The following is a 56,023-nucleotide window of genomic DNA, read 5'->3' as shown; positions in this document are numbered from 1 at the left end:
TCAATGACGGAAACTTTTTGTGCAATCCATCGACAAATAAGGTACGTTTCGTTCGATATCATTGAATGATTCCTATGACGCTGGACCAGCTTCGCATCTTCATCGCCGTCGCCGAACGCGAACACCTCACCCAGGCAGCGCTGGCACTGCACCTGACGCCATCGGCCGTCAGCTCCGCAGTCCGCACCCTGGAGGAGCGATACTCCATCGCCCTCTTTCATCGAACCGGCCGCCGGATCGAGCTGACTGAAACGGGGCGCGCCTTCCTGGCGGAGGCCAAGGCGACGGTCGCGCGGGCGCGGGAAGCGGAGCTGTTCCTGGCAGAGGTCGGCGACTTGCGGCGGGGCTCGCTCGCCCTGCATGCCAGCCAGACCATCGCCAGCTACTGGCTGCCGCCGGTGCTGATGCGACTGCACCAGAAGCACCCCGGCCTGGACCTGCGCGTCACCGCCGCGAACACCGAGCTCGTCGCTGCGGCGGTCATCGACGGGGCGGCGGAAATCGGGCTCGTGGAAGGGGCGGTTGAAAACCCGCTATTGGCGCAGCGGGTGATCGCCCGCGATCGCCTCGTCATCGTGGCGTTGCCGGATCATCCGTTGGCACAACGGTGCGGTGTCGAGCGCGCCGATCTGCTGGCCGCGCGTTGGGTGCTGCGCGAGGCCGGATCGGGAACCCGCTCCGTCCTGACCTCTGCCCTTAACGCCGAACCCGGGCAGCTCGCGGCCGAACTGACGCTGCCCTCCAACGAGGCGGTGCGCGCTGCGGTCCGGGCCGGGCCATTCCTCGGGTCGTTATCGGAACTGATCGTGCAGGCAGACATCGACGCCGGCCGGCTGGTGAAGCTCGACTTTACCTTGCCGGAACGCCAGTTCCTCATGCTGCGCCATCGCGAGCGCCATCGGTCCAAGGCATCCCTCGCCTTCGAGGAGATGGTCGCGGCGCAGGAACGCTGACCGGGGCGGCGTCAGCGGCTCATTCGCCCCGTCCGCGGAAGCGCCGCTGGTATGCCGGATCGTAGAGCGAGCTTTCGCGGAAATCCTCGGCCGCGAGCGTCCGCCCGACGAAGATTAGCGCAGTGCGCTCGATCGGTTCCTCGGCGACCCTGGCGGCGATGTCGGCGAGCGTGCCGCGCACGACCCGCTCGTCCGGCCACGATGCCTTGACGACGATCGCCACGGGGCAGTCGCTGCCATAGAGCGGCGTCAGTTCCGCAACCACCTCATCCAGCGCATGGATCGCCAGATGGATCGCAAGCGTCGCCCCCGTCGCTCCGAAGCCCCGCAGCGTTTCCCGGTTCGGCATCGGCGAGGCGCGGCCGGACACGCGGGTGAGCACCAGGCTCTGGGCCACCGCCGGGATCGTCAGCTCGCGCTTCAGCGCCGCCGCCGCCGCCGCGAAGGACGGCACGCCGGGAGTTAGCGTGTAGTCGATCGCGTGCTTCTCCAGCCTTCGGATCTGCTCGGCGACGGCGCTCCACACCGACAGATCGCCGGAGTGCAGCCGGGCCACGTCCTCGCCCGCCGCGGCTGCCCGCACATACTCCGCCTCGATCTCGTCGAGCGACATCGGCGCGGTGTCGACGATGCGCGCACCCGGTGGGCAGTATTGCAGCAGCTCCGGCGAAACGATCGAGCCGGCATAGAGGCAGACCGGGCAGCGGCCGATCAGGTCGCGGCCACGCACGGTGATCAGGTCGGCGGCGCCCGGTCCGGCGCCGATGAAATGGACGGTCATGCTTGTTCCTCGATTTCATTAGCCGGCTTTCGCCAGCTCCATTGGGTAACCGGCATCGCCGGCCGCCAGCCGGTCATCTGGCCGATCGGTCCGGCACGGGCAATGTCGATGCGGATCAGCGAACCGCCCAGGCGCGCATGTGCCGCGAGAAGCACAGCGTCCATCTCGGTCGTCACCGAATTGGCAACCAGCCGCCCGCCGGGTTTCAGCGCGGCAATCGCCGCCTCGATCACACCGCCCTCGCTGCCGCCGCCGCCGATGAAGACGGCGTCTGGAACGGCCAGGCCCGCCAGCGCTCCGGGTGCTGCGCCCTCGACGACGACAAGCCCCGGCACGCCAAAGTGCGCGGCGTTGTGCCGGATCCGCGCCGCCCGTTCAGGAACCGCCTCGATGGCGATGGCGCGCAGCGACGGATCGGCGAGCATCCATTCGATGCCGATCGAGCCGGAGCCCGCGCCGATATCCCAGAGAAGCTCACCGCGCCGCGGCGCCAGCGCCGAGAGCGTGAGCGCGCGCACCTCGCGCTTGGTGATCTGGCCGTCGTGCTCGAACAGCGCGTCGTCCAGTCCGGGCGTGAACGGCAACACGCGTGCCGCCTCGCCGGCTGCGACCTCGACCGCGCAGACATTGAGCATGTCGGTGTCGTCGAGCGCGAAGCGGTCCGCTTGATGCGTGCTGACGCGCTCCCGTGGTCCGCCGAGCGCCTCCAGAACGGTCAAGGTCGACGCACCGAATCCAGCTTGCTTGAGCAATGCCGCAAGTACGCGCGGACCGTCGCTGTCGGAGGTCAGGGCCAGGATGCGACTGCCCGGGTGCAGGTGCGGGCGGATCAGGTCGATCGGGCGGCCATGCAGCGAGAGGCTGACCGCATCCTGCAGCGCCCAGCCCATGCGGGAAGCGGCGAGGCTGAGGGAGGAGGGTGCCGGGAGCACCGTCATCTCCGATCGGGGAATTGTCCGCGACAGCGTCACGCCGACGCCGTGAAAGAAGGGGTCGCCCGAGGCGAGCACCACCACGGGGCGGCCGCGGGCGGCAAGCACGGCTTCCACCGAGCGCGCGAACGGGCTGAGCCAGGCCTGGCTTTCACCGACGATGGCCGGGGCGGCGAGGTCCAGATGCCGTGCGCCGCCGAACACGATCGCAGCCTTGGCGATTGCCGCCTTGGCCGCGTCACCGAGACCGGCTAAACCATCCTCGCCGATCCCGACGATGGTCAGCCAAGGCGGAGATGCGGTGGGATCAACGGACGGATCAGGCGTGGACAAGAGACGCATCCTTATTCTGGGCGGCACCACCGAAGCGCGCGAACTGGCGAGCCGGCTTTCGCGCCGCGCCGATCTCGACGTGACCCTGTCGCTCGCCGGCCGCACGATCGACCCGGCCCCCCAGCCGGTTCCCGTCCGAACCGGAGGCTTCGGCGGCGCGGCGGGCTTGGCGGACTACCTCGCCGCGCATGGCATCGATTTGCTGGTCGACGCGACCCATCCCTTCGCCCGGCAGATTTCCGCCAATGCCGAGCAGGCTGCGGACCAGGCCGGAACGCCGCTGATCCGCCTCGAGCGGACCGGCTGGCAACCCGTCGCAGGCGACCGCTGGACCCGGGCGGCGACGCTGGAGGAGGCGGTGGGGGCGCTGGGTCCGCAACCGCGCCGAGTCTTCCTCGCGATCGGCCGGCAGGAGGCGTTCCATTTCAATGCGGCGCCGCAGCACCACTATCTCGTCCGCAGCGTCGATCCTGTCGACCCGCCGCTGACGGTTCCATCGGTCGACTACATCCTCGCCCGCGGCCCCTTCGCCGTCGATGACGAGATCGCGCTCTTGCGCGACCACCGCATCGAGGTGGTCCTCTCGAAGAACAGCGGCGGCGAGGCCACCTATGCCAAGATCGCTGCGGCGCGCGCGCTCGGTCTCCCGGTGATCCTCGTCGATCGCGGAAGGCAAGGCCGCGTCCCCATGGCGCAGACCGTCGAGGAAGCGCTGCGGCTGATCGATCATGTTGCCTCCGCAGGAAGGAAGCGCGGCGTATAGACCAGATCGGGCCTGCCCTCACGCGCGATCACGCGCGTCTGCGGCGAGCCGATGATGACGCAGGTCGCCATGTCCGCACGCGCGGCATCCGCCTCGCCGAGCGGCATGACCAGCATGCGCTCGTCCGGCCGTCCGGCAGCGCGGCCGAAAATGACCGGCGTTTCCGCCGGAACCACGGCCCGCAGGATCTCGAACGCCGTCCCAAGTTGCCAGGGACGCGCCTTGCTGATCGGATTGTAGAGCGCGATGACCAGGCCGGCCTCCGCCACCAGGCGCAGCCGATTCTCGATCACGCTCCATGGCTTCAGGTTGTCGGACAACGATATCGCGCAGAAGTCGTGGCCGAGCGGCGCGCCGATCCGGGCGGCAACGGCCAGCATCGCGGTCACGCCGGGCACCACCACGAGGTCGATGCATCGCCACTCCGGCGGTCCCGCGTCGATCGCCTCGCAGACGGCGGCCGCCATGGCGAAGACGCCGGGATCGCCGCCGGACACCACACAGACGTTGACGCCCGCCGCCGCCCGTTGCAGCGCCGCCTGGGCCCGGTTCAGCTCTTCGCGGTTATCGGAGGCGACCTTGACCTGGTCCGGCCGCAGCGACAGCCGATCGATATAGGGAAAATAGCCGAAAAACTCGGTCGACGCCTCGACCGCCTTCGCCGCCTCCGGCGTCATCTGGTCCGGGCTGCCCGGCCCGGTTCCGATCACGTAAAGCGTGCCCGGCAGCCTACCCTGCATCGCGCCCGTCATGGCCGTCCGCTCCAGCCGGGAACCAGCACCAGCGAGAAGTAGGGCGCCGCGTCGTCGAGTTTCTCGGACAGCCGCAGAGACTTGCTTTCGGCCATCGTGCCGCGCTCGACATAGATCGCCTCGGCGAGCCGTCCTGCGGCCGACAGGGCCCGGCGAATTTTCGGCAGGTTGCGCCCGACCTTCATGATGACGGCTGCCTGGGTGTCCTCAAGCCGGCGCGACAGTTCGTCTTCCACCATCGTGCCCGGCAGCACCGAGAGCACGTCGTCGCCTTGTACGATCGGCAGGCCCGAGAGCGACCAGCAACCCGACATCGCGGTGATGCCGGGAACGACCTCGGTCGGGAACCGGTCCGCCAGCCGCACATGCAGGTGCATGTAGGAGCCGTAGAACATCGGATCGCCTTCCGACAGGATCGCCACGGTCCGGCCGGCCGCCAGATGCGCGGCGACCGCCGCGGCCGAGGCGTCGTAGAAATCGGTGATCTGGCGCTTGTAGTCGTCGTGATCCTTGTCGATCTCGGTCGTCACCGGATAGTAGAGCGGCAGTTCGACGACGCCGGGTTTCACGAGGCCTTCGACGATCTTCCGTCCATTGCCGGCGCGGCCGGCCTTGGCGAAGAAGGCGAGCACGTCGGCCTCGCCGATGGCGCGCACGGCCTTCAATGTCAGCAATTCCGGATCGCCCGGCCCGGTGCCCACGCCGTAGAGGCGTCCCTGCTGCGCCCCGCTCACAGGCCGGCCCTCGCGAGCGAATTCAGTGCCGCCGCGGTCATGGCGCTGCCGCCCAATCGCCCGCGCACGATGGCGAACGGAACGCCATAGGAGTTTTCCACCAGCGCCTCCTTGGATTCCGCCGCGCCGACGAAACCGACCGGCATGCCGAGGATAGCCGCCGGCTTCGGGGCGCCATCGCGCAACAGTTCCAGCAAATAGAACAGCGCCGTCGGGGCGTTGCCGATGGCGACGATCGATCCGGCCATCCGCTCGAGCCAGAGCCGGATCGCCGCCGCCGAACGCGAATTGCCGATCTCTGCGGCGATCTCGGGCGTACGCGGATCGCGCAGCGTGCAGATCACCTCGTTTGCCGCGGGCAGCCTTGCCGCCGTCACCCCACGCGCCACCATCTCCGCATCGCAGAAGATCGGCGCACCGTTTTGCATCGCCTGCCGGCCGGCGGCGACGAAATCGGGAGAAAAGACGATCTTGTCCGCAGCCTCCACCAGCCCGCAGGCATGGATCATCCGCACGGCGACGTCTGTCTCGTCGTCGGAAAACCGGGCGAGATCGGCCTCGGCGCGAATGATGGCGAAGGATTTCTCGTAGATGGCGTTGCCATCCTTTATGTAGTCATAATCTGTCATTGCGAACCCTGCCGAAAAGCCTTGGCAAGCGTGGACGCGCCGATCCGATCGAGTGCGCGCCGCGCCGTATTTGTCTGTTGTCGTTCCTGTCGAATGAGCGCGCCGATGCGCGCAAGAGCCTCGCCGAGTCCGTCGACCCTCACCGTCGCCCCCATTTCGTCGCCGGCGCGGGCATCGATTGCCAGCGCGACGCCATTTCCCTGGCCGGCCAGCGTCAACGCGGCGGCCCGCGGATGAGCGCAGCCCTTGGCGCAGCCGGAAATGTGGACGGTCAGCGACCCGTCCAAAAGATCGGGTGCCTGCGCCACGAGAAGATCGGCGGCCGCCTTCGTATCGAACCGTCCCGACGCGCAGCCAGCCGAACCGGCGCAGACGGCGATCGCGTTGCCGGGCCCGTCGGCGCGTGTCCAGAAGCCTTCGCGCTCGGCAAGCGCAATACCCGGTTCGATCGCCGCATCGGCGAGGCCGAGCACGATCAGCGACCGGTGCGGCGCCAGCCGCACCTCGTCGGCGCCGAGTGCCGCCAGCCCCCGCATCAGTCTCTCGAGAGCCGCAGCACTCGTCTGGCCATAGGCAAGACCGACGCCAAGGGCGGTACCCTCGCCGAGCCGATGGCGACCGACGGGCCGCGATGGCGATGGCGGGATCATCTTGTCCCCCAAGCCGGCAGGACAGGCGCGCGATCCGAGCTGCGATCGCAACGCTTCCGCGTCGAGGTCGCGGCCGCGGGCGGCGGGACCGAGGCCGTGAAGCACCTCAAGCACAGCCAGGACTGCGCTGACGGCATCGCCATCGGCGACGGCGGCCACTTCGCGCGCGGAGCAACTGTCGCCTCCGACCGAAAGACGCCAGCAGAGGCCACCGGACCGGCGAATTGCGTCGAGACGGATGTCGGCGACCATGTCCGACAGGCCGAGCGTTCCGCCGGCATCCACGACGATCGACAGCTTCGGCGCCAACACAAGCGGCGGCGGCAGATGGGTCGCGATGGCCGCCCGTATTGCGGCAGCGAGCGGTTCGGAATCGGCGATCTCGTCCGGATCGATGCCAGACAGCGGCGGCGTCTCGACCGCGACACCGCGGTGGAAATCAATTTCCGCCTCCGCCAGCCCGGCGGCGAGCTTCGGCACCGTCTCCTCGCGCAGGCCCCGGATCTGCAGGTTGCCGCGCGCGGTCACCTCCAGCAGTCCGTTTCCATACGCTGCGGCCAGCCGGGCGATGGCGACGTAGTCGGCGGGCTTAAGGCCGATGCGTGCCGGGCGAAGCCGCACCAACAAGCCGTCGCCGGTGGGCATCGGCGAGGCGAGCGACGGGCAGAAACCGCGCTTGCGGCCGGCGGTGGCCGCGGGAGCAATATCCGTCGACGCTGAGACCGTTAACGTCACGTCTCGCTCTCCGTCGCGCGCGCCCGGCGGATCAGGTAGGTGTCCATGATCCAGCCGTTCTTCTCCCGTGCCTGATGCCTTGTTTCGGAGATCTGCTCCGCGACATCGCCGAGCCGGCCCGACAATGTCACCTCGAGCTCGGTGCCGAGGTAAGCGCCCCAATAGATCTGGGCATCGCGATCTTCGATGGACCGGAATGCCTCGACGCCGTCGAGCATGACGACGACGTCGTCCACCCCCTCCGGCCAGCCTGCGGAAAGCCTGCGGCCGGTAGTGATCTCGACCGGCAGGCCGATCCGGTTCAGCGCGATCTGCTGGCTGGCGCAGAGCGCCTGGATGCTGGTGATGCCGGGAATGACCTCGAGGTCGAACGCGACGCGGCCGTTGGCGCGCACATGATCGACGATGCGGATCGTGCTGTCGTAGAGCATCGGATCGCCCCAGACGAGCAAGCCTATCACCTCGCGGTCAGTGGATACTTCGAGTATCAGCTCTTCGTAGATTTTTGCGATGGCATGGTGCCAGTCCTGCACGCCATCGTCATAGCTGCCATCGGCGCGGCGCTTCGGCACGGCGTAGTCATGAACGCGCGTGTCGCCATTTGTAAGATAGCGCTCGCAGATGTCGCGGCGCATGTCGGCGAGGAACGACTTCTCCTCGCCCTTGGTCGGAATGAGCAGCACGTCGGCCCGGTTCAGGGCGTTGATCGCCTGAACGGTGATGTGCTCGGGATTGCCTGCACCGATCCCGATGATCAAAATGGTTCTCGACACATCCACTCCCCGTGCGGCCAAGCGCTCCCGGTTGCGTCCCGATATGGGTCCCGCCCGACCTTCCTAATCCCAAAGTGAGGCTGAGAACAGTGCCCGAATAGCGGCGTCGGCCGGTCTTTTTGAGACGCTGCCCGAACGCGGTCCCGTGCGGCACAGTTATATCGCCTCGCGTGCCTTGAAATAGCTTCGCGGGGAGGAGCCAAGCATGCGCTTGAACATGGTGGTAAAGGCCGGAACGCTTTCGTAACCGGCTTCGAGCGCAACCGTCGTGACCGGCTCGCCGCTTGCCAGCCGCGGCAGGCAGGCGAAGAGGCAGGCCTGTTGGCGCCAGGTGGTGAAGCTGACGCCGGTTTCCTCGCGGAAAAGGCGTGTGAACGAGCGGCGGCTCAGGTTCAGCTGCCGCGCCCAGTCATCGATCCTGGCGCCGGGCACCGGATGGTCGAGGAAGGCCCGGCAGAGGGCGGCAAGCCGCCCGCTTGCCGGAAACGGCAGTCCCAGCGGTTGCTGCTCGAGCCGTCCGATCTCGTCGACGAGCAGGGCCATCACCAGTTCGGCTCGGTGCGGGTCGCCGTCCATCCCCTGCAGCCGGATCGCTTCCGCCAGAAGATGGTGCGCCAGATCGGTCACCGCCAGCACTTCGGGGGCGCCCGAGGCCGCGCGGCCGCGGGGCTCGAGGATGTAGATCGAGCGCATGCTGACATCGCTGTACATCTCCACCGAATGCGTCAGCCCTTGCGGGATCACCAGCGCATGGCCGGGCGGGATCATCCAGCGCCCGCGGGCGGTGGCGACGAGGACGACGCCGGCAAAGACGCAAAGCACCTGTGTGCGCCGGTGGCTGTGCGGCGGCACGACATAGCCGTGCGGGATCTCGTTGCTGTGCACGAGCACGTCCGCGTTCGACTGTTCCATCCAGGCAAGATTGCGAAGATGGTCGTCATGGAGCCTGGAAAGCAGTTTTGGGTTCAGCTTTGGCATCGGTCTGGCCCAATTGCGAAAGAAGTGGACCTCAGCACAAAAGCAGGCCGCGGACAATCGCGCTATGGGAGCTTGGCAGTCATCAATTCTGCGAGAGTCATTGAGGGTCCAGCATGTCGACGGCAGTCTCCGTCGCGCCGGCGCATGCCGCGCGAACCAGTTTCTCGATTATCGTCGCCGTCAGCGTCTGCCACATGCTGAACGACATCATGCAGTCGCTGCTGACGTCGCTCTATCCGATCCTGAAGGAAAACTACGCGCTCGATTTCGTCCAGATCGGCCTCTTGACCATGGCCTTCCAGGTGACGGCCTCACTGCTCCAGCCGGTCGTCGGCATGGTGACGGATCGCTGGCCCATTCCCTTCTCGCTGCCGCTCGGCATGGCCAGCACCTTCTTCGGCCTGTTCTTCCTCGCCTATGCCCATTCGTTTCCGATCCTCGTTCTCGGCGCCTGCCTGATCGGTTTCGGCTCGGCAGTGTTCCATCCGGAATCCTCCCGCGTCGCCCGCGCCGCCTCCGGCGGCCGCCACGGCCTGGCCCAATCGCTGTTCCAGGTCGGCGGCAATGCCGGCACCGCGATCGGCCCGCTGCTCGCGGCCTTCATCGTGCTGCCCTTCGGCCAGTCCAGCGTCGCCTGGTTCTCGGCCGCAGCCCTGCTCGGCATGGTGATCCTGACGTGGGTCGGCCGCTGGTATGCCGCCGAGCGCCTGCGCATGGCCGGCCGCCCCGCGGTCAGCCGCGCCTTGCCGCTGCCGCGCGGCCGCGTCGCCTGGGCGATCGCTGTTCTGGTGCTGCTGACGGCGACCAAGAACGTCTACATGTCCTCGATCGGCAGCTACTTCACCTTCTACACGATCGAGCGCTTCGGCCTGTCGGTCCAGGACGCACAGCTGATGCTGTTCCTGTTCCTCGGCGCCTCCGCCGCCGGCGTCTTCCTCGGCGGTCCGATCGGCGACCGCTTCGGCGCACGTTTCGTCATCTGGTTCTCGATCCTCGGCGTCATCCCCTTCACGCTGCTGCTGCCCTACGCCAACCTGTTCTGGACGGGCGTGCTGAGCGTGATGATCGGGCTGATCTTCTCCTCCGCCTTCTCCGCGATCGTCGTCTTCGCGCAAGAGCTCGTTCCCGGGCGCGTCGGACTGATCGCCGGCGTCTTCTTCGGCTTCGCCTTCGGCGCCGGCGGTCTCGGCGCCGCCGCCCTCGGCGTTTTCGCCGATAGCCACGGCATCGACTTCGTCTACCGCGTCTGCTCCTACCTGCCGCTGCTCGGCATCCTCACCGTCTTTTTGCCGCGCCTGCGAACGCGGTGAGAGGCGTAGAGCTGCAACGATAGGCCGCAACGTCGGCGGCCTATCCTGCTGCCTATCGGCTCGGCCATCGCCATGGCCCGCACACCAACCGTCACTCAGCGCTGAAATCGGTGGCGGCGATGTCGTCGAATCTCAAGTGTGGAATCGCTCGACCCAAAGTAAAGATTGCATTATTACGCATGCAGGTGTAGCTCTTACACCCGAGGCTCGCCATGCACTTGCGCATCATTGCCCTCGCTCTGACCGCCGTCCTTACGTCATGCGCGGGTGTCCAGGTCCATCGCGTCACCGACCGCAATCAACCCGGCATCCGCTACTGGCGTCCGGCGCCCTACCTTGCGCTTGTCGAAACCCGCACGGAGAATGCTGTCGCGTGCGAAGTCCGGCCTTTGATGCTTCCCGACAAGACCGAGGAATATGCCATCACCATCAATGCCGGCCTCGGCTCGGTCAAGGCGACCCCCACACTCACTGACGGCTGGAACCTTGTAAGTCTGAATGCCGAAGCGGACAGCAAGACGAGCGAAAACCTTACGGCGCTGGCAACCCTGCTCAAGACCGGGGCTGAGATAAAGGCGAGGGGCGTCACCAAACCTCCGACACAACCCGTGCCGACCTGCCGTGGAGTTTTTAGGGTCGACTACGACGCCGCCGGGAATTTCAAAGGCTTCTCCCGGATAAGCCTCTGACGCGGCGGGAAGAATCGCCAAAGGCTCCGCACGCGTGCCGGCTCGTCCGTCCGGTACGGAGATCAGATCCGCGCCTGCACGAGATGCGCCAACTGCGCACCGACCTCGTAGTAGCCTTCGCGGATCGGCCGGAAGCTCTGCGCCGCCGGGTCGGTGACCGGCAGCGGCAGGTCTTTTTCAGAGATCTCGCCGGCGACGTGCCGCGCCAGCACCTTGCCGAACACCGTGCCCGGTGCAATGCCGCGGCCGTTGTAGCCGGAGAAACCGATGACGTTTTCGGCCAGCCGGTGGAACCGCGGCAGGTTGTCGACGGTCATGCCGATCTGGCCGTACCACTCCGCCTCGAAGGCGATGTCGCCGATCTCGGGAAACAGTTTCTTCAGGGCACGCCGTGCCCACGCCTTGTGGATCGCCGCGCCGGTCCCACGCAACGCACCGACGCTGCCGAAGACGAGCCGTCCCTGCCGGTCATAGCGATAGGAGGAAAGGATCTCCGCCGTGTCCCAGACGCCTTCGCGCCCCGGCACGATCTTTTTCTGCAACTCCGGCGAAAGCGGCCTGGTGGCAAAATTGAAATAGGGAAGATGGACGAGCTCGGCGCGGACCTCCGCCCAGGGCGAAACCGTGTAGGCGTTGGTCGCGACGATGACCCAGTCGGCGGTCACCGAGCCTTTCTCGGTTTTTACGGTCCAGCGCCGGCCGCACCGCTCGGCGCCGATCACCGGGCTCGCGGTGTAGACACTTGCCCCTGCCGAAATCGCCGCATGCGCCAGGCCGCGCACATAGGCGAGCGGCTGGATCGTGCCGGCGCGCATGTCGAGAAGCGAGCCGGCATAGGCCGCGGTGCCGATCCGGCGCGCCGTTTCCTCGGCGCCAAGCAGCGTCACCGGGGCGCCGCGCCGCTGCCACTGTTCGGCACGCGCCTGCAGCTCCTCCAGCCCCGATTTGCCAATCGCGCAATGCAGCGTGCCGACCGGATTGATCTCGCATTCGATCGCGTGCTTCCGCACCAGCTCGAAAACGAGCTGCGGCGCGTTGCCGAGAAGATTTAGCAGCCGGTCGCCGTAGAGCTGGCCGAGCACGCCTGGCAACTCGTCCGGCATGGTCCACATGCCGGCATTGACGAGCCCGACATTGCGGCCGGAGCCGCCGAAGCCGATCTCCTTGCCTTCCAGCAGAGCGACTTTCGTTCCCCGCTCGGCGAGATGGAGCGCGGCGGACAGGCCGGTAAAACCGCCGCCGACGACCACCACGTCGGCCTCGAAGCTGCCGGAAAGGGCCTGCGTCGCAGGAGCGGCCGGGGCGGTCATTTCCCACAGGCCGTGGGAACGGGGATCATTCTGCATGGGCGTCTTCTTCGATGGAAGGGAGCGGGACATTTTCCGATGGCGCCACTTTCGTGCATCGCCGGCAAGGAGGAAAGTGCTGATTCGTCACCGGGTCATTCTGGCTGCGAATGAGTGGCTACGTCCTTCAGGCGACCTGCGTCGCGATCCAGCCGCGAAACGCCTGGCTGAGCGAGTTCTCCAGTTTCCCCTCCGGCACGACGAGATAATAGCTGTTGTCCGTCTGCATCGGCCGGTCGAACACGACGGCTAGACGGCCGCTTGCCAGCTCCTGCTCGATCAGATAGCGCGGCAGCAGCGCGAAGCCAAGGCCGGCGACAGCCGCCTCTATAACCATGGAAAACTGGTCGAAGCGGTGGCCGCGATAGGCGGTCTCGACCGCCCCGCCGTTCAGATCAAACCACTGCGCCCACAGCTTCGGCCGGGTGGCGAGATGCAGGAGCGGCGCCGTCTCCAGGTCCTTCGGATCCTCCAATTGCCATTTGCGCATCAACTCGGGGTTTGCCGCCGGCAGGATCACCTCGCTGCAAAGATAGGAGCAGTTGGCGCGCGCCCAGACGGGCTGGCCGTAGTGGATGGCCAGGTCGAAGCTCTCCTCGTCGAAGTCGAATGGGGCCGAGCGGGAGGCGACGTTGATAATCGTGCCCGGAAACATTTCCAGAAACGCCGGAATGCGCGGCGTCAGCCAACGGCTGCCGAAGGTCGGCAGCGTGGCGATCGTCAGGCTGTGATCGGAGCGCGCCGCCGACATGGCGCGCAGCATCGTCTCTTCCGTCTGGTGCAGCAGCTTGCGTACCTCGGGCAGGAAACGGCGCCCATCCTCCGACAGGACCACGCGCTGGCGCACACGCTCGAAGAGCAGCACGCCGAGCTGCTCCTCCAGATCCTTGATCTGGCGGCTGACGGCGCTCTGGGTGAGGTTCAACTCATTGGCGGCCTGGGTGAAGCTGCCGTGACGCGCGGCGCATTCGAAGGCCTGCAGCGTGGTCACGTCCGGTATCAGCCTGCGGCTTAACTTCATTCGTCTCTCGCATCAACCTAGTCAAAACATGCGCGATCGCTCGCAGGTCCGATCCGCTATGATCCATTTTGAGAATGAACGGGTCCTCCCAACCCTTGTAGAGCAATTCCTGGAGAAGTGTGAAGCGGTTTTCCGTCCGGAATTGCGCAGAATGAGACGAGTCTGACCGCCATGAAAGCAAATTATGTTTCCGCCGACGAGATCCGTTCGGATTTCTCCGCCGCCATGTCCGCGATGTATCGCGACGAAGTACCGGCCTACGGCACACTGATGTCGCTGGTCGCCCGCGTGAACGACGACACGCTCGCCGCCGACCCGCACCTGCAAGCGCGCCTCGCAGCCACGGATTCACTTGATCGCATCTCCGAGGAGCGCCACGGCGCGATCCGTCTCGGCACGCCCAAAGAACTGTCGATGATGCGCCGTGTCTTCGCCGTCATGGGCATGTATCCGGTCGGTTACTATGATCTGTCGACCGCCGGCGTTCCGGTACATTCGACTGCCTTCCGGCCGGTCGGCGACGCGGCGCTGAAACGCAACCCGTTCCGCATCTTCACATCGCTGCTGCGTCTCGACCTGATCGCGGACGAAACCCTGCGCAACGAGGCGGCGGCCGTCCTCGCCTCGCGACAGATCTTCACCGACCGGGCCATCGAACTGGTCGAAAAGGCAGAGAAGGACGGCGGGCTGGGCGCAGAAGACGCCGCCGAATTCGTTCGCGAAGTGCTCGAAACCTTCCGCTGGCATGATCACGCCATCGTCAGCGCCGGCATGTACAAGCGCCTGCACGACGCGCACCGCCTGATCGCCGACGTCGTCTCCTTCAAGGGACCGCACATCAACCACCTCACCCCGCGCACGCTCGACATCGACAAGGTGCAGGCACTGATGCCGGAGGAGGGGATCGCGCCCAAGGCCGTCGTCGAAGGACCACCGACTCGAAAATGCCCGATTCTCCTGCGCCAGACCTCGTTCAAGGCGCTGGAGGAGGCTGTCTCCTTCATAGGTGAACACGGCCAGTGGAAAGCTGGCTCGCACACGGCCCGCTTCGGTGAGATCGAGCAGCGAGGCATCGCGCTGACGCCGAAGGGCCGTGCCCTCTATGACAAGCTGCTGAACGACACCCGTGCGGTCGTTCGCCCGGCAGCGGACGGTTCGAACGCGGCAGAGTACGAAGCAGCACTTGAGACGGTCTTTGCGGCTTTCCCGGATGACTGGAACGAGATCCGCAAGCAGGGCCTCGGCTACTTTTCCTATTCGCTGACCGAGAAAGGCCGCACGGCGACGGTTACCGACACTGATGTCGAGGCGCTGATCGCCGACGGTCATCTGCAGTTCGATCCGATCGTCTACGAGGACTTCCTGCCCGTCTCCGCCGCCGGCATATTCCAGTCGAACCTGGGCGACGACGCGACGCAGGAATTCGTCGCAAGCCCGAACCAGGTGATGTTCGAGCGCGATCTCGGCGCCAACGTGCTGGACGAGTTTGCCCACTATGCGGGCATCGAACGGGCGTCTATTGAAAAGTGCCTCGGCACGACCAACATGGCCGTTGCTGCGGAGTGACAGGCGGCTGATGATCGACAAGATGCATATCGACGCGCTGCGCTCGCTGCTCGGGGAGAAGGGCCTTCTCACCGAGCCGAACGACATGGCGGCTTATGAGACCGGCGCGCGCTACGACCAGGGCCGCGCCGCCTTTGTCGCGCGTCCGGTATTCACGGAAGAAGTTTCTGCCGTCGTCGCCTATTGCGTCCGGAACGGCATCTCGCTCGTAGCGCAATCCGGCAACACCGGGCTCGTCTCCGGTTCAACGCCGGACGGAACCGGCGCACAGGGCGTCCTCAGTCTCGATCGCCTGACGGCACCGTTCCGGCTCGATCGGATCAACCGGACGTTGACGGCCGGCGCCGGGCTGCGCCTCTCCGAGGTAAACCAGCGGCTCGAAGAAGCGGGCCTGTTCTTTCCGATCGACCTCGGCGCCGATCCGCGTCTCGGAGGCATGATTTCGACCAACACCGGCGGCTCGCGCTTCCTGCGCTATGGCGACGTGCGCCGCAATACGCTGGGTCTCAAGGTAGTGCTGGCCGACACGCAGGGCACGATCCTCGACCTCGGTTCGGGGCTGCGCAAAAACAACACCGGCGTGGACTGGAAACAGATCTTTATCGGCACCTCGGGCGCTTTCGGCATCATCACCGAATGCGTGCTGAACCTTGAGCCCGTGCCGCGCCAGACGGCGACCGCCTTCCTCGTGCCGGCCTCACACGAACGCGTACCGGACCTGCTGGTGGCTATGGAAGAGGCGCTCGGCAGCTACCTTTCCGCATTCGAGGGCATGTCGGGCAATGCGGTCTCGGCCGCGCTGGCGCATGTCCCGTCGCTGCGCAATCCATTCGAGCGCGGCGTCGTGCCGGACTTCGTAATCCTCGCCGAGATCTCACGTTCCTCGCCCCCGCGCGAAGGCGAGCAGCCGCTCGATGCGGTGCTGGAAGACGTGCTCGGCGGAATCTGGGAGCGCGAGGATGCACCGCTCGCCGACGCCTTCGTCGGACCGTCGCATGAGATGTGGGCGCTACGACATGCCTTGTCGGAAGGGGTAAAGCATAGCGGGCGGTTGATCGCCTTTGATCTTTCCTTCCGCCGGGGTGACATCATGCGTTTCCTCGACCATATGAAGGTCGAAATGCCGAAGCACTTTGACGGCGTGACGATCTGCGACTTCGGCCACATCGGTGACGGGGGGGTGCATTTCAACCTGGTCGTGCCGGCCAGTGATCCGCGGCTATCGGACGGCGCCTTCGAGGGAGCCTTGCGCGAATGGGTGTTCAATATCGCCGTCGAGGAATTTGACGGCAGCTACAGCGCCGAACACGCGATCGGCCGCAAGAACCAGATCTTTTACGACCGCTACACGCCGGAGGACATCCGCAGGCTTGCTACGGGACTGAAGGCGATCACTTCGCCCGGCCCGCTCGGCAGCGTGACCTTTTGACGAGATCGGCGGCCCTCGCCGCCAGAGAAAACCTTAGAGCTACAATGGAGAACAGGACCATGACCACCGTCGACGTAAAACACGAAACCGCCAAGCTGCTCGACAAGCTCGGTGTTGCGCCCTCCGCCTGGCAGGGCGGCGACATGGCCTCCTACAGCCCGGTTTCCGGCGAGGAGATCGCCAGACTGAAGACCCATTCGGCCGCCGACGCCAACAAGGCGATCGATGCCGCCCATGAGGCCTTCAAGGCCTGGCGTCTCGTGCCGGCGCCGAAGCGCGGCGAGCTCGTCCGCCTGCTCGGCGAGGAACTGCGCGCCGCCAAGGCCGATCTCGGCCGCCTCGTCTCGATCGAAGCCGGCAAGATCACCTCCGAAGGCCTCGGCGAAGTGCAGGAAATGATCGACATCTGCGATTTCGCCGTCGGTCTCTCGCGCCAGCTCTACGGCCTGACGATCGCCACCGAGCGCCCCGGCCACCGCATGATGGAAACCTGGCACCCGCTCGGCGTCGTCGGCATCATCTCCGCCTTCAACTTCCCCGTCGCCGTCTGGTCGTGGAACGCGGCTCTCGCCCTCGTCTGCGGCAACCCGGTCGTCTGGAAGCCGTCGGAAAAGACCCCGCTCACCGCGCTGGCTTCGCAGGCGATCCTCGAGCGCGCCATCGCCCGCTTCGGCGACGCGCCGAAGAACTTGTCGCAGGTCCTCATTGGCGACCGCGCCATCGGCGAGGTCCTTGTCGACAATCCGAAGGTCGCGCTCGTCTCGGCCACCGGCTCCACCCGCATGGGCAAGGAAGTCGGCCCGCGGCTTGCCAAGCGCTTCGCCCGCTCGATCCTCGAGCTCGGCGGCAACAATGCCGGCATCGTCTGCCCCTCGGCCGACCTCGACATGGCGCTGCGCGCCATCGCCTTCGGCGCCATGGGCACCGCCGGCCAGCGCTGCACGACGCTGCGTCGCCTGTTCGTGCACGAGAGCGTCTACGACCAGCTCGTGCCGCGTCTGAAGAAGGCCTATGAGAGCGTCTCCGTCGGCAACCCGCTGGAAACCTCCGCCCTCGTCGGCCCGCTCGTCGACAAGCAGGCCTTCGACAACATGCAGAAGGCGCTGGAAGCGGCCAAGGCCGAGGGCGGCAAGGTCGTCGGCGGCAACCGTGTCACGGAAGCCGGTAAGGATACCGCCTACTACGTCAAGCCGGCGATCGTCGAAATGCCGAAGCAGTCGGGCCCGGTCCTCGAAGAGACCTTCGCGCCGATCCTCTACGTCATGAAGTACTCCGACTTTGACAAGGCGCTCGAGGAGCACAACGCCGTTGCAGCCGGCCTATCCTCGTCGATCTTCACCCTGAACATGCAGGAGGCCGAGCGCTTCCTGTCGGCTGACGGTTCGGACTGCGGCATCGCCAACGTCAACATCGGCACCTCGGGTGCGGAGATCGGCGGCGCGTTCGGCGGCGAGAAGGAAACCGGCGGCGGCCGCGAGTCCGGCTCCGACGCCTGGAAGGCCTACATGCGCCGCGCCACCAACACGGTGAACTACTCGAAGGCCCTGCCGCTGGCACAGGGCGTCTCGTTCGATATCGAATAATTGGCGACATCGAGTAAGCGCCCATGACCATTGCGACCAAGATAGAGGAGGCGGGCTTCAGGCCCGCCTCGCGGATCGCCGCGATCGGCGTTTCCAAGATCCTGCAGATCGGCGCGCGGGCCGCGGCGATGAAGCGTGAAGGCCTGCCGGTCATCATCCTCGGCGCCGGCGAGCCGGATTTCGACACACCCGACAACGTCAAGCAGGCGGCCAAGGCGGCGATCGACCGGGGCGAGACCAAGTACACCGCGCTTGACGGCACGCCGGAGCTGAAGAAGGCGATCGCCGAAAAATTCCGCCGCGAGAACGGCATCGACTATGCCCTCGACGAGATCACCGTCGCCACCGGCGCCAAGCAGATCCTGTTCAACGCCTTCATGGCGAGCGTGAACCCGGGCGACGAGGTGATCATCCCGACGCCCTACTGGACCTCCTATTCCGACATCGTCGAGATCTGCGGCGGCGTGCCGGTGCTGATCCCCTGCGACGCCGAGGCCGGCTTCCGGCTGAAGGCGGAGCAGCTTGAAAAGGCGATCACACCGAAAACCCGCTGGGTGCTTCTGAACTCGCCGTCGAACCCGTCCGGTGCGGCCTACAGCGAGGCCGACTACCGACCGCTGCTCGACGTGCTGCTGAAGCATCCGCATGTCTCGTTGATGGTCGACGACATGTACGAGCACATCGTCTATGACGGCTTCAGGTTCGTCACGCCCGTGGCAATCGAACCGAAGCTGAAGGAGCGGACGCTGACGATCAACGGCGTTTCCAAGGCCTATGCGATGACCGGCTGGCGCATCGGCTATGCCGGCGGCCCGAAGGCGATGATCAAGGCGATGGCAGTGATCCAGAGTCAGGCGACCTCCTGCCCCTCCTCCGTCAGCCAGGCGGCCTCGGTCGAGGCGCTGAACGGCCCGCAGGAGTTCCTCAAGGAGCGCCAGGCGAGTTTCAAGCACCGCCGCGACCTCGTCGTCTCCGGCCTGAACGCGATTCCCGGCATCGACTGCCGCACGCCAGAAGGCGCCTTCTACACCTTTGCCGGCTGTGGCGGGCTCATCGGCAAGACGACGCCGGCGGGCAAGGTCATCGAGACCGACGCCGATTTCACCGACTACCTGCTAGAGGTTGCCCACGTTGCCGTCGTCCCCGGCTCCGCCTTCGGCCTGTCGCCGTACTTCCGGATTTCCTACGCGACGTCGGAAGCGGAGTTGAAAGAAGCGCTGCAGCGGATTGCGGAGGCGTGCGGCAAGCTCGCGTGAGCAACCGCTCGAAGACATGAAACGGCTTTAAAGCCGGGTGCAGCCTGACGCCGGAGGAAACTCCGGCGTTTTTCGTTGCGGTTACCGCCGGGCTGCGCGGCGGTCGGCCCGGCGGACGGCGGCCAGGAACCAGAGGTAGGAGAGGATTGAGATCAGGCCCATCACGGGCACGACGATGCCGAAGGCAGGCAATGGCAGACCGAGCAGCGCTGCGGCGATGCCGCCGAGAAAACCGGACCCCATCTGGATGAAGCCCATCAGCGCCGACGCAGAGCCGGCGATGTGGGGGAAGGGATACATGCCGGCGGTCGTCATATGGGGGGAGACGAAGGCGATGCCGAACGTGTAGATCGCAACCGGCAGCATGATCGACCAGAAGCTCGGCGGCAGGACATGAACCGACGCGGCGATCATCAGGCTGCCGATGCCGATCATCCCAAGCCCCGCCCGCACCGACACCGAACCGCCATGGCGGCGGGAGAAGAAGCGGAGCGCAATCGAGCCGAAGAAATAGGCCCCGGACTGCATGATCATGCTCAGGCCGAACTGGGTCGGCGTCAGCCCCGCCTTCTCGATCAGGATGAAGGGCAGCATGGTCGCCTGCGCATAAAGCGCACCCACCGCGCCCGCCATGACGAAGGCGGCGGCGACGAAGCGGGCGTCGGCGGCAAGCTCGACATAGGCCCGCACCAGCGGCCCGGGTGCGGCGCGGCGCGGGTTGGGCACCACCGTCTCGTGCATGGCAAGATACACCAGCAGGCAGGATGCGAGACCGAAGCCGACCATCAGGAAGAAGATCGACGCCCAGCCGAAAGCCGCCAGGGCAAAGCCGCCAATGGTCGGCGCCATGGCTGGGCCGATCGCCAGCATGATGCCGATCATGTTCATGATCCGCGCCGCTTCGCCGCCGACGAACTGGTCGCGCACGATCGCGCGCGACACGGTCACGCCGACCGAAGCGCCGATGCCCTGGATCAACCGGCCGGCGAGCAGCCACTCGACGCTCGGGGCGAACGCCGCCGCCAGGCTGCCGAGGAGATAGATCGAGAGGAACAGCAAGGTGGTGAGGCGGCGGCCGAAGGCGTCTGCCAGCGGCCCGGCGACGAGCTGAGCGAAGGCGAAGCCGCCGAAATAGAAGGAGAGCGTCAGCTTGATGGTCGATTCGCTGGTCGCAAACGCCTCGACAAGCGTCGGCATCGCCGGCGTATAGAGCGACATCGAGATCGGGCCGAGCGAGGTCAGGAGCGCGCCGATCAGCGTGGTGCGCCGCTCGGTCATTGTATGCGGCATCATCGGTCCTGCCCTTCCGAGCCGTTGCCTGCGCCGCAGCGGTCCGGTTTCATCAGATTATTTCGGAGGACGCGAAGGTTGCCGCGCAACGCTTCACGAACCTCTCCGTCGAGGCCCGCCAGGACTGCATCCATGAGCCCGGAGACATCCGGCTTCAGGGCGGCAAGCAGGGCTTCGCCATCGGATGTGGTCAGCACGTTCTTGGCGCGACCGTCGTCAGGGGCTGGTACGCGCGTGACAAGCCCCATCGCCTCCAGCCGGTCGAGATAGGTCGAAAGCGTCATCGGCTCGATGCCCATGCGGGCGGCAATGTCGGCCTGCTTGACGCCACAGCCGATGGAGACCTGGATCAGCGCCCGCGCCTCGCCGGGGGTGATGGCCAGTCCCGATGCATTGATCCTGCGGTCGAAGGCGCTGCGCAACAGGCGCGAGACGTCGCTCAGCAACAGGCCGATCGTGTCTGCTTGAAATGTCTGCGACATGGGATGCTCGATTATGGCGCGCGCCCGAATTATAAGCTTTACTTATCAGTTTTGGAGGGGCTGGGGCAATGGTGTTCGCAGAAAGAATGGCGCGCAAATGTGCTCCGACGAGCCGATGGGGATGAACCCGCGGAAAAGGCGGCGCAAACACCCGATGGCTTGACGCGGATGCCGGCACAGGATCGAATGGCGCCATATTCTGCGGAGTTTTTCATGACCGGATCCATGCTTGCTGGGGCTTTTCTCGCCGCCGTATTCTACGTCATCATCCCCGGCCCGGCTTTTCTGGCGCTGCTTGGAATTGGAGCCGGGCAAGGAAGAAAGGCCGGCGCGATGTTTCTGGGCGGCCATCTGGCCGGCGACCTTGTCTGGTCCACGCTGGCGCTCGTTGCGATCGTCGGCGCCAACACGATCGGCACGCTGGTCTTCGACGTCCTCGGCCTCTTGTGCGGGTTCTACCTTGCCTGGATCGGCTGGACCGCGCTCCGGGCCAAGCCGCGCGGTGCGGACAAGCCGCTCCTTATGGTGGAGCGTCCGCTGCGACGAGGATTGATCTTCGGCCTCACCAATCCCAAGGGATATCCGGTCGCGCTCGCCACCTTCACCGCGTTGCTCGCAAGTTCGGCGAGCACACTGAGCTTTTCAACCTTGCCGATGCTGCTGGCCGTGTCCCTCTTCGGCTTTCTGCTCGCCGACCTTTTCCTGATTGCGATCATAGGTGCTTCGATCGTGCGACGGTTCTATCGCAAGCACGAACTGGCGATCGTGCGCATGTCGGGGCTGCTTTTCATGGGCTTCGCGGTCCAGGCCGTCTGGCATGCCGCCCCCGGTCTTGCCAACTGGCGCCGGGCCTGAGCCCGCGGCCGCATCCGCCGATATCAACCCGCTCCAGCATCCGTCATGGCGGCAGGAAACGTGACGACGGCGCTGAGCCCCCTGCCGCCGGCACCTTGCTCAAGCGTTAGTGTGGCGCCGAACAGGGCCGCGATGTCCTCAACGATCGGAAGCCCCAGTCCCATTCCCGGGGCGTCGCCGCGCCCGCCGCGGGCGAAGCGCTGCAAGACCTCGGTTCTCCGTTCGGCCGGGATGCCGGGACCGTCGTCCTCGACCCGCAGCCGGATCGTCTGGCCCTTCGGCTGAATGGCGACCGTAACCTCCGCGCCCGGCCCGGCATAGGCGATGGCGTTGTCGATCAGGTTGCGCAGCATCTCGCCAAACAGCAGTGGTTCGGCCCTCACGATCGCCGGACCGTTGCCGTCGAAGCCGAGATCGATGTCCGCCTGGGCGGCCAGCGGCACGTATTCGGCCGTGGCCGACCGGGCGATTGCGGCGATGTCGATTTCGGCGAGGGGATGCGGCTCTGCGGAGGCCGCCGCGTCGATTTTCGCCATCAGCAGCAATTGGGCAAGGATGCGTTCGGCATGGGCCACGGCGCTGTCGCCCTTCTGCGCCGCCTCCTGCGCCGCGGCGAGCGTCGGCGCCCGGCTGGCGAGAGCAAGCTGCGTGCGGATGATGGCCAGCGGCGTGCGCAACTGGTGGCTGGCATTGCCGGAGAAGTGGCGCAGCGAGTCCAGCGCCGATTGCAGCCGCACCATGAAGGAGTTGACGGTGTCGACCAGACCCTGCACCTCGCTTGGCACCTGCTGGTCGATAGGGTGGAGGTCGCTGGGGTTGCGTTCGGCGATGGCGTCGCTGAGCCGGTAGAGTGGGCGCAGCGCCAAGGTCACGGCGATCCACACGATCGCGGCGGCGCCGGCGATCATCAGCCCGAGGCGCAGCGCTGACCGCAGCAGGATCGCCTGCGCCAGTTGCCGGCGGGCGATGGTGGTTTCGGCCACCGTCACGACGAAGGGAACGGAGTTGACGCCGGTCGAGGCGGAGCGCTGCAGCACCGCGACCCGGATCGGCTCGCCGCGAAAGCTGGCGTCGGCATAGGCGGTCGGCTGCCCGTGCGTGTCGGCGATCGTCGGTAGCGCCTGGTAGCCGGTGATGAAGTGACCAGGCGGCCCCTCGACCCGGTAGAAGACCCGGTCCTGGGCGGCGGAGGTGAGCATTTCCAGCGCAACATAGGGGATGTCGACCTCGAGCGCGCCGTTTTCGTTCACCACCACCCGCTCGGCGATCGCGAGCGCCGAGCCGGCGAGCACGCGGTCGGAGACGGTGTTTGCCGTCTTGATCGCCTCGCGGTAGGTGTCGATCAGGGCAAGGATCCCGAACACGGCGGTGGCGACCAGCAGCCATCCCAGCAACTGGCGGCGCAGCGAGGATGCCGGATGGCCGGTCAAGCCGGAGCCGCCTTGTCGAGGTAGTAGCCGATGCCGCGGGCAGTGCGCACCGTCAGTCCGTGCGGCGCCATGCGTTTCCTGAGCCGACTAACATACTGCTCGATCGCATTGGCGCTAAGGTCGTCGTCGAAGGCAGCAAGCGACTGGATGATCGCCTCCTTCGAGACCACCTTGCCGGCGCGCAGGAACAGGATCTCGAGCAGGCCGAGTTCGCGCGCGGGAATGTCCAGTGGCGTGCCGCCGGCCGAGAACGTGCGCGAGTTGAGGTCGAGGTCGACACCGCCGAAGCTGAGCGCCGAGGACCGTAAGCCCGCCTGCCGGCGCAGCAACATCCGGACGCGGGCCTCGAATTCGGAGATGTCGAAGGGTTTGCTCATATAGTCGTCGGCGCCGAGATCGAGGCCCTTGACCTTGTCCTCCGCCGACCCGCGCGCTGTCAGGATCAGCACGGCCGCCCGGTTCTGCCGCGCGCGCATGACACGCAAAACCTCCAGCCCGTCCATTTCCGGCAGCGTCAGATCGAGGATCACCAGATCGAAGGACTCGGCCGAGATCGCGGCATCGGCCGAGGCGCCATCGCTCACCACGTCGACCGCGTGGCCGGTGCCGCGCAGAATGGCGGACAGACCATCCGCAAGCGCTTGATTGTCTTCGACGAGCAGTATTCGCACCTGGATCTCCTTGTGCGCCACACTAGCGATCAACCGCCGGCTTGTGAACGGTGCCGCGGTGAGGCAAGTTCGCCAACATGCGCATCTTAATCGCCTTTACGCTTCTGTTCTGCTTCTGCATGTCCGCGATTGCCGCCGAGACCTTTTACCCGGCCCCGGACGGACGGGGAAACGCATCTGTGCTGGTCGTTTACTCGTCACTGGATGAGCCGCTTGCCCGGCCCATGATCAAAGGCTTCCAGCAGGCCAATCCAGACGTGGCGGTACGCTATGAGGAAATGCTGACCGGAGAGGTTTACGACCGCGTGGTGAAGGAAACCGACGCCGGGCAGAAGACCGCCGACTTCGCGTTCTCGTCGGCGATGGACCTGCAGGTCAAGCTCTCCAACGACGGCTATGCCCAGCGCAGCGACCTGCCGATGAGCGAGCGCTGGCCGCGATGGGCGAACTGGCGCAACACGGCCTATGCGCTGACCTTCGAGCCCGCTGTCTTCGTCTATCACAAGCCGAGCTTCGCGCATGAGAAGCCGCCGGCCTCGCGCGCCGAGTTCCTGGACTACCTGAACCGGCACGGCAACGAGATCTACGGTCGCATCGGCACCTACGACATCGAGCGATCGGGCGTCGGGTTTCTCTTCATGGCGCGCGATCAGGAGCAGTTCGGCGACATCTGGACCGTCATCCGCGCAATGGGGGCGGCCGGCGTCAAGCTCTATTCCACCAGCTCGGCAATCCTCGAGCGGATCGCGGACGGTCGGTTCGTCATTGGGTACAACATCCTCGGCTCCTATGCGGCGGACTGGGCGGCAAAGCATCCCGACGTCGGCATCGTCCTGCCGAAGGACTACACCGTGGTAATGTCGCGCATCGGGCTGGTGCCGCAGGCTGCCGCCTCTCCGGATCTCGGCCGGCGCTATCTGGAGTTCTTCATGTCGAAGGAGGGGCAGACGATCATGGCGCAAAAGCTGCAGATCGCCGCCGTCTCGCCCGAGGTCGCGGGCGAGAACACCGCAACCACCATGCGCGAAATGCTCGGAACGCAACTGAAGCCGGTGCCGGTCAGCCCGGGTCTGATGGTCTACCTCGACCAGGTCAAGCGGGCGCGGCTGATCGCGCGCTGGAACGAAGTCCTGCGGGCGCAATAATGGCGTTCGACCACATTGTGGCAAGGCTGTGCTACGGTGTCAGTTAGATGACAGGTTTCTATGATGCCCTTGCGGGCGTCATCGTCCGTGGAGGCGGACGATCGAGACTCCCGGGGAGGAGCTCAAGCGCGACACGTGGTCCGACGGGGAGCCGTTGGCAAAGCTTCTCCCTCAATCATCGAACGATGCGCGATCGAAGACGTCGCGCCTGACGGAGGACTTCGCCTTGAAACAGTTTTTCCTTGCTTCCATCCTTGCCGGCGCCATGGCGCTGCCCGCCTTCGCGGCCGACTACAAGATCATCGCGCCGGCCAATCCCGGCGGCGGCTGGGACCAGACCGCCCGCACGATCCAGACGGTCATGCAGGCCGAGGGCATTTCCGGCAACGTCCAGGTCGTCAACGTCCCCGGCGCCGGCGGCACGATCGGCCTCGCCCAGTTCGCCAGCCAGGACAAGGGCAATCCGGGTTCGCTGATCGTCGGCGGCTATGTCATGGTCGGCGCCATCCTGACCAACAAGTCGCCGGTCACGCTGAAGGACGTCACGCCGATCGCCCGCCTCACCGGTGAATACGAAGCGATCGTCGTTCCGGCCTCCTCGCCGTTCCAGACCTTCGGCGACCTCGTCGAGGCGCTGAAGAAGGATCCGGGCGCGGTCTCCTGGGCCGGCGGCTCGGCCGGCGGCACCGACCACATCGCGGTCGGCCTGATCGCCAAGGCGGCCGGCGTCGACCCGAAGAAGATCAACTACATCGCCTATTCCGGCGGTGGCGAGGCGCTGGCGGCGATCCTCGGCGCGCAGGTCAGCGCCGGCATCTCCGGCTACGGCGAATTTGAATCGCAGGTCAAGGCCGGCACGCTGCGCCTGCTCGCCGTCTCGAGCGAAGAGCGCCTCGAAGGCATCGACGCGCCGACGATCAAGGAAAGCGGCCTCGACGTGGTGGTGCAGAACTGGCGCATGATCGCCGCGGCTCCGGGCCTCAGCGACGAGCAGAAAGCCGCCGTCAACGCCGACATCGAGAAGCTGGTCAAGTCGGCCGGCTGGCAGGAGCAGCTGAAGACCAAGGGCTGGCAGGACACCTATCTCGCCGGCGCCGACTTCGATGAGCAGCTCGCCAAGGACGTCTCGGCCACCGAAGGCATCCTCAAGGAAATCGGGCTGGTCGAATGACCGACGGGACCAAACCCGCAAAGGCACCGCGTCGCCCCGATGGGGCGGCGCTGGTCATCGCCATCGTGCTGGGGGCCATCGCCGGCGTGATCTTCTGGGACGTGTCGCAGCTTTCCGGCGCGGCCGGCTATTCGCAGGTCGGGCCGACGACGGTGCCCTATGCCATCGCCTACTGCCTGATCGGCCTCGCCATCTGGACCGCGATCGAAGCCTTCCGCAACGAGTTCCCGGCGCGCGAGCCCCAGCAATTCGGGCCGGTCGTCTGGATCGTCGGCGGACTGGCCGCGCAGATGCTGCTTCTCAAGGTCGCAGGCTTCTCGATCGCCACCGGATTGCTCTTCGCCCTGACCGCAGCCGGCTTCGGCAAGCGCAAGCTCTGGCTGACGATTCCGGTCGGGATTGTGCTCAGCTTTGCCGTCTGGGTGATCTTCGCCAAGCTGCTGCAGCTCTCGCTGCCCGCCGGGCCGCTCGAGCACCTGTTCTTCTAGAGCAATTCAACGCCAACCGTTGAAATGCTCTAACCTTTTTTTCTTACGCAATTCCTGACGCAAAACCGCTGCGCACTTTTGCTGGGATTGCTCTAGGGGGTCGGCAGACCATGAACACTTTCGAATTTCTCATGCAGGGCCTGCTGGTTGCCGCGCAGCCGATGAACCTGCTCTATGCCCTGATCGGCGTGACGCTCGGCACCGCCGTCGGCGTGCTGCCTGGGATCGGCCCGGCCCTGACCGTGGCGCTGCTCTTGCCCGTCACCTACAAGCTCGATCCGGCCGGCTCGCTGATCATGTTCGCCGGCATCTACTACGGCGGCATGTATGGCGGCTCGACGACTTCGATCCTGCTCAACACGCCGGGCGAGAGCTCGTCGATCGTCACCGCCCTCGAAGGCAACAAGATGGCGCGGGCCGGCCGCGGCGGACCCGCGCTTGCGACTGCGGCGATCGGCTCCTTCGTCGCCGGCCTGATCGCCACGCTGGCGCTCGCCTTCGTTGCGCCCTTCATCGTCAAGATCGCGCTGGTGTTCGGTCCGCGCGAGTATTTCGCGCTGATGGTGCTCGCCTTCGTCACCGTCTCCTCCGCCTTCGGCGATTCGACGCTGCGCGGGCTGACCTCGCTGTTCGTCGGCCTGACAATGGCGATGATCGGCATCGATCAACTGAGCGGCCAGGCGCGCCTGTCCTTCGGCATCCCCGACCTCCTCGACGGGATCGAGGTGACGACGCTTGCGGTGGCGATGTTCGCGATCGGCGAGTCCCTCTACATCGCCGCGCAGGGTGACAAGGGGACGGACAAGGTCGAGGCGGTCAGAGGGTCGGTCTGGATGAATGCCGCCGACTGGGCGCGGTCCTGGAAACCGTGGCTGCGCGGGACCGCCATCGGCTTTCCGATCGGCGCCATGCCGGCAGGCGGCGCCGAGATCGGGACCTTCCTCTCCTACGCGGCCGAGAAGCGGCTGACCAAGCACCCGGAGGAATTCGGCAACGGCGCCATCGAGGGCGTTGCCGGGCCGGAAGCTGCCAACAACGCGTCTGCCGCCGGCACGCTGGTGCCGCTCTTGACGCTCGGCCTGCCGACGACGGCGACGGCGGCGATCATGCTCGCCGGCTTCCAGCAGTACGGCCTGCAGCCCGGTCCGCTGCTGTTCGCCACCAATCCGCAGCTCGTCTGGGGTCTGATCGCGAGCCTGCTGATTGCCAACCTCATGCTGCTGGTGCTGAACCTGCCGCTGATCGGCCTGTGGGTGAAGCTTTTGACGATCCCGAAGCCGTGGCTCTATGCCGGCATTCTGCTGTTTGCCACGCTCGGCACCATCGGCGCCAACCCGTCGGTGTTCGAACTCGGCATGCTGCTCGCCTTCGGCCTGCTCGGCTATGTCATGCGCATCTTCGGCTATCCGATCGCACCCGTCGTCGTCGGCCTGATCCTTGGGCCGCTCGCCGAGCAGCAGCTGCGCCGGGCGCTGTCGATCAGCCAGGGCGACCTGACGACGCTCGTCGCATCTCCGGTAGCGGTCGTGCTGCTGCTGATCGCGGCGGCGGCACTGGTCATACCTCTGGTGCTGCGTGCCCGCGGCCGTGGCCAGGTGCTGTCGCAACTGGCGGCGAGCGAGGACTGAGCGCTAGCTGAAACCAATTTGATCGGTGGCACGCCGCGATGGAAATTGCGGCGTGCGGCGCCTGCATAGCAGCCCTGTGATTCCGTTCCTTGTCCGAAGCGCCCATCGGTTACATCTTTGTTCCTGTAGAAGAGAACAAAGAAAGCAAGACGATGAGCCAGTTTCGATACGCCATTCGCCAGGGTTTCCTTGGTCGCGCCTTTGCGGTGCTGGGCGCCGCGGGGGCAGCAGCCGCCGCCGTCGAAGGCAACCGCCGGCCGCGGGACCGCGACCTAAAGACCCTCGGCATCGACCCGATGTCTTTCCCGAAGTAAAAAACGCCACTGCATCCTGCGCAACGCCGGTGAGGTGACAGCAGTGTTCCGAAGGGCCCGTCGATTTTCGGCGGGCTTTGTTTTTGGCCGATGGCATGGGCCGGCGATACGTACCCGGCCGGCTTCGTGGGTATACTCCGGTAACATACGTCCAGAGCGCGAGAAAAGGACGTACAAGAAGGCCTGAAATCGTAGTCTGTCGACACTCCAGTATCTGCGCCGCAGCAGGATCGGAGACGTTATGGCCGTTACGCATGACCAGGTAATTGCAACCGAACAGCCGTCCGGCAAGCTGACGCTCCTGCCACTGACGGCCCTTGTCGTCGGCTCGATGATCGGTGGCGGTGTCTTCAACCTGCCATCCGACATGTCGCGGGCCGCATCGCCCGGCGCCATACTTATCGGCTGGCTGATCACCGGCTTCGGCATGCTGGCGCTGGCGCTCGTCTACCAATCGCTGGCAATCCGCAAGCCCGACCTCAACGCCGGTCCCTATGCCTATGCCAAGGCGGGTTTCGGGCCTTTCGTCGGCTTCAACAGCGCCTGGGGCTATTGGCTCAGCGCGTTTCTCGGCAATGTCGCCTACGCCGTGGCGATCTTCTCGGCCCTGTCCTTCTTCTTCCCGGTATTCGGGGACGGCAACAACCTCATATCCATCGTCGGTGCGTCCCTGTGCCTCTGGCTGATCCATGCGCTCGTGCTGAACGGCATCAAGCAGGCCGCGTTCGTCAACATCATCACGACCATCGCCAAGCTGGTGCCGCTGATGCTGTTCATCCTGATTACGATCATTGCCTTCAACTGGGACAGGTTCACCTTCGACTGGGGGCGCGGCGCGGGCTCGGGAGGAGCGGGGCTCGGCAGCATCCTCGACCAGGTCAAGAGCACGATGCTGGTGACCCTGTGGGTGTTCATCGGCATCGAGGGCGCCAGCGTCTATTCGGCGCGTGCGGCGCGCCGTTCGGATGTCGGCCGTGCCACCATCATCGGCTTCCTGGGCGCGCTTGGCATCTATGTCCTGGTGTCCCTGCTGTCGACCGGCATTCTGAGCCAGCCGGAACTCGCAAGTCTGAAGGTGCCTTCCATGGCCGGCGTCCTCGAGCCGCTCGTCGGACGATGGGGCGCGTCGCTCGTCAATCTCGGCCTGATGGTTTCCGTCGGCGGTGCCTTCCTGTCCTGGACGCTGCTTTGCGCCGAGATCCCCTATACCTGCGGACGCGACGGCACATTCCCGAAGTGGTTTGCTGCGGAGAACGCAAACGGATCGCCGGTGAACGCGCTGTGGGCGACCAACATCCTGATCCAGGTGTTCCTGATCCTTAGCTTCTTCTCCAAGAGCGCCTATCAGTTCTTCTATTTCATCGCCTCGGTTGCGATCCTGCCGCCCTACGTATTTTCCGGGGCCTATGCGCTGAAGCTCGCCCTGTCGGGTGAAACCTACCGGCCCGACGACAGGGCGCGCCGGCGCGACATGCTGGTCGGGCTGATCGCGACGCTCTACGGCCTCTGGCTCGTCTATGCCGCCGGCCTCAACTACCTGCTCATGTGCGCCGTGCTCTTTGCGCCCGGCATTCTCGTCTACGCCCGCGCCCGCAAGGAGCATGGCGAGCCGGCCTTTGTCGGCAAGGAGCTTTTGATCGCGATCGGGATCGGCGTGCTGGCGCTGCTCGCCATCTATCTGATGTGGACCGGAGCAATCAGCCCACTCTAACCGCAGTCCACGCTCGATTCTGAACCATTTCCTGCCGTGGAGGAGCCAAGATGCGCAATTTCGGTGTTCATTCGGAAGTCGGCAAGCTCAGGACGGTGATGGTCTGCCGGCCATCGCTGGCGCACCAACGGCTCACCCCCGCAAACTGCCATGACCTGCTGTTCGACGATGTCATCTGGGTCCATGAAGCCCAGAAGGATCACTACGACTTCGTGCTCAAGATGCAGGAGCGCGGCGTCGAGGTCCTTGAGCTTCACGACCTGCTGGGCGAGACGCTGGCCGACAAGGAAGCGCGCGATTTCGTGCTGGATCGCCGGATCATCCCCAATGTGCTCGGGACCCAGATCGCCGAGGCGATGCGCCCGTGGCTGGACGAAATGCCGGCACAGCAGCTCGCCACGTTTCTGATCGGCGGCATCGCCGTCTCGGACCTGCCCGACATCCGTGGCAAGGACCTCATGCTCGAGGCGCTGGGCGCGCCCGAGTTCGTGATTCCGCCCATCCCGAACACGCTGTTCCAGCGCGATCCCTCGTGCTGGATCTACGGCGGCGTGACCTGCAATCCGATGTATTGGCCGGCGCGTCGGGCGGAGACCCTGGTGCAACGGGCGGTCTACAAGTTCCATCCGTCGTTCAAGGGCGGCAACTTTCAGATCTGGTGGGGCGATTCCGACGAACCGTTCGCCAATGCGACGATGGAGGGCGGCGACGTCATGCCGGTCGGCAATGGCGTCGTTCTCATCGGCATGGGCGAGCGCACGACCTATCAGGCCGTCGGCCAGGTGGCCCAGGCGCTCTTCAAGGCAAAGGCCGCCACGCGCGTCATCGGCTGCTTGATGCCGAAGAGCCGTGCGGCGATGCACCTCGACACCGTGTTCAGCTTCTGCGACCGCGATCTCGTGACGCTGTTTGCCGACGTAGTCGACCAGATCCGCTGCTACAGCGTCTACCCGAAGGGCGACGACGGCACGTTCGAGGTTCGTCAGGAGACGAAGCCGATGCTTGAGGTCGTCGCCGAGGCGATGGGGCTGAAGAGATTGCGGACCGTGGCGACCGGCGGCAACGCCTACGAGGCCGAGCGCGAGCAATGGGACGACGGCAACAACGTCGTCGCCATCGAGCCCGGCGTAGTGGTCGCCTATGACCGCAACACCCACACCAACACGTTGCTGCGCAAGGCCGGGATCGAGGTGATCACCATCCGCGGCTCCGAACTGGGCCGCGGCCGCGGCGGCGGGCATTGCATGACCTGCCCGATCTGGCGCGATCCGGCCTGACGATTTTTGCCGATAGGACCCTTCCATCAGTCTTGGAGCAGCATCATGAGCCTCAATCTTCGCAACCGCTCGCTTCTCACGGTACAGGACTATACGCCGCGCGAGTTCCGCTTCCTCCTCGATCTCGCCCGCGACCTGAAGCGGGCCAAATATGCCCGCACGGAACAGAAGCACCTCGAAGGCAAGGAAATCTGCCTGATCTTCGAGAAGACCTCGACGCGCACCCGCTGCGCGTTCGAGGTCGCCTGCTCCGACCAGGGGGCAAACGTGACCTATCTCGATCCCGCAGGCTCGCAGATCGGCCACAAGGAGTCCTTCAAGGACACCGCCCGCGTGCTCGGGCGCATGTACGACGCTATCGAGTACCGCGGTTCGGCGCAAAAGGGCGTCGAGACGCTGGCACGCTATGCCGGCGTGCCGGTCTACAACGGCCTGACCGACGAATATCACCCCACCCAGATGCTGGCGGATGTGATGACCATGCGCGAGCACAGCGACAAGCCGATCGCCGACATCAAGTATGCCTATGTCGGCGACACGCGGTCCAACATGGGCCATTCGCTGCTGATCGTCGGCTGCCTGATGGGCATGGACGTGCGCATCTGCGGTCCGAAGTCGCTCTGGCCGGCGGACGAATATCGCAAGATCGCCGAGGAGTTGGCGGAGAAATCCGGGGCGCGGCTGATGATCACCGACGACCCAAAGGCGGCAGTGAAGGGTGTAGACTTCATCCACACCGACGTCTGGGTTTCCATGGGCGAACCGAAGGAGGTGTGGAAGGAGCGCATCCAGCTGCTCACACCCTACCAGGTCAACAAGGACCTGATGACGGCGAGCGGCAACGCCCAGGTCAAGTTCATGCACTGCCTGCCGGCCTTCCACGACACGGAGACGGTGGTCGGCAAGCAGATCGCCCAGGACCACGGCATGTCCAACGGCCTCGAGGTGACGAACGACGTGTTCGAATCCGAGGCGAACGTCGCCTTCGAGCAGGCGGAGAACCGCTTGCACACGATCAAGGCGCTTCTCGTGGCAACGCTGGGAGATTGACCATGCGGATCGTGATTGCACTGGGCGGTAACGCGCTCCTCAAGCGCGGCGAGCCGATGACGGCGGAGGTGCAGCGGCGAAACATCCGAATCGCGGCCGAAGCCATCGCCCCGATCACCAGCGAGCATCAGGTTGTGATCACCCACGGCAACGGGCCGCAGGTTGGCCTGCTTGCCCTGCAGGGCGCCTCCTACAAGCCGGACGAGGCCTATCCGCTCGATGTGCTGGGTGCTGAGACCGAGGGAATGATCGGCTATATGCTGGAGCAGGAACTGGGCAACCTCCTGCCGTTCGAGGTGCCGTTCGCCACGCTGCTGACGATGGTCGAGGTCGACGGTGACGACCCCGGCTTCAAGAATCCGACGAAATTCGTCGGGCCGGTCTACGAAAAGGCGGAGGCGGACCGGCTGGCGGCCGAGAAGACCTGGACCTTCAAGCAGGACGGCGACAATTGGCGGCGGGTGGTCCCCTCGCCGATGCCGAAGCGGATCTTCGAGATCCGCCCGGTGAAATGGTTGCTGGAGAAGGGCACCATCGTGATCTGCGCCGGCGGCGGCGGCATACCGACCATGTACGATCCGGGCAAGGAGCGCTCGCTGAAAGGCGTCGAGGCGGTGATCGACAAGGATTTCTGCTCCGAGCTTCTGGCACGCGAACTGGAGGCCGACCTGTTCATCATGGCCACGGACGCGCAGGCCGTCTGCATCGACTGGGGCACGCCCGGCCAGAAGGCGATCCACCGCGCCAGTCCGTCGGCGCTTGGCCAATACACCTTCCCGGCCGGCTCGATGGGGCCGAAGGTCGACGCGGCCTGCCACTTTGCCAGGGCGACGGGCAACGCAGCGGCGATCGGCGCGCTTGCCGACATTGCCGCCATCGTTCGCGGGGAGCGCGGAACGATCGTCAACGCAAGCTACACAGACATGACGTGGCATTGAGGGTCCGAACGAAAGCGGGTCGCAATCCTTCGGGTTCGCTTCCCGCGCTTCAAGTCCTTGGTTTATCGCATGTCGCTTTCGCAAAACCGCGGCACACCGTTGCGCGACATGCTTTAGGGGGTCACCGTGGCCGACAGCAATGAGCAGAGACCTTCAGACCGCTCGACACCGCGGCCTCCCTCCCTGCCTGATGCGCTCATCCCCTGCATTGCGCTGATCGGGCTGCTGGCGCTGTCCTATGCGCTGTTCGGCGACGGAGCCTCGTCGGGACCGAACCAGGTGGCGCTGCTGTTCTGCGGGGTGATCGCCGCAGGGGTCGCCTACAAGAACGGGCTGCCGTGGTCTGGCATCCGTGAGGCGGTTGTCGATGGCGTTGCAACCGGTCTGCCGGCGATCATGATTCTACTTGCGGTTGGTGCCCTGATCGGCACATGGGCGATGAGCGGAACCATCATGTCGATGGTCTATTACGGCCTGAAGCTCCTTAGCCCCAACTACTTCTATGCCACGACGGCGCTCGTCTGCGCGGTGGTGGCCTTTGGCATCGGCAGTTCCTGGACCGTTGCGGGCACGATCGGCATCGGGTTGATGGGGGTTGCCACGCATATGGGCCTGTCGCCGGCGATCACCGCCGGTGCAATCATCTCCGGGGCCTATTTCGGCGACAAGGCTTCTCCCCTGTCGGACACCGTCAATCTCGCGGCGGCGACGGCCGGCTCCGATATCTACGGCCATATCCGCGAGTCGCTTTGGACGTCGGTGCCGGCCCTCGGCATCGCAGTGGTCGTTTTCGCGCTCCTGGGCCGGCCCGGCGACTTCGACGCCACGGCGCTGCTGGCGAGCATCGAGGCAAAGGCGACGGTCTCGCTCTGGGCTTTCCTGCCGCTGCTTCTCGTCTTCGGACTGTCGGTGGCCCGGGTGGCGCCCTTTGTCGCGATCTTTGCCGGTGCCCTCGCCGGAGGCCTGCTGGCCGTGATCCAGGATCCGGCTAGGGTCGTCGCCTTTGCCAATGCCCCCACCCTGCCTCATGCGCTGGCTCTGCTGAAGGGCACCTGGTCCGCGCTTGCCAACGGCTACACGGTCGAGAGCGGCGACAAGGCGATCGACGTGATCCTGAGCCGCGGCGGTATGGCGAGCATGTTGAACACGGTCTGGCTGATCATCACCGCGCTCGCCTTCGGCGCGGTGGTGGAACACGCGGGACTGCTGAACCGGCTGATCGATCCCCTGGTCGCCAGGGTGAAATCCCCCACCGGGATCGTCTCCACCGTGGCCGGCACGGCAATCCTGTCCAACGTCATCACCTCGGATCAGTACATATCGATCGCCTTGCCGGGGCGCACCTTCCGTGGTGCCTTCGCGGACCGCGGCCTCGCACCGGTGATGCTGTCGCGCGTCATCGGCGATACCGCGACGGTGACCTCGCCGTTGGTGCCGTGGAACAGTTGCGGGGCTTACATGGCATCGGCGCTGGGGGTGGGCACGATCGCCTACGCCGGCTTTTGCTTCTTCAACATCCTGAACCCGCTGCTGACGATCGTCTTCACGCTTCTCGGCTGGCGGGTCATCACCTTGCCGAAGCACGCGGATTCGACGGAGGAAGACGATCCGCAGAAGCCGCGCCTGCGTGTGGTGAAGTAGGCGGGAATGGCCCTCGCCAGAAAGATCAGAAGTTCCGCTGGAAGCGGATGACGCCACCCCAGTCTTTGGCGTCCGGACCGGCCTTCTCGTCCATCTTGTTGCGGAAGTCGAGTTCCGGGATGATCTCGAAGCCCGGCACGACGGCGTAGGCGATGTTGAGCGCACCTTCGATATCGCCGCCCTCGTCGAAGTTCATCGAGGCGTTGATCGTCGCCTTCTCCGTCAGGATATAGGACGCGCCAATCCACGCCGCCCAGGCGCCGTCCCATTGGGCGTAGTTGTTGACGCGGTCGCCATCGGTGTTCCAGCCGCCCATGGCAAAGACCGACAGGCCGCCGATCGTGCCGTCCAGCCGCAGCTTGATCGCGCCTTCCTCCATTGACGAGTCATAGGCGCCCACGAGGCGGGCCTTGAACGGATCGGTGACATAGCCCACGGCGGCGATAATGTCCGGCACATAATCGTCGTCGGCCTCATCGACATCTTCGACCGTGCTGCCGCTCGGGTCGCTATCGTCCTCCAGCGAGATCGCCGCGACGAAACCGTTTCCCGGATCATAGGTGTAGCGGATCTGCGTCTGATGGAAATCACCGTAGTTGACGTCGTAGTAGTCGTTGATGCCATTGCCCGCATCATCGGTGAAATCCGTATAGAGCGTGTCGACATAGCCGACGAGGAAGCCCGCCAGCTCGATCGTGCCGATCTCGAGATTGACACTGCTGTCGGTGTTGTTGTCTCGATTGAACAGGGTCTCCGCGTAGGTCTTCAGGGCGCCGTATTCCGTATCGGATGCCGTGCTGATCCGGAAGCTCAAGCGCGATCGCGTGGACCAGGAATCGCCGCCGCCGCCCGGAAAGGTATCCTGCCCGTTCGGATCGCCGCCAGAGATGTCGACGCGCAGGTACCCGCCGATCTTCAGGCAGGTCTCGGTACCGGGAATGTAGAAATAAGCCTCGCCGAAGGCGTCGCAGACGCGCACATACTCCATCGGTTCCGGCTGCGCCGCGACGATGGCGTCTGCAGCACGCCCCGCATGGGGGAACAGGAGCGTCGAACCAGTGGCAACCAAGATGGCTTTGCTGTTCATGTTTCCGCCTTTGTCTCGCAAACGATCCCAGGAGTCGTCCCGATGCCGCAGCAGCATGGAGTGATTCGCTGGTTTATGACACTCTAATTCGCTGGCAAGTCGGTGCGGCGCGATCCTGAGCCGTCCCTCATCAAGCTCCGCTCCTCCTTTCCCGAGAACCGATAGAGATTACATGATGCTACGGGCATCCGCCCCTCGCGCGCGCTAGGATGGAAAACTGGAAAGCCGCGGGCCGTCCGGGATCATTCGGGCGTGATGTACGGCTTGCGGAGGACGGCACGTGTTCCTGGACTACTTTGCCCTCGGTGTTCTTGTCTTCATGGTGCTGACCCTCTTCTACGGGATCATCGCCATCCACGACATTCCCCATCTGATTGCGAAGAAGCGCAATCATCCCCATCAGGACGCAATCCACGTGGCCGGTTGGGTCAGCCTGTTTACACTGCATGCCATCTGGCCCTTCCTGTTCATCTGGGCGACGATCTATCGCGAAGATCGCGGCTGGGGCATTCAGAGCGACGGCAAACTCCAGTCGCAGAAGGAGGCAAATGCGGAAGTCGCAACCCTCCAGGCCCGCGTGCAGGAGCTTGAGGAGCAATTGAAACTGCAGACGAGGGAGCCCGCCTGATGGATCTGCTGCTTATCCTCACCTATGCCGCCATCTGCATCGCCGTCTTCAAGATCTTCCGGATTCCGGTCACCCAATGGACGGTGTCCACGGCGGTTCTTGGCGGGATCTTCCTGATCTCCGGGCTCATCCTGCTGATGAGCTACAACCACCCCTACTCAAGCGACGGGCGAATCTACTTTACGTCCGCTCCGGTCATCCCCGCCGTAGGCGGGATCGTCGTGGAGGTGCCTGTGGCGGCGAATACGCCGCTGAAGCAAGGGACTGTGCTGTTCCGCATCGACCCGCGCCCTTACCAGTTTACGGTCGACCAGAAGAGGGCAGCCCTCGCCGAAGCCGAGCAGATGGTCCGCCAACTGAAGGCCGCCATGGATGCGGCCGACTCGGTCGTCGAAGGCGCGATTGCCGACCGCGACCGGGCGCAGCAGAGCTTTGAAAGCTACAGGGAGATCTTCGAAAGCTCGATGCAGCGGACCGGCCAATCGGCTGTTTCAGAGTTGGAGGTCGAGAACCGCCGCGGGCTCTTTCTGGCGCAGGTGGCCGCCGTCGGCACCGCCCAGGCGCAGGCGCAGCAGGCGCGCCTGGCCTACGAATCGCAGATCAACGGTGTGAACCCGTCCGTTGCACGCCTGACGGCCGAATTGCGCAATGCCGAGTTCGAGCTTGACCAGACGACCGTGCGTGCGCCCAGCGACGGCTATGTCAGCCAAGTTTTCCTTCGCCCGGGGATGATGGCCAATCCGTTGCCGCTGCGCCCCGTCATGGTTTTCATCAACAGCGAGGACCGCATGCTCGCGGCCGCCTTCATCCAGAATTCGCTGCAGCGCGTCAACGTCGGCGATGAAGCGGAAGTGTCGTTCAAGGCCGTGCCCGGCAAGATCTTCAAGGCCAAGGTCTCCGGCATCATCGACGTGATGGCCCAGGGTCAGTTGCAACCGACCGGCGCGCTGATCGATCCGCAGGCGCCGGAGCGTCTGCAGCCCGGCCAGACACTCGCCAAGATCGACATTCTGGAGGACACGAGCGCCTATCAGTTACCGGGCGGTGTCGTTGCCGATGTGGCCGTTTACACGCATCACTGGCATCACGTCTCCATTTTGCGCAAGGTCCTTTTGCGCATGAGCGCCTGGATGAACTACGTCTTCCTGGAGCACTGAGATGCGAGGTCCGCGACCGCCGACCCGATTGTGCGTCAGGGCCCTCTCCTCGCAAGCCGGCAGGCGGACCGACACCGGCGACCTCCGCCTCGACGGGGTCGCAGCATGAGCCGGGCCCTGCCGATCTTCCGGGGCTGTTCGGACTATCGCGTCGGCTGGCTGCGCGACGACATATCGGCGGGGTTGTCCATCGCCGCCGTCGGGCTTCCGAGCGCTATCGCCTACCCGGTGATCGCTGGACTTCCGCCGCAGACCGGTATCTATGCCAGCATTGTGGCGCCGATCGCCTATGCCATCTTCGGCGTATCGCGGCGGCTGGTCGTCGGCCCCGATGCGGGAACGATGACGGTGCTGGCCGCCGCAATGGCCTCCGTCGCCGCCACACTCCCGGCGGCGACGCCGACCGATCGCATCGCGCTTGCCTCTATCCTTGCCCTCGGCGTGGGTTTGATCTGCTTCGTTGCGAGTGCCTTGCGGCTCGGCGTGCTTGCGACTTTTCTCTCCAGACCGATCCTGGTGGGTTTCTTTGCCGGCATTTCGCTGTCGATCCTGGTGGGCCAGATCGGACGCATGACCGGGATGAAGATCGAGTCGGATGGCCTGGTCCCGCCGCTGCTGGAACTCGTCGCCAAGCGCGATCTGATCCATTGGCCGACGGTCGCGCTGGCAGCCGGCATGTTTGGCGTGCTCCAGGCGGCACGGGCGTTGAAATCGCCGATACCCGGGCCAGTCGTCGTCGTCGTGCTTGCCGTCGTCCTTTCGGCGTTATTCGATTTCCAGTCTCACGGCATTGCCGTCGTCGGCGACATACCGACCAGTCTTCCTTCGTTTTCGCTGCCTTTGATAGCGGGCTTGCCGCTGACTAGCCTGGTCCTCGGCGCTTCCGCCATCTTCCTGGTCAGCTTCGGCTCCGGTGCGGTGACCGCGCGCAGCTTCGGTGCGCGCACGGGGGAACCCGTCGATGCCAACCGCGAGCTGATCGGCCTCGGCAGCGCCCAGGTCGCAGCAGGACTGTTCGGATCGTTTCCGATCAGCTTTTCCGATTCGCGAACGGCGATTAACCTGTCGGTCGGCGGGCGCTCCCAACTGGCCGGTCTGGTCTCTGCCGCCGCACTGATCGCCGTTCTTCTCTTCCTCAACGATGCCCTGCGTATCCTGCCGGTCGCCGCCCTCGCCGCCATTCTCGTTTCCGCCGCCCTCGGTCTCATCAATGTCGACGAACTGCGCCAGATATGGCGCATCAGCCGCGTCGAGTTCGTCTTTGCGCTGATCACCATGTGGGGCGCCATCAGTTTCGGCGTTCTCAACGGCGTCATCGTGGCGATCGCGGGAACGCTCGTCTACCTGCTGCGAAACATGATGTATCCCCGCGACGCCTTGCTCGGGCGCATCCCGGGACGCGACGGCTTCTACAAGCTGCATCGTTTCCCGGAGGCGCAGGCGGTGCCCGGGCTCGTCATATGGGTCCTTCAGGGCAGCCTGTTGTTTTTCAACACCGACCACGTGCGGGGACGATTGGCTGAGATTGCCGGGGCGTTGCCAGCCGGTACACGGTGGTTCGTGATAGATGCCGGCGCAATCGCACAGATGGACAGCACCGCGGTCGCGATGCTGGAGGAATTCGGCGCCGACCTTCGTGCGCGAGGCGTCGTGCTCTGCCTTGCCGAACTCCATGCCGAGGCGAGGGGCCTGCTCGAGCGCGGGGGGATGATCCAGCACAACGGGCCCTCGCTCGTGTTTGAAGATCTGGACGACGCGCTCCAGGCGTTTCGGGCCACGGAAATTGGGATGCAGCCACTGAACCAGAGCGGGCAACCGGGAGACGGGCGATGAACAAGAAGCAAGATGTGAAAGCCGATACGGCGCAGAAGGATGCCAAGGAAAACGGGAAGATTCGCGACTACGACAAACAAATGGAGAAACTGCAGGTCGAGATCGCCCATCTTCAAGCTTGGGTTAAGAAGTCGGGGGCGCGCATCGTGGTCATTTTCGAGGGCCGCGACGCCGCCGGCAAGGGTGGGATCATCAAGCGCATCACCGAACGGGTCAGCCCACGCGTGTTTCGTGTTGCTGCGCTACCGGCGCCAAGCGACCGCGAAAAGACGCAGATGTATATGCAGCGCTATATTGCGCACCTGCCCGCAGGCGGCGAGATCGTGATCTTCGACCGCAGCTGGTACAATCGCGCCGGGGTCGACCGCGTCATGGGCTTTTGCAGCGACAAGAAAGCCCGGCGTTTCCTCGAACTGGCACCAAGGTTCGAGGCTGCCATCATCGAAAGCGGGACCATCCTGCTGAAATACTTCCTGACCGTCAGCGAGGACGAACAGGAGCGCCGCTTCCGGCGTCGCATCGACGATCCGCTGCGCCAGTGGAAGCTCAGCCCGATGGACCTCGAATCCTATCGCAAGTGGTGGGACTACACCCGCGCTTACGACGAGATGCTGCGGATGACCAGCACCGACTTCGCACCCTGGTGGATCGTCCCGTCGGACGACAAGAAGCGCGCGCGGATCAACTGCATTTCCCACATCTTGAAATCGATCCCCTACGAGAAGGTCAAGTTCGACGCGCCGGAGCTTGGCAAGCGCCAGAAGCGCCCAGACGACTATGAGGAAGACAGGACACCGCGCACCTACGTGCCGGATGTCGCTTGAGGCCGATCTCTATTCCGGCCGATCCGACCACGGCAGCGGCGGCTTGCCGCTGTCCAGCGCGGACGGGCCACGCAGCCACGCGACCAGGAGATCGTAGAACACGCTCAGCACGATCGGGCCGAGGAACAGCCCGATGAGACCATAGGAAAGCGTGCCGCCGATGACCCCCATGAGGATCACCAGCATCGGCGTCGAGAGCCCGCGCGACACGAGAATCGGCTTCAGGACGTTATCGATGACGGCCACTGGCACCAGCAGGGCCGTGAGCGACAGCGCGTAAACGAGGTCCTGGGTCATCCACGCCCAGATGATGACGGGCAACAACACCGGTGCCGGGCCGATCTGGACGATGCACAGGATCAGCACGACGAACGTCAGCCCGCCGGAAAGAGGGAGTGCAAAGACATACAGGATGAGACCGACGAGCACGGACTGAAAGATGGCGACGCCGATCACCCCTCTGGCCACATTGTGGATCGTCGCGGCCGCCAACCGGACAAAGCCTACTCCACGGTCACCGGCGATGCGATCGGCAAGGCGGTTGATGCCGGTCGCCAGTTGTGGCCCGTGGCCGAACAAAAACCCTGCGATCACCACGGAGGCGATGAAACTCAGCAATCCAAAGCCGATACGGGCGGCCTTGGTGAGAACCTCGCCGCCCAGGTCCAGCAGCAACGGTTGAAGGCGTGTCAGCGTATCCGCCAGGTTCTCGGAGGCGAGCCGCCAGGCCTCAAAGACGCGCTGACCGACGACGGGCCATTGCTTGATACCCTCCGATGGTGTCGGAATTTGCAACGAACCGACTTCCAGTTTCGTCATCAGCCAATGGGTGGCGTCGACGAAGTTCAGCGCGATCGCGGCCAGCGGACCGATGATGACGCCGAGACTCAGCAACGTGATCACGGCGGCGGCCAGCCGCTTGCTGCCGCCAAGTGCGACCCGGAGCGCCTGATAACCCGGATAGAGCGCGACGGTCAGGATGCCGGCCCAGATCACGATCACGATAAATGGCGCGACCAGCGTGAACGACCAGTAGGCAAAGAGGGCGACGACACCCAGTCGCACATAATCGGTGACCCGCCGTTCGATCGTCGTCTGGTCGGGTGTCTCGGGTTGAGGCGCCGGGAACGATCTGTCGTCCATGTGCTTTCTCTCGGCAAGGGACGATCGCTTCGCCTAGGAAACACGTCGGCTCAGGTGACCGGGGGCTCCCAGTTGAGATAAAAGCCGATATCGCCGGGAACGCCGCCCGGGAAATTGATCACCATCGCCTTCAGTCGGTAACCCTGCGGCTGGGCCACCTCCTTGAAGCGGTCATACAGCTCTTTTGCCTTGCCCTGCAGGGTTTGCGGCCAATCCGGGTCAGCGTTGTTGATCGCCCGCCCACTGTCGCTGCAGAAATCGGACGGAAACGTGTAGACCAAGGCCTCCATCTTTCCTTCCTTGACCGCCCGCGCCACAACGTTGCGGATCATCGTCCGTTCCTGTTCGCCGACATGCTTATGAAAAAACTCGTCGGTGAACTTGTTGAGTTCTTCCCGCTTGCGGTCCCGCAACTTGTCTTCCCGCTCCATGTCGGCGAGTTGCGTTTCGAGAATTTGCTTGCGCAGGGCTTCGGCGCTGAGAACATCTTCATTCGGATTCGACTTGTCGTTACCGGTCATGTCGCACCTCCAACGATCCAAGGCAATTCTGAAGCGTCCCTCCGGCGGGTTGAAGTAACATACCAGAGAAACGTCAGTATGCTACGCGCGCCTGTCGCGTGGCGCCGCTTGGGCTGGCCGTCCGGGTCAGGACGCAAGATGGGAAAAGGCCGCAACGACCTCTTCATAGACCTTGCGCTTGAACGGTACGATCAGCTCGGGCAATGCCTGCATCGGCTTCCACTCCCAGGCGTCGAATTCCGGCTCATGACCGCCGGGCGGTGGGTTGATCGCGATCTCGCTTTCGTCGCCCTCGAAACGAAAGGCAAACCAGCGTTGCGTCTGGCCGCGGTATTTTCCCTTCAGCCCGATTCCGATCAGATGCGCCGGCAGGTCATAGTTGATCCAGCGACCGGCGTCGGCAATCAACCGGACCGAACGCATGCCGGTCTCCTCGTACAGCTCGCGCGAAGCGGCTGCCAGCGGATCTTCATCACGGTCGATGCCGCCCTGCGGCATCTGCCAAAGCTGTGGTGAGCCGTCATACTCTGAGTTCCCGATGGCAATGCGCCGGCCCGCCCAGACGAGACCGTCCCGGTTCAACACCATGACGCCGACGCATGGCCGGTAGGGCAGGTCCTCGGGTCGCACGGGCTTTTTCGCTTCTTGGCTCATCGGCATGCCTATTGTTTCGGGTTCGGGTCGACGAGGGCGGCCACGCCGACGATCTCGATGCCGCGTTGGGCGGCTTCCTGTGTCCAATCCGCGATCGCCTGCACGCTTTCGTCAAAGGCCGATGCGACACCGATCGCCGTACCGTTGCGACGGGCAACGCGTTCCAGTTCGTCCAGCTTGCGCAGGATCGCATCGCGCGACAGCGCCGAGTCGAGCTGCAGGTCGGCGAAGGCGTGCGGCATTTCCAGCGCGCCGGCCACCGTTCCCGACAACGACTGCGCCGAGGTGCCGTCGTCGAGAAAGAGGAGGCCGCGATCGGCGATGTCGCGCATGACCGGCTCCAGCGCATCCGCGCTCGACAGGAACCGCCCGCCCATGAAATTCATGACGCCCGTATAGTTGGTGATCTGTCCCATGGCGCGATGCAGTTCGTCGAGGTTCCTCTTCGCGCTCACATCGGTCCGAAGCGTATGGGGGCCGGGATCGTTGTCCGGATCGTCAAAGGGCTCCAGCGGAACCTGCAGCAGGATCTCGTGGCCGTCGCGGCGTGCCTCCTGCATCCAGCGGGACAGGCTGTTGCCCGTCGAGGCGAAGGCCAGCGTCACCTCGCCCGGCAGGTCACGGATCGCCCGCTGTGTTCCCGTCTGGCTCAACCCGAGTCCACCGACGACGATCGCAATCCGGGTGCCGCGCGCGCCCGACCAGGGCCGCGCATACTGTTCGACGGGGCGGAGGCCGTCCGGTCCGATGACGGGCAATTTGCCATGAGCGGTGGTTTCGAGCAGGTCTTCGTTCGGGAGCGCGGCGAAACGCGGGTCCTGGCCAACCCGGCTGGCATCGAGAATGAGTGGTCCGCCATCGCCGCGATCCTTCGGCGTGAACTTGCGCACGAGAGTGCCGTCGGCCGTTCGGGTTTCCTCGATGTTGGCGCCGGATTGGCCGCGTTGACGGCGTACGCCCGCCGCGGCCTCCGGCTCGCCCGCCTCCGCAGTGGCAACCTTCTCCGACGCCGGCGCCTCCGACGGAGCGGTTTTCTCCGGTGTGATCAGGTTGCCGCTGGGCGCCAGCGCCGTCCACAGCGAAAGGCCCAGCACACAGACGCCCGCGACGGCGACAGCGGCGCGGGCGGCAGAAACACGGGACGACTTCACGCGGCCGGACGCAGCCTTCCGATTCTGGCCGAGCGGTGCGTTGAGATCCGTTCCCAAGTGACAGGTCCGTGCAGAAAGGAGCGAGCCCCGGATTGCGCATCGCGATCCTCCGGGGCGTGAGGCGTCAGTTCTTCTTCAGCTCGGCCTTTTCCGGACTGGCGGGGAAGGACGGATCGGTCTTCTCCCCGCGCAGCAGCTGGAGCGCGTACTGCAGTTGCAGGTCATCCTTGGCTTCCGGCGGCACGTAGGCGGCGGAACCCGACCCCTCCTCGTTCTCGCTCTGGCCCTTGATGTGGCCGCGCAGGTTGGACTCGCCCGCCGTCTCGAGCTTGCCCTGCAGTTCCGGCGGCAGCGGCTGGTCGACCTTGATGTCCGGCGTGATGCCGGTGCCCTGGATCGACTTGCCGGACGGCGTGTAATAGAGCGCCGTCGTCAGGCGCAGCGCGCCGGCATCGCCCATCGGGATGATCGTCTGCACGGAGCCCTTGCCGAAGGAACGGGTGCCGACCACGGTGGCGCGGCGCAGGTCCTGCAACGCGCCGGCGACGATCTCCGACGCGGAGGCCGAGCCGCCGTTGATCAGCACGACGAGCGGCTTGCCATCGGTCAGGTCACCCGGCGAGGCGTTGAAGCGACGGGTCTCGTCCTCGTTGCGGCCGCGGGTCGAAACGACTTCGCCGCGTTCCAGGAAGGCGTCGGAAACGTTGATCGCCTGGTCGAGCAGTCCACCCGGGTTGAGGCGCAGGTCGAGGACATAGCCTTTCAGCTTGTCGGCCGGAACGTCGGCCTTGATCTTCTCGATGCCCTTTTCGAGGTCGTCAAAGGTCTTCTCGGTAAAGGAGATCACCCGCAGATAGCCGACGTCACCCTCGACGCGGAATTTCACCGCCTTGACCGCGATGATGTCGCGCACGATCGTCAGTTCGATCGGCTTGTCGGCGCCCTTGCGCAGGATCGTCAGCTTGATCGGCGTATTGACCTTGCCGCGCATCTTGTCGACGGCTTCCTCGAGCTTCAGGCCGCGGACGTCCTGGCCGTCGATCTTCGAGATCAGGTCGCCGGCGAGAACGCCCGCCCGTGCCGCCGGCGTGTCGTCGATCGGCGTGATGACCTTGACGAGTTCCTCGTCCATCGTCACCTCGATGCCGAGACCGCCGAACTCGCCGCGCGTCTGGGTGCGCATCTCTTCGGCGTCCTTGGCGTTCATGTAGGACGAGTGCGGATCCAGCGAGGACAGCATGCCGTTGATGGCGTTCTCGATCAGCTGGTCTTCCTTCGGCGGCGTCACGTACTGCGCGCGGACGCGCTCGAACACGTCGCCGAAGATGGAAAGTTCGCGATAGGTCGACGCGCCCGCAGCTTCGGCCGGCATCGTCAACGAGTAGATCGAACTCATGGCCGTCGCACCCAACAGTGCTCCGACGAGAACAAGGGAAGCCCTACGAATCATTGCTTGCCTTTCCAGAGACAGTAGCGGACCACCACGGTCGGGAATCAACCGGTTTGCCGTTTTTTCGGAATTCAATGTAAAGCGTCGGCCGGTCGGTTTCCAGCGCCAATGCGTTTACGCTTGCCACTCTTTTCTCACCCATCACAGCGAGCGGCTCCCCGGCCACGACGAACTGTCCTTCCCGAACGTTCACCCGGTCCATACCCGAAAGCACCAGGTGGAAATTGTCGCCGACGTTGAGGATGATCATGCGCCCGTAGCTTCTGAAGGCACCCGCGAAAACAACCCAGCCATCGGCCGGCGCCGTCACCAGCGCGCTCGGATTGGTCGCAAGTATCAGCCCCTGGGACGCATGGCCCGTTCCATCCGCCTCGCCGAACTGCCGCAGCGCATCGCCCGCAACCGGATAATCGAGGCGCTTCTGCAGCTCCGAAAAGGCATATGCCGGAGCAATGCGGTTTTTGTCGGGCGAGCCGGACCGTGCGGCATCGCGCGCCCGCTGGCGTTCGGCCTCCGTTTGCTTGGCACGCTCGGCCTCCTGCACCCGGGCCAGCGCCGCCGCCTCGCGCACGGAGGTGATCTCGCGCTCCATGCTGCCGATGAGGCTCTCGAGGCTGGTCGCGCGACCGGCGAGTTCCTCCGCCCGCCGCCGCTCGGCCTCGAGCGTGCGGGCGTTGGCGGCCGCCAGCGCCTCGTTCTCGCTGATCAGCAGTTCGGAGCGCCGTTCCTCCTCCAGCCGGTTCGTCATCGCGATGGCGAGGTCGGCCTTCTCCTTGTCGATGTCCAGCCGGACCGCCGCCAGCCGCTGCAGGTCTGCGACCAGCCGCTCCGTCTCGGCCCGGATGCCGGGCACGACCGCGCCCAGCACGATCGCGCTGCGGACCGAGGCGAGCGCATCGTCGGGGGTGACGAGGATCGCCGGCGGCGGGTTGCGGCCCATTCGCTGCAAGGCCGCGAGCACCTCGGCGAGCAGGCCGCGGCGCTCATGCAGGGAGCCGCGGACGGTCTCCTCTTCATCCCGCATCGCCGCAAGTCGCTTCTCGCCGGCGAGAATCTTCGCCTCCATCTCCTTGCGCGTTTTGGCGGACTGGACGATCGCCTCGCGCAGCGACGCGCGATCCTTCTCCAGCCTGTCGATTCCGGCCTCGAGCTCGCGCGCCTTTTCCTCCGACAGCGTGATGGTTTGCGACAGCGCCTCGAGTTCGCGCCGCGTGCTGTCGCGCCTAAGGGCTATCGCCGCGGCGGGGTCGACCTCGACCGTCACCTGTCGGCCGACCTTTCCGGCCGTGGCAAGCGCGGAGGTCGGTTCGGCGCGGAGCGGCGCGGCAGGCTGGCTCAGGCAAAGACCGAGCGCGGCGGCAGCGAGCAGCCGCGGCCCTGCCGGTCCCCGAGCCGCGGAGCTCCTGATGTTCAAGATGGTAGCGGACGTTGTCATTTTCCCGCGCGTTGCCGTTCCAATGTCCGTCTAAGCCGATTTGCCGATTTCGCCAAGGAACAACGCCAAAATTGCGTCCGGGCCGCGAGCGGTCTCCCGCCGATGCGGCCATCGTCAGGCGCGGTGATAGGGATGACCGGACAGAATGGTCGTGGCGCGATAGAGCTGCTCGGCGATGAGAATGCGCACGAGCTGGTGCGGCCAGGTCATCTTGCCGAGACACAGGATTGCCTCGGCGCGCGCATGGAGCGCCGGGTCGAGGCCGTCGGCCCCGCCGATCGCGATCATGACCTCGCGCTTGCCATCGTCGCGCCAGCGGCCGATCAGCCCGGCAAACTCTTCCGAACCGAGCGCCTTGCCGCGCTCGTCGAGCAGCACCAGCACCGCATCGGCCGGAAGCGCCTTGTCGAGCAGGGCCGCTTCCTCGCGCTTGCGCGTATCGGGGTTCGGCGCACGGCTCTCCGCCACCTCGACCAGCCGGCCGAGTTCGAGGCCGATCGGCGGCCCGGACTTTGCGAACCGGTCGAAATAACGCGCGGCAAGGTCCCGTTCAGGCCCAGCCTTGAGCCGGCCGACCGCAAAAAGCCCGATCCGCATCTATCCCGTTCCTCCGTCGCACGCAGCGGCAACGACACCCGAGCGGGTGCAAGGTCATCTGGCCGCACGCCACGCCCGAAAGCCGGGCGCTGCGACGCGCTAGTGCAACATGCTCTCTTCCATGTCCGGAGCCGCCCACATCCTCTCGATGTTGTAGAACTCGCGGATTTCAGGACGGAACACGTGGACGATGATGTCGCCCGTGTCGATCAGCACCCAGTCGCCGGCCTCCAGTCCTTCGACGCGGGCCGAACCGAAGCCCTCGTCCTTCAGGTCGGTGAGCAGATGGTCGCAGATCGCCGCGACATGACGGTTCGAGCGTCCGGACGCGACCACCATGTAGTCGCCCAGCGCGGATTTTCCGACGATGTCGATCGTGACGATATCTTCTGCCTTCGAGTCCTCGAGACTTGCGAGGACCACTTGAAGAGCGCGGTCGGCGGCATAGTCGCCGCGTCCTGCGCTTTTGGGAAGTGTGCTACCGACGCTTCCCTTCGCGTGCGCTGTTGTCAGTGTATTTCCTTTCCTTTGAACAGGTCCAGCACGGTTGCGATTCGTGCCACTTGCGACGAACCACCGCTAGATTTAGGCACCAATGCCCCTCGGTTTCAAGACATCACTTGTGATCGGCGCATTTCTCCAGCTCCAGCCGCTGCCTCAGCGCACTGGAGCTGAGGGGCGAACGCGGGCCGTGGATGAAGGTCCAGGCCGGCGCCTTGCGGAACGCCAGCGCGCCGGCATCGTCCTCGTCGACGCGGGCGCGGTCGAAGGTCTTTGCCATTCTCGACGACAGATAGGCAAGCGTCGACCCAGGCCGGTCGATGACCGCGATCGGGAAGGTCCGGGCGATCTTCTGCCAGTTCTGCCAGCGGTGAAAGCCCTGCAGGTTGTCGGCGCCCATGATCCAGACGAAGCGGATGCCGGGATTGCGCGCCTTGACGAACTCCAGGGTCTTTGCCGTATAGCTCTGGCCGATCGTCTTCTCGAAGGCCGTGACCTTGATGCGCGGGTCGGGCGTGAGCGCTTCGGACAGCCGCAAGCGCTCCTCCAAGGGCGCCAGGTGGCGATGATCCTTCAGCGGATTGCCCGGTGTCACCATCCACCAGAGCTGATCGAGCTGGAGCCGGCGCAGCGCGATCTCGGCCACGAGCACGTGGCCCTCGTGCGGCGGGTTGAAGGAGCCGCCGAACAGGCCGACGACCATGCCCCGCTCGACATGCGGCATCCGCAGGTAACGCGTTTCGACGGCCTCGGGGGGCACCTAGGGGCGCACCTGTCCGGTGCCGCGCACCCTGTACTTGAACGAGGTCAGCTGCTCGACGCCGACCGGCCCGCGGGCGTGCATCTTGCCGGTTGCGATGCCGATCTCCCCGCCCATGCCGAATTCGCCGCCGTCGGCAAACTGGGTCGAGGCATTGTGCAACAGGATCGCCGAATCGATCTCGGCGAAGAAGCGGTCGGCCACCGCCTGGTCCTGCGCGACCACCGCCTCGGTGTGTGCCGAGGACCAGCGGTTGATGTGCGCGATGGCGCCTTCGACGCCGTCGACCAGCGTCACGGAGATGATCGCGTCGAGATATTCCGTCGACCAGTCCGTTTCGCTGACAGAGGCCAGACCGGGAACGAGCGCGCGGACCTCCTCGGTCGCGCGGACCTCGCAACCGGCCGCCTTGAGCGCGTCCAGCAGCGGAGCGAGGTGCGTCGATGCCGCCGACCGGTCGATTAGCAGCGTTTCCGCCGCGCCGCAGATGCCGGTCCGGCGCATCTTGGAATTGACGACGATGGCGCGCGCCATGTCGAGATCGGCCGATTTGTCGACATAGACATGACACAGCCCCTCGAGGTGGGCGAACACCGGGACACGCGCCTCGTTCTGCACCCTGGCGACGAGGCTTTTTCCGCCGCGCGGCACGATGACGTCGATCGCGCCGTTAAGACCGGTGAGCATCGCGCCCACAGCGGCGCGGTCCGCGACGGGCACCATCTGAATCGCATGATCCGGCAGCCCGGCCTGCCGCAAACCGCGGACCAAGCAGGCGTGGATCGCCCGGGAGGAGTTGAGACTGTCCGACCCGCCGCGCAGGATCACGGCATTGCCGGCCTTCAGGCACAGCGCCCCGGCATCGGCCGTCACGTTCGGCCGGCTCTCGTAGATGACGCCGATCACGCCGAGCGGTGTGCGCACGCGCTCGATGTGCAGCCCGTTCGGCCGATCCCATTCCGCCATCACCTCACCGACCGGATCCTTGACGGCGGCAATGGCGCGGATGCCGGCGGCCATCGCCTCGATCCGCTCCGGCGTCAGCGTCAGCCGGTCGATGAAAGACCCGGCGAGCCCGCCTTGGCGCGCCCCGGCGAGGTCGATCGCATTGGCGGCAAGAATCTGCTCGCGATCGACGAGGATCGCCGTCGCCATCGCTTCGAGCGCCGCATTCTTGGTCGCGGTCGAGGCGAGCGCAAGCGGCCGGCTGGCGGCGCGCGCGTTCCGACCTATATCGGCCATCAGGTCGGGCACGTCGCCGCTCGTCTGCTGCAGGTCACGCATGGGCAGCGGCCTCCTCCTCCGCCGCGGCGTCGTCCGCCTTGGCCGCGCCGGTCATGACGAGATCGTCGCGATGCACCATCGCTGCCCGCCCTGCATAGCCGAGGATCCCGGCGATCTCGGCCGATTTCTTGCCGGCAATCTGGCGCGCCTCCTCGGCGTCGTAGCTCGACAGTCCGCGGGCGATCTCCCGTCCGCCCGTGCCGATGATGGCGATCGTGTCGCCGCGGGAAAACGCCCCGGAAACGGCGCGCACGCCGGCGGGCAGCAGGCTCTTGCCGGAGCGCAGCGCGGCTTCCGCCCCGGCATCGATCGCAAGCGTGCCGGCCGGCTGCAACTGCCCGGCAATCCAGGTCTTGCGCGCGGTCACCGGCGAACCCGACGGGGCGAACCACGAGAAGCGGGCCCCAGTATCAATCGCCCGCAGCGGATGATCGGTCTTGCCCGATGCGATGATCATGGCGCAGCCGGCGCCGGTGGCGATCTTGCCGGCGTCGATCTTGGTGCGCATGCCGCCGCGCGAGAGCTCCGAGGCAGCCCCGCCGGCCATCGCCTCGATGTCCGGGGTGATGTCCGCAATCGTTTCAAGGAAGCGCGCATCGGGATCTAGATGCGGCGGCGCGGTGTAGAGGCCGTCGATGTCCGACAAGAGGACGAGCAGATCGGCGCCGGCCATGGTGGCGACGCGCGCGGCGAGCCGGTCGTTGTCGCCGTAGCGGATCTCCGTCGTCGCCACCGTGTCGTTTTCGTTGATGATCGGGACCGCGCCGAGCTTGAGAAGCTGGTTCAGCGTGGCGCGGGCATTCAGGTAACGCCGGCGTTCTTCGGTGTCGCCGAGTGTCAGCAGCACCTGGCCGGCGACGATGCCGTCGGTCGACAGGCTTTCAGACCAGGCCCGGGCGAGCGCGATCTGGCCGACGGCGGCGGCCGCCTGGCTTTCCTCCAGCTTCAGCGGGCCCTTCGGCAGATCGAGGACGGTGCGGCCAAGCGCGATCGCGCCCGAGGAGACGACCAGCACCTCGGTGCCGCCCTTGCGCAGCGCAGCGATGTCGGCGCAGATCGCATCGAGCCAGCCCTTCTTCAGCCCGCTTGCGCGATCGACCAGCAGGGCGGACCCGATCTTGATGACGATGCGCCGATGCTTCGACAGCGGCTGGCGGGTTGCGGCCATCTCAAGCCTCGTCCTGTTCTTCCGTGCCGAAGCGGACGATCTCGTCGCGAAGCGCGCGCAGGGCCTGCAGCATGCCGACGTTCGTGATCGCCGACAGAAGCAGCGGCTTTTGCCCGCACGCCTTCTCCAACTCCTTCGCCTTCTTCTTCAACTCGTCCTCGTCGAGCACGTCGATCTGCGACAGCGCCACGATCTCCGGCTTGTCGGTCAGGCCGCCGCCATAGGCCTCGAGCTCATGCTTGACGGTCTTGTAGGCCTTGCCGACACTTTCCTCCTGCGCCGAGACGAGGTGCAGCAGGACGCGCGTGCGCTCGACATGGCCGAGAAAGCGGTCGCCGAGACCGGTGCCCTCGTGGGCGCCTTCGATCAGGCCGGGAATGTCGGCGAGGATGAACTCGCGCCCATCGACCGTGGCGACCCCGAGGTTCGGGTGCAGCGTGGTGAAGGGATAGTTGGCGATCTTCGGCCGCGCCCGCGTGCAGGTTGCGAGGAAGGTGGATTTTCCGGCGTTCGGCAGGCCGACAAGGCCGGCATCGGCGATCAGCTTCAGCCGCAGCCAGACCGTCTTTTCCTCGCCTTCAAGGCCGGGATTGGCCCAGTTCGGCGCCTGGTTCGTCGACGATTTGAAGTGGGCGTTGCCAAAGCCGCCATTGCCGCCGACGGCAAGCCGGAAGCGCTGCCCTTCTTCGGTCAGGTCGACGATCAGCGTTTCGTTGTCCTCCTCGAAGATCTGCGTTCCGACCGGGACCTTCAGCGTCACCGAGGCGCCGTTGGCGCCGGTCCGGTTGCGCCCCATCCCGTGCGTGCCGGTGGCGCCCTTGAAATGCTGCTGGTAGCGGAAATCGATCAGCGTGTTGAGGCCGTTGACCGCCTCGACCCAGACGTCGCCGCCACGCCCGCCGTCGCCGCCGTCCGGACCGCCGAATTCGATGAATTTCTCGCGGCGAAACGAGACAGCCCCTGCCCCGCCGTCGCCGGAGCGGATATAGACTCTTGCTTCGTCGAGAAACTTCATCGGCTTGCCGTTCTTGGTTGTCTAACGCCTGATCATCAATTTGACGCCATCGATATAGCCGGTTCCCGCGGAGGTCAAAGACTATCGTGAAATTCGTCAGCTACAACATCCAGTACGGCATCGGCCGCGATGGCCGGCTGGACCTCCGGCGCATCGCCGCCGAGATCGAGCGCGCCGATGTCATCGCGCTCCAGGAAGTCACCCGTGGGTTCCACCGCAACGGCAACATCGACATGGTCGCCGAACTGCAGGTGCTGCTGCCGGCGCATTTTGCCGTCTACTGGCCGGCATGCGACGTCGACGCCGGCTCGGCCGTGGAGAAGGGGCGTGCCGTCGGCCGGCGGTTCCAGTTCGGCAACATGGTGTTGTCGCGCTATCCGATCCTCGCCTCGCGGCTTATTGCGCTTCCGCGCAGCCGGACGATCGACAAACTGAACCTGCAGCGCGGCGCGACCGAGGCGGTCATCGATGCGCCGGGCGGCGCGCTTCGCGTCTATTCCGTCCATCTCGACCACGTCTATAGCGGCGAGCGGATCGCGCAGATCCGCTATCTGAAGGACCGCGTCCAGGCCTATGCGCTCGACGGCGGGGCGATTTCCGGCGCCGGCGAATTCGGCCTGCGCGAGCCGCCCGTTCCGGACGACTACGTGCTGATGGGCGATTTCAACATGGTGCCTGAATCGCCCGAGTACTGCGCCATGGCCGGTGAGATCGACGCCTACTACGGCCGCCAGATCCGCGCCACGAATCCGCTGGACGTGCTCGCCGGCCTCGGCGGGCGCGGCCCGGACAGCTACAGCTGGATCGATCCCGACGACCACGACCACCGGATGTTCCTCGACTATTGCTTCGTCAGCCACGGCCTCGTCGGCCGCCTCAAGGAGGCCTGGGTGGACCAGACGGCGACCGGATCGGACCATCTGCCCGTCTGGTTCGAGCTCGCCTGAAAAGCTGCCGACGGCGGAAGGGCCGCCATCGGTGCACCCCACCGATCCACCGATGGCTACCGGCGTGGCTGGGCCGGGCGGAAATCGCCCGCAAGCAGGCGCGTCTCGACATGCGGCACCATCCTGTTGCGCGCGGTCGAATAGATCTCGCTCAGGCCGGTGATACGGAAGCCGATCTTCTCCTGGATCCTCAGCGATGCCGGGTTGTCGGCGAAGACGCCGGAACGGATCTCCACCCCGGACATCCGCATGAGAAAGCGGCCGGTCGCGGCGTGTACCGCTTCGCCCATGTAGCCCCGCCCCCAGAAGAAGCGGTTGAGCCAGTAGCCGAGGTGCCACTGGCCCGCACGCTGCTCGAAGGAGACCACCCCGAGATGCACGTCGTCGCCGTTGGTGATCGCCAGCGCCCAGCCGGGCAATAACCCGCTGGTGACGCTTGAAAGCCACTCCTGCGCATCCTGCCGGTCGAACGGTGCAGGCACCGACGCGAGCATGCGCGAGACACGGAAATCGCCTAGCGACTGGGCGATCGCGTCCGCATCGGCGATCCGATGCGGACGCAGCGTCAGCCGCTCGGTCGCGACGACCGGGCAGGGGCCGGGGTCGGGTTCTCCCGCCACTTGCCGTTCCTGACGCAGCGCGCTCATCCGATGTTCCCCCAGCTCTTCAGCGACACCCAGGTCTTGCGGTCGAGCCGGTACCACTCGACCGGCACCATGCCGCCGATCGCCAGGCTCTGGACCATGCCGGTCGCCTGGAACTGGAAGCCGCACTTCTGGATGACGCGGCGCGAGGCGATGTTCATGACGCGCACGCGCGCGTCGATCTGGTCGACGTCGCGGGTGCGGAACACCATGTCCGTCAGGCTTTGTGCCGCTTCGGTGGCGTAGCCCTGGTTCCAGTACGGCTCGCCGAGCCAGTAGCCGAGCTCGACGGTCGCGCCGTCCTCGTGCGGTTCGATCCCGCAGCAGCCGAGGAATGCGCCATTGTCGGCCCTGGTGATCGCATAGACGCACTTGCCAATCGCGCCGGCTTTTGTGCGTCGCACGAAGTCGGCCGCGTCCGCGACCGTGTAGGGATGCGGCATGCGAGCGACCATATTGGCGATGTTGGCGTTGTTGGCGAGATGGGCAAGGGCGTCGATGTCGTCTTCGTGCGGGGCGCGCAGGACCAGCCTGTGCGACAGCAATATGGGACAATCGGTCCTCGACCGTTCCGGCCTTGGCCGCTCTTCGGGAGACCGGGACTGGTCTTCCCTCATCAACTCGCTGATCATGGTTTCAATCCTCCAGATGAACAAAAAGGGGAGATGGATTGCCCCATCTCCCCTTTTGTTTCTGCAGGTTTGACACCTGTAGCATCAGCCGGGTCGATGAGACGCCGGCTGTTTTAGAGCGCTACCGGCTTATTCCGCTGCTTCGGCTTTCGGCATTACGGACACGTACACGCGGCCATTGGCCTTCGTACGGAAGTCCACGTTGCCGGCCGTAAGCGCAAAAATCGTGTGGTCCTTGCCGAGGCCGACATTGGCGCCCGGATGCCACTTCGTGCCGCGCTGACGCACGATGATGTTGCCTGCGAGGACGGCTTCGCCGCCGAACTTCTTCACGCCGAGGCGCTTGGACTCCGAATCGCGACCGTTACGCGAGGAACCGCCAGCTTTCTTGTGTGCCATTGGAGTTCTCCTTTACCTGTCCTGGTCTTCAGTTCGCTGCTGCTTCGGCAGCGGCTTCAGCCTTCTTGGAAGACTTCTTGGCCTTGCCGCCGGCTGCCGCGATCTCGACGATGCGGACGGTGGTCTGGTGCTGGCGGTGGCCGCGCGAACGCTTGGAGTTCTGGCGGCGACGCTTCTTGAAGGCGATGACCTTCTTGGCGCGGCCCTGCTCGACGACTTCGGCCGTGACGACCGCGCCTTCGACGAAGGGAGCGCCGATCGTCGCGTCGGCGCCTTCGCCGACCATCAGCACTTCGATAAATTCAATTTTGTCGCCAGCGGCGCCGGAGAGTTTTTCAACCGTCACGACATCGTTGGCCGCCACGCGGTACTGCTTACCGCCGGTCTTGATGACTGCGAACATTTCTTGTCCTTTCATGTTCGTTCCGGCTCTTCGCCTGAGGGGCGCGGCCGTCTTTTTGTCAGTCGGGTTTGACGGACAGTGGCCTGTCCGCCGGTGAAGGAAGGCCCGCAAGGCGCCGCAAGCGGCACGTGCAAAACACCATCCCGCGCACAAACGGCATTCGCCCTTTGCCACGCACGTGCGGCATTAGGCGAGCTTCCGAAACCTGTCAAGAACGTTTCGCCGGATCGACGGGAATTAGTTCGCTTTTGTGGTCGACATCCCCTTGCAAGGCGAAAAGACAGCCGCTATGAACCCCTCCGCGCCTTCGGGCGCCAACCGGCGACGCGGAGAGGTGGCAGAGCGGTTGAATGCACCGCACTCGAAATGCGGCATAGGGGCAACTCTATCGGGGGTTCGAATCCCCCCCTCTCCGCCACTTGCCCTCGCGAAAGCGTTCTCCCGATCCGGCTGCGGCTGGATTTTCTCGTTGCTTTCGAGGGTTAT

The 56,023-nt window shown here is 65.3% G+C and carries 55 protein-coding genes and 1 tRNA gene; 25 read left to right on the top strand and 31 right to left on the bottom strand.

The features are described 5' to 3' along the window. Positions 1–74 precede the first annotated feature (74 nt). Positions 75–953, top strand: a complete 879-nt coding sequence (locus tag JNC62_RS04695) for a LysR substrate-binding domain-containing protein (protein ID WP_374836918.1) — start codon at positions 75–77, stop codon at positions 951–953. 19 nt (positions 954–972) lie between these two features. Here the strand turns inward: JNC62_RS04695 and cobM are convergent, their stop codons facing one another. Both cobM and cbiE read right to left on the bottom strand, forming a co-directional pair. Then, positions 973–1,734, bottom strand: coding sequence for a precorrin-4 C(11)-methyltransferase (cobM, locus tag JNC62_RS04690; protein WP_374836446.1), 762 nt, complete (start codon positions 1,732–1,734; stop codon positions 973–975). Further along, complete coding sequence (gene cbiE / locus JNC62_RS04685) at positions 1,731–3,008, bottom strand: precorrin-6y C5,15-methyltransferase (decarboxylating) subunit CbiE (RefSeq protein WP_374836444.1); 1,278 nt, start codon at positions 3,006–3,008, stop codon at positions 1,731–1,733. Before cbiE ends, cobM begins: the two co-directional genes overlap by 4 nt. On the opposite strand from cbiE, the gene JNC62_RS04680 reads away from it, so the two are divergent. Beyond that, on the top strand, positions 2,992–3,762 hold the full coding sequence (locus JNC62_RS04680) for a cobalt-precorrin-6A reductase (RefSeq protein WP_374836442.1): 771 nt from the start codon (positions 2,992–2,994) through the stop codon (positions 3,760–3,762). The genes cbiE and JNC62_RS04680 overlap by 17 nt on opposite strands. Here the strand turns inward: JNC62_RS04680 and JNC62_RS04675 are convergent. From JNC62_RS04675 to JNC62_RS04650, 6 genes are all read right to left on the bottom strand, one after another. Beyond that, entirely contained in the window at positions 3,726–4,514 is a 789-nt protein-coding gene (locus tag JNC62_RS04675; protein WP_374836440.1) for a precorrin-3B C(17)-methyltransferase, read from the bottom strand. The two genes, JNC62_RS04680 and JNC62_RS04675, sit on opposite strands and share 37 nt — an antisense overlap. Then, positions 4,511–5,248: a precorrin-2 C(20)-methyltransferase gene (locus JNC62_RS04670; protein WP_374836438.1), complete on the bottom strand. Its 738-nt coding sequence runs from the start codon at positions 5,246–5,248 to the stop codon at positions 4,511–4,513. Before JNC62_RS04670 ends, JNC62_RS04675 begins: the two co-directional genes overlap by 4 nt. After that, positions 5,245–5,877: a precorrin-8X methylmutase gene (locus JNC62_RS04665; RefSeq protein WP_374836436.1), complete on the bottom strand. Its 633-nt coding sequence runs from the start codon at positions 5,875–5,877 to the stop codon at positions 5,245–5,247. Before JNC62_RS04665 ends, JNC62_RS04670 begins: the two co-directional genes overlap by 4 nt. Next, complete coding sequence (cobG, locus tag JNC62_RS04660; RefSeq protein ID WP_374836434.1) at positions 5,874–7,262, bottom strand: precorrin-3B synthase; 1,389 nt, start codon at positions 7,260–7,262, stop codon at positions 5,874–5,876. The genes JNC62_RS04665 and cobG overlap by 4 nt, the downstream gene beginning before the upstream one ends. Continuing rightward, positions 7,259–8,035, bottom strand: coding sequence for a precorrin-6A synthase (deacetylating) (gene cobF, locus JNC62_RS04655; protein ID WP_374836432.1), 777 nt, complete (start codon positions 8,033–8,035; stop codon positions 7,259–7,261). Before cobF ends, cobG begins: the two co-directional genes overlap by 4 nt. A 156-nt stretch (positions 8,036–8,191) precedes the next feature. Next, positions 8,192–9,013 (bottom strand): AraC family transcriptional regulator, encoded by an 822-nt coding sequence (locus tag JNC62_RS04650; RefSeq protein WP_374836430.1) that lies wholly within the window; start codon positions 9,011–9,013, stop codon positions 8,192–8,194. Positions 9,014–9,126: 113 nt separating this feature from the next. Between JNC62_RS04650 and JNC62_RS04645 the strand changes: the two genes are divergently transcribed. Together JNC62_RS04645 and JNC62_RS04640 are read left to right on the top strand one after the other, a co-directional pair. After that, the gene (locus tag JNC62_RS04645; protein ID WP_374836428.1) at positions 9,127–10,323 is read left to right on the top strand and encodes an MFS transporter; all 1,197 of its coding nucleotides are present in this window, start codon (positions 9,127–9,129) and stop codon (positions 10,321–10,323) included. A gap of 212 nt (positions 10,324–10,535) precedes the next feature. Further along, positions 10,536–11,012, top strand: coding sequence for a hypothetical protein (locus JNC62_RS04640; RefSeq protein WP_374836426.1), 477 nt, complete (start codon positions 10,536–10,538; stop codon positions 11,010–11,012). Positions 11,013–11,074: 62 nt separating this feature from the next. On the opposite strand, the gene JNC62_RS04635 is transcribed toward JNC62_RS04640, so the two are convergent. Continuing rightward, positions 11,075–12,358, bottom strand: coding sequence for an NAD(P)/FAD-dependent oxidoreductase (locus JNC62_RS04635; protein ID WP_374836424.1), 1,284 nt, complete (start codon positions 12,356–12,358; stop codon positions 11,075–11,077). 127 nt (positions 12,359–12,485) lie between these two features. Beyond that, positions 12,486–13,379, bottom strand: coding sequence for a LysR family transcriptional regulator (locus JNC62_RS04630; RefSeq protein WP_374836423.1), 894 nt, complete (start codon positions 13,377–13,379; stop codon positions 12,486–12,488). A 171-nt stretch (positions 13,380–13,550) separates the two neighbouring features. Here JNC62_RS04630 and hglS point away from each other — a divergent pair, with 171 nt between their 5' ends. The 4 genes from hglS to JNC62_RS04610 are packed head-to-tail and all read left to right on the top strand — an operon-like array spanning position 13,551 to position 19,213. After that, on the top strand, positions 13,551–14,945 hold the full coding sequence (gene hglS / locus JNC62_RS04625; protein ID WP_374836421.1) for a 2-oxoadipate dioxygenase/decarboxylase HglS: 1,395 nt from the start codon (positions 13,551–13,553) through the stop codon (positions 14,943–14,945). A 10-nt stretch (positions 14,946–14,955) separates the two neighbouring features. Continuing rightward, positions 14,956–16,374 carry an FAD-binding oxidoreductase gene (locus JNC62_RS04620; RefSeq protein ID WP_374836419.1) on the top strand — a complete coding sequence of 473 codons (1,419 nt, stop codon included), beginning with the start codon at positions 14,956–14,958 and terminating at the stop codon, positions 16,372–16,374. A gap of 59 nt (positions 16,375–16,433) precedes the next feature. Then, positions 16,434–17,957, top strand: a complete 1,524-nt coding sequence (gene amaB / locus JNC62_RS04615; RefSeq protein WP_374836417.1) for an L-piperidine-6-carboxylate dehydrogenase — start codon at positions 16,434–16,436, stop codon at positions 17,955–17,957. A gap of 23 nt (positions 17,958–17,980) precedes the next feature. Next, the gene (locus JNC62_RS04610) at positions 17,981–19,213 is read left to right on the top strand and encodes a pyridoxal phosphate-dependent aminotransferase (protein ID WP_374836415.1); all 1,233 of its coding nucleotides are present in this window, start codon (positions 17,981–17,983) and stop codon (positions 19,211–19,213) included. Between the two features lie 81 nt (positions 19,214–19,294). On the opposite strand, the gene JNC62_RS04605 is transcribed toward JNC62_RS04610, so the two are convergent. Further along, complete coding sequence (locus JNC62_RS04605) at positions 19,295–20,506, bottom strand: multidrug effflux MFS transporter (RefSeq protein ID WP_374836414.1); 1,212 nt, start codon at positions 20,504–20,506, stop codon at positions 19,295–19,297. After that, positions 20,503–20,985, bottom strand: a complete 483-nt coding sequence (locus JNC62_RS04600; RefSeq protein WP_374836412.1) for a MarR family winged helix-turn-helix transcriptional regulator — start codon at positions 20,983–20,985, stop codon at positions 20,503–20,505. The genes JNC62_RS04605 and JNC62_RS04600 overlap by 4 nt, the downstream gene beginning before the upstream one ends. A 213-nt stretch (positions 20,986–21,198) precedes the next feature. Here JNC62_RS04600 and JNC62_RS04595 point away from each other — a divergent pair, with 213 nt between their 5' ends. Then, entirely contained in the window at positions 21,199–21,840 is a 642-nt protein-coding gene (locus tag JNC62_RS04595; RefSeq protein WP_374836411.1) for a LysE family translocator, read from the top strand. A gap of 23 nt (positions 21,841–21,863) precedes the next feature. Here JNC62_RS04595 and JNC62_RS04590 read toward each other — a convergent pair whose 3' ends face one another. After that, positions 21,864–23,270, bottom strand: a complete 1,407-nt coding sequence (locus JNC62_RS04590) for a sensor histidine kinase (protein WP_374836409.1) — start codon at positions 23,268–23,270, stop codon at positions 21,864–21,866. Next, positions 23,267–23,941, bottom strand: a complete 675-nt coding sequence (locus JNC62_RS04585; protein WP_374836407.1) for a response regulator transcription factor — start codon at positions 23,939–23,941, stop codon at positions 23,267–23,269. The genes JNC62_RS04590 and JNC62_RS04585 overlap by 4 nt, the downstream gene beginning before the upstream one ends. Before the next feature lie 77 nt (positions 23,942–24,018). Here JNC62_RS04585 and JNC62_RS04580 point away from each other — a divergent pair, with 77 nt between their 5' ends. From JNC62_RS04580 to JNC62_RS04535, 10 genes are all read left to right on the top strand, one after another. Next, complete coding sequence (locus JNC62_RS04580; RefSeq protein ID WP_374836405.1) at positions 24,019–25,086, top strand: ABC transporter substrate-binding protein; 1,068 nt, start codon at positions 24,019–24,021, stop codon at positions 25,084–25,086. A gap of 226 nt (positions 25,087–25,312) precedes the next feature. Next, positions 25,313–26,257 (top strand): Bug family tripartite tricarboxylate transporter substrate binding protein, encoded by a 945-nt coding sequence (locus JNC62_RS04575; RefSeq protein WP_374836403.1) that lies wholly within the window; start codon positions 25,313–25,315, stop codon positions 26,255–26,257. Next, positions 26,254–26,745 carry a tripartite tricarboxylate transporter TctB family protein gene (locus JNC62_RS04570; RefSeq protein ID WP_374836401.1) on the top strand — a complete coding sequence of 164 codons (492 nt, stop codon included), beginning with the start codon at positions 26,254–26,256 and terminating at the stop codon, positions 26,743–26,745. The genes JNC62_RS04575 and JNC62_RS04570 overlap by 4 nt, the downstream gene beginning before the upstream one ends. 110 nt (positions 26,746–26,855) lie before the next feature. Then, the gene (locus JNC62_RS04565; protein ID WP_374836399.1) at positions 26,856–28,373 is read left to right on the top strand and encodes a tripartite tricarboxylate transporter permease; all 1,518 of its coding nucleotides are present in this window, start codon (positions 26,856–26,858) and stop codon (positions 28,371–28,373) included. Positions 28,374–28,525: 152 nt separating this feature from the next. Beyond that, the gene (locus JNC62_RS04560; protein WP_374836397.1) at positions 28,526–28,687 is read left to right on the top strand and encodes a hypothetical protein; all 162 of its coding nucleotides are present in this window, start codon (positions 28,526–28,528) and stop codon (positions 28,685–28,687) included. Between the two features lie 241 nt (positions 28,688–28,928). Further along, entirely contained in the window at positions 28,929–30,398 is a 1,470-nt protein-coding gene (arcD, locus tag JNC62_RS04555; protein ID WP_374836395.1) for an arginine-ornithine antiporter, read from the top strand. 50 nt (positions 30,399–30,448) lie between these two features. Continuing rightward, positions 30,449–31,675: an arginine deiminase gene (gene arcA, locus JNC62_RS04550; protein WP_374836393.1), complete on the top strand. Its 1,227-nt coding sequence runs from the start codon at positions 30,449–30,451 to the stop codon at positions 31,673–31,675. Positions 31,676–31,720: 45 nt separating this feature from the next. Next, positions 31,721–32,725, top strand: coding sequence for an ornithine carbamoyltransferase (locus JNC62_RS04545; protein WP_374836391.1), 1,005 nt, complete (start codon positions 31,721–31,723; stop codon positions 32,723–32,725). A gap of 2 nt (positions 32,726–32,727) precedes the next feature. Next, positions 32,728–33,663 carry a carbamate kinase gene (arcC, locus tag JNC62_RS04540; protein WP_374836389.1) on the top strand — a complete coding sequence of 312 codons (936 nt, stop codon included), beginning with the start codon at positions 32,728–32,730 and terminating at the stop codon, positions 33,661–33,663. 126 nt (positions 33,664–33,789) lie between these two features. Next, the gene (locus JNC62_RS04535) at positions 33,790–35,304 is read left to right on the top strand and encodes a Na+/H+ antiporter NhaC family protein (RefSeq protein ID WP_374836387.1); all 1,515 of its coding nucleotides are present in this window, start codon (positions 33,790–33,792) and stop codon (positions 35,302–35,304) included. 25 nt (positions 35,305–35,329) lie between these two features. Here JNC62_RS04535 and JNC62_RS04530 read toward each other — a convergent pair whose 3' ends face one another. After that, positions 35,330–36,391, bottom strand: coding sequence for a porin (locus tag JNC62_RS04530; RefSeq protein WP_374836385.1), 1,062 nt, complete (start codon positions 36,389–36,391; stop codon positions 35,330–35,332). A gap of 280 nt (positions 36,392–36,671) precedes the next feature. Between JNC62_RS04530 and JNC62_RS04525 the strand changes: the two genes are divergently transcribed. From JNC62_RS04525 to ppk2, 4 genes are all read left to right on the top strand, one after another. After that, complete coding sequence (locus JNC62_RS04525) at positions 36,672–37,019, top strand: DUF3302 domain-containing protein (RefSeq protein ID WP_374836383.1); 348 nt, start codon at positions 36,672–36,674, stop codon at positions 37,017–37,019. Next, a complete protein-coding gene (locus JNC62_RS04520) occupies positions 37,019–38,176 on the top strand; it encodes an HlyD family secretion protein (RefSeq protein ID WP_374836381.1) in 1,158 nt (385 codons plus the stop codon). Before JNC62_RS04525 ends, JNC62_RS04520 begins: the two co-directional genes overlap by 1 nt. 105 nt (positions 38,177–38,281) lie before the next feature. Further along, a complete protein-coding gene (locus JNC62_RS04515; protein ID WP_374836379.1) occupies positions 38,282–40,009 on the top strand; it encodes a SulP family inorganic anion transporter in 1,728 nt (575 codons plus the stop codon). Beyond that, entirely contained in the window at positions 40,006–40,833 is an 828-nt protein-coding gene (gene ppk2, locus JNC62_RS04510) for a polyphosphate kinase 2 (protein ID WP_374836377.1), read from the top strand. Before JNC62_RS04515 ends, ppk2 begins: the two co-directional genes overlap by 4 nt. 9 nt (positions 40,834–40,842) lie before the next feature. Here the strand turns inward: ppk2 and JNC62_RS04505 are convergent, their stop codons facing one another. From JNC62_RS04505 to obgE, 12 genes are all read right to left on the bottom strand, one after another. Continuing rightward, the gene (locus JNC62_RS04505) at positions 40,843–41,976 is read right to left on the bottom strand and encodes an AI-2E family transporter (RefSeq protein WP_374836374.1); all 1,134 of its coding nucleotides are present in this window, start codon (positions 41,974–41,976) and stop codon (positions 40,843–40,845) included. A 50-nt stretch (positions 41,977–42,026) separates the two neighbouring features. Further along, a complete protein-coding gene (locus tag JNC62_RS04500; RefSeq protein WP_374836372.1) occupies positions 42,027–42,497 on the bottom strand; it encodes a hypothetical protein in 471 nt (156 codons plus the stop codon). A gap of 126 nt (positions 42,498–42,623) precedes the next feature. Continuing rightward, complete coding sequence (locus JNC62_RS04495) at positions 42,624–43,151, bottom strand: RNA pyrophosphohydrolase (RefSeq protein WP_374836371.1); 528 nt, start codon at positions 43,149–43,151, stop codon at positions 42,624–42,626. Positions 43,152–43,159: 8 nt separating this feature from the next. Continuing rightward, entirely contained in the window at positions 43,160–44,359 is a 1,200-nt protein-coding gene (locus tag JNC62_RS04490) for a divergent polysaccharide deacetylase family protein (protein ID WP_374836369.1), read from the bottom strand. Positions 44,360–44,426: 67 nt separating this feature from the next. Beyond that, positions 44,427–45,752, bottom strand: a complete 1,326-nt coding sequence (locus tag JNC62_RS04485) for a S41 family peptidase (protein WP_374836367.1) — start codon at positions 45,750–45,752, stop codon at positions 44,427–44,429. Beyond that, on the bottom strand, positions 45,742–47,187 hold the full coding sequence (locus JNC62_RS04480; protein WP_374836365.1) for a murein hydrolase activator EnvC family protein: 1,446 nt from the start codon (positions 47,185–47,187) through the stop codon (positions 45,742–45,744). The genes JNC62_RS04485 and JNC62_RS04480 overlap by 11 nt, the downstream gene beginning before the upstream one ends. A 114-nt stretch (positions 47,188–47,301) precedes the next feature. Next, positions 47,302–47,784 carry a 23S rRNA (pseudouridine(1915)-N(3))-methyltransferase RlmH gene (rlmH, locus tag JNC62_RS04475; RefSeq protein ID WP_374836364.1) on the bottom strand — a complete coding sequence of 161 codons (483 nt, stop codon included), beginning with the start codon at positions 47,782–47,784 and terminating at the stop codon, positions 47,302–47,304. A 99-nt stretch (positions 47,785–47,883) separates the two neighbouring features. After that, positions 47,884–48,297, bottom strand: a complete 414-nt coding sequence (gene rsfS, locus JNC62_RS04470; RefSeq protein WP_374836916.1) for a ribosome silencing factor — start codon at positions 48,295–48,297, stop codon at positions 47,884–47,886. Positions 48,298–48,400: 103 nt separating this feature from the next. Continuing rightward, positions 48,401–49,009 (bottom strand): nicotinate-nucleotide adenylyltransferase, encoded by a 609-nt coding sequence (locus JNC62_RS04465; RefSeq protein ID WP_374836915.1) that lies wholly within the window; start codon positions 49,007–49,009, stop codon positions 48,401–48,403. A 36-nt stretch (positions 49,010–49,045) separates the two neighbouring features. Then, positions 49,046–50,329, bottom strand: coding sequence for a glutamate-5-semialdehyde dehydrogenase (locus JNC62_RS04460; protein WP_374836362.1), 1,284 nt, complete (start codon positions 50,327–50,329; stop codon positions 49,046–49,048). Next, entirely contained in the window at positions 50,322–51,497 is a 1,176-nt protein-coding gene (proB, locus tag JNC62_RS04455; RefSeq protein WP_374836361.1) for a glutamate 5-kinase, read from the bottom strand. The genes JNC62_RS04460 and proB overlap by 8 nt, the downstream gene beginning before the upstream one ends. 1 nt (position 51,498) lies before the next feature. Next, positions 51,499–52,512 carry a GTPase ObgE gene (gene obgE / locus JNC62_RS04450; RefSeq protein ID WP_374836359.1) on the bottom strand — a complete coding sequence of 338 codons (1,014 nt, stop codon included), beginning with the start codon at positions 52,510–52,512 and terminating at the stop codon, positions 51,499–51,501. A gap of 86 nt (positions 52,513–52,598) precedes the next feature. Here obgE and JNC62_RS04445 point away from each other — a divergent pair, with 86 nt between their 5' ends. Further along, a complete protein-coding gene (locus JNC62_RS04445) occupies positions 52,599–53,459 on the top strand; it encodes an endonuclease/exonuclease/phosphatase family protein (protein WP_374836357.1) in 861 nt (286 codons plus the stop codon). A gap of 56 nt (positions 53,460–53,515) precedes the next feature. On the opposite strand, the gene JNC62_RS04440 is transcribed toward JNC62_RS04445, so the two are convergent. The 4 genes from JNC62_RS04440 to rplU form a co-directional block, all read right to left on the bottom strand. After that, a complete protein-coding gene (locus tag JNC62_RS04440; RefSeq protein WP_374836356.1) occupies positions 53,516–54,106 on the bottom strand; it encodes a GNAT family N-acetyltransferase in 591 nt (196 codons plus the stop codon). Then, complete coding sequence (locus JNC62_RS04435; RefSeq protein WP_374836354.1) at positions 54,103–54,735, bottom strand: GNAT family N-acetyltransferase; 633 nt, start codon at positions 54,733–54,735, stop codon at positions 54,103–54,105. Before JNC62_RS04435 ends, JNC62_RS04440 begins: the two co-directional genes overlap by 4 nt. A gap of 129 nt (positions 54,736–54,864) precedes the next feature. Next, positions 54,865–55,134 (bottom strand): 50S ribosomal protein L27, encoded by a 270-nt coding sequence (gene rpmA / locus JNC62_RS04430; protein WP_108002200.1) that lies wholly within the window; start codon positions 55,132–55,134, stop codon positions 54,865–54,867. 28 nt (positions 55,135–55,162) lie between these two features. Then, positions 55,163–55,537, bottom strand: a complete 375-nt coding sequence (gene rplU / locus JNC62_RS04425) for a 50S ribosomal protein L21 (protein WP_374836352.1) — start codon at positions 55,535–55,537, stop codon at positions 55,163–55,165. Positions 55,538–55,865: 328 nt separating this feature from the next. Between rplU and JNC62_RS04420 the strand changes: the two genes are divergently transcribed. Then, positions 55,866–55,955: transfer RNA gene (locus JNC62_RS04420), tRNA-Ser, on the top strand. Positions 55,956–56,023 lie beyond the last annotated feature (68 nt).

The sequence above is a fragment of the Mycoplana ramosa genome (assembly GCF_041930185.1).
GTDB lineage: Bacteria > Pseudomonadota > Alphaproteobacteria > Rhizobiales > Rhizobiaceae > Mycoplana > Mycoplana ramosa.
The sequence above is the reverse complement of the archived record's forward strand: the minus strand, read 5'-3'. Positions and strand labels throughout refer to the sequence as shown.

What these genes read in the sequence shown, in the direction of transcription:
- arcC (WP_374836389.1), top strand. Translation starts at nt 32,728, where the DNA reads ATGCGGATCGTGATTGCACTGGGCGGTAACGCGCTCCTCAAGCGCGGC.
- JNC62_RS04620 (WP_374836419.1), top strand. Translation starts at nt 14,956, where the DNA reads ATGATCGACAAGATGCATATCGACGCGCTGCGCTCGCTGCTCGGGGAG.
- JNC62_RS04630 (WP_374836423.1), bottom strand. Translation starts at nt 13,379, where the DNA reads ATGAAGTTAAGCCGCAGGCTGATACCGGACGTGACCACGCTGCAGGCC.
- JNC62_RS04605 (WP_374836414.1), bottom strand. Translation starts at nt 20,506, where the DNA reads ATGATGCCGCATACAATGACCGAGCGGCGCACCACGCTGATCGGCGCG.
- rpmA (WP_108002200.1), bottom strand. Translation starts at nt 55,134, where the DNA reads ATGGCACACAAGAAAGCTGGCGGTTCCTCGCGTAACGGTCGCGATTCG.
- JNC62_RS04435 (WP_374836354.1), bottom strand. Translation starts at nt 54,735, where the DNA reads ATGATCAGCGAGTTGATGAGGGAAGACCAGTCCCGGTCTCCCGAAGAG.
- JNC62_RS04460 (WP_374836362.1), bottom strand. Translation starts at nt 50,329, where the DNA reads ATGCGTGACCTGCAGCAGACGAGCGGCGACGTGCCCGACCTGATGGCC.
- JNC62_RS04465 (WP_374836915.1), bottom strand. Translation starts at nt 49,009, where the DNA reads ATGCCGCATGTCGAGCGGGGCATGGTCGTCGGCCTGTTCGGCGGCTCC.
- JNC62_RS04480 (WP_374836365.1), bottom strand. Translation starts at nt 47,187, where the DNA reads ATGACAACGTCCGCTACCATCTTGAACATCAGGAGCTCCGCGGCTCGG.
- JNC62_RS04635 (WP_374836424.1), bottom strand. Translation starts at nt 12,358, where the DNA reads ATGCAGAATGATCCCCGTTCCCACGGCCTGTGGGAAATGACCGCCCCG.
- arcD (WP_374836395.1), top strand. Translation starts at nt 28,929, where the DNA reads ATGGCCGTTACGCATGACCAGGTAATTGCAACCGAACAGCCGTCCGGC.
- JNC62_RS04595 (WP_374836411.1), top strand. Translation starts at nt 21,199, where the DNA reads ATGACCGGATCCATGCTTGCTGGGGCTTTTCTCGCCGCCGTATTCTAC.
- cbiE (WP_374836444.1), bottom strand. Translation starts at nt 3,008, where the DNA reads ATGCGTCTCTTGTCCACGCCTGATCCGTCCGTTGATCCCACCGCATCT.
- JNC62_RS04650 (WP_374836430.1), bottom strand. Translation starts at nt 9,013, where the DNA reads ATGCCAAAGCTGAACCCAAAACTGCTTTCCAGGCTCCATGACGACCAT.
- rplU (WP_374836352.1), bottom strand. Translation starts at nt 55,537, where the DNA reads ATGTTCGCAGTCATCAAGACCGGCGGTAAGCAGTACCGCGTGGCGGCC.
- amaB (WP_374836417.1), top strand. Translation starts at nt 16,434, where the DNA reads ATGACCACCGTCGACGTAAAACACGAAACCGCCAAGCTGCTCGACAAG.
- hglS (WP_374836421.1), top strand. Translation starts at nt 13,551, where the DNA reads ATGAAAGCAAATTATGTTTCCGCCGACGAGATCCGTTCGGATTTCTCC.
- JNC62_RS04565 (WP_374836399.1), top strand. Translation starts at nt 26,856, where the DNA reads ATGAACACTTTCGAATTTCTCATGCAGGGCCTGCTGGTTGCCGCGCAG.
- ppk2 (WP_374836377.1), top strand. Translation starts at nt 40,006, where the DNA reads ATGAACAAGAAGCAAGATGTGAAAGCCGATACGGCGCAGAAGGATGCC.
- JNC62_RS04515 (WP_374836379.1), top strand. Translation starts at nt 38,282, where the DNA reads ATGAGCCGGGCCCTGCCGATCTTCCGGGGCTGTTCGGACTATCGCGTC.
- JNC62_RS04610 (WP_374836415.1), top strand. Translation starts at nt 17,981, where the DNA reads ATGACCATTGCGACCAAGATAGAGGAGGCGGGCTTCAGGCCCGCCTCG.
- JNC62_RS04520 (WP_374836381.1), top strand. Translation starts at nt 37,019, where the DNA reads ATGGATCTGCTGCTTATCCTCACCTATGCCGCCATCTGCATCGCCGTC.
- proB (WP_374836361.1), bottom strand. Translation starts at nt 51,497, where the DNA reads ATGGCCGCAACCCGCCAGCCGCTGTCGAAGCATCGGCGCATCGTCATC.
- JNC62_RS04495 (WP_374836371.1), bottom strand. Translation starts at nt 43,151, where the DNA reads ATGAGCCAAGAAGCGAAAAAGCCCGTGCGACCCGAGGACCTGCCCTAC.
- JNC62_RS04505 (WP_374836374.1), bottom strand. Translation starts at nt 41,976, where the DNA reads ATGGACGACAGATCGTTCCCGGCGCCTCAACCCGAGACACCCGACCAG.
- cobM (WP_374836446.1), bottom strand. Translation starts at nt 1,734, where the DNA reads ATGACCGTCCATTTCATCGGCGCCGGACCGGGCGCCGCCGACCTGATC.
- JNC62_RS04645 (WP_374836428.1), top strand. Translation starts at nt 9,127, where the DNA reads ATGTCGACGGCAGTCTCCGTCGCGCCGGCGCATGCCGCGCGAACCAGT.
- JNC62_RS04560 (WP_374836397.1), top strand. Translation starts at nt 28,526, where the DNA reads ATGAGCCAGTTTCGATACGCCATTCGCCAGGGTTTCCTTGGTCGCGCC.
- JNC62_RS04485 (WP_374836367.1), bottom strand. Translation starts at nt 45,752, where the DNA reads ATGATTCGTAGGGCTTCCCTTGTTCTCGTCGGAGCACTGTTGGGTGCG.
- JNC62_RS04530 (WP_374836385.1), bottom strand. Translation starts at nt 36,391, where the DNA reads ATGAACAGCAAAGCCATCTTGGTTGCCACTGGTTCGACGCTCCTGTTC.
- JNC62_RS04665 (WP_374836436.1), bottom strand. Translation starts at nt 5,877, where the DNA reads ATGACAGATTATGACTACATAAAGGATGGCAACGCCATCTACGAGAAA.
- JNC62_RS04580 (WP_374836405.1), top strand. Translation starts at nt 24,019, where the DNA reads ATGCGCATCTTAATCGCCTTTACGCTTCTGTTCTGCTTCTGCATGTCC.
- JNC62_RS04440 (WP_374836356.1), bottom strand. Translation starts at nt 54,106, where the DNA reads ATGAGCGCGCTGCGTCAGGAACGGCAAGTGGCGGGAGAACCCGACCCC.
- JNC62_RS04600 (WP_374836412.1), bottom strand. Translation starts at nt 20,985, where the DNA reads ATGTCGCAGACATTTCAAGCAGACACGATCGGCCTGTTGCTGAGCGAC.
- arcA (WP_374836393.1), top strand. Translation starts at nt 30,449, where the DNA reads ATGCGCAATTTCGGTGTTCATTCGGAAGTCGGCAAGCTCAGGACGGTG.
- obgE (WP_374836359.1), bottom strand. Translation starts at nt 52,512, where the DNA reads ATGAAGTTTCTCGACGAAGCAAGAGTCTATATCCGCTCCGGCGACGGC.
- JNC62_RS04675 (WP_374836440.1), bottom strand. Translation starts at nt 4,514, where the DNA reads ATGACGGGCGCGATGCAGGGTAGGCTGCCGGGCACGCTTTACGTGATC.
- JNC62_RS04695 (WP_374836918.1), top strand. Translation starts at nt 75, where the DNA reads ATGACGCTGGACCAGCTTCGCATCTTCATCGCCGTCGCCGAACGCGAA.
- rlmH (WP_374836364.1), bottom strand. Translation starts at nt 47,784, where the DNA reads ATGCGGATCGGGCTTTTTGCGGTCGGCCGGCTCAAGGCTGGGCCTGAA.
- JNC62_RS04570 (WP_374836401.1), top strand. Translation starts at nt 26,254, where the DNA reads ATGACCGACGGGACCAAACCCGCAAAGGCACCGCGTCGCCCCGATGGG.
- JNC62_RS04500 (WP_374836372.1), bottom strand. Translation starts at nt 42,497, where the DNA reads ATGACCGGTAACGACAAGTCGAATCCGAATGAAGATGTTCTCAGCGCC.
- JNC62_RS04640 (WP_374836426.1), top strand. Translation starts at nt 10,536, where the DNA reads ATGCACTTGCGCATCATTGCCCTCGCTCTGACCGCCGTCCTTACGTCA.
- JNC62_RS04545 (WP_374836391.1), top strand. Translation starts at nt 31,721, where the DNA reads ATGAGCCTCAATCTTCGCAACCGCTCGCTTCTCACGGTACAGGACTAT.